The 57,671-nt window shown below is 72.3% G+C and carries 45 protein-coding genes and 1 pseudogene (1 of these 46 running past the window's edge); 15 read left to right on the top strand and 31 right to left on the bottom strand.

The window, feature by feature from the left end:
* Positions 1-576: the start of a heavy metal translocating P-type ATPase gene (locus tag ABEA26_RS05925; RefSeq protein WP_345589876.1), read on the bottom strand. Its footprint begins 1,335 nt before the window's first position; 576 of the gene's 1,911 nt are visible here — the first part of the coding sequence; the start codon lies at positions 574-576; the stop codon falls past the left edge of the window.
* Between the two features lie 56 nt (positions 577-632).
* On the opposite strand from ABEA26_RS05925, the gene ABEA26_RS05920 reads away from it, so the two are divergent.
* On the top strand, positions 633-995 hold the full coding sequence (locus ABEA26_RS05920) for an ArsR/SmtB family transcription factor (protein ID WP_345589874.1): 363 nt from the start codon (positions 633-635) through the stop codon (positions 993-995).
* A gap of 73 nt (positions 996-1,068) precedes the next feature.
* On the opposite strand, the gene ABEA26_RS05915 is transcribed toward ABEA26_RS05920, so the two are convergent.
* From ABEA26_RS05915 to ABEA26_RS05880, 8 genes are all read right to left on the bottom strand, one after another.
* Positions 1,069-5,001 (bottom strand): glycoside hydrolase family 2 TIM barrel-domain containing protein, encoded by a 3,933-nt coding sequence (locus tag ABEA26_RS05915; protein WP_345589872.1) that lies wholly within the window; start codon positions 4,999-5,001, stop codon positions 1,069-1,071.
* 222 nt (positions 5,002-5,223) lie between these two features.
* Positions 5,224-5,610 carry an alkaline phosphatase D family protein gene (locus ABEA26_RS05910; protein WP_345589870.1) on the bottom strand — a complete coding sequence of 129 codons (387 nt, stop codon included), beginning with the start codon at positions 5,608-5,610 and terminating at the stop codon, positions 5,224-5,226.
* On the bottom strand, positions 5,611-6,960 hold the full coding sequence (locus tag ABEA26_RS05905; RefSeq protein WP_345589869.1) for an RNA-guided endonuclease InsQ/TnpB family protein: 1,350 nt from the start codon (positions 6,958-6,960) through the stop codon (positions 5,611-5,613).
* 24 nt (positions 6,961-6,984) lie between these two features.
* Positions 6,985-7,671, bottom strand: a complete 687-nt coding sequence (locus ABEA26_RS05900; protein WP_345589867.1) for an ABC transporter ATP-binding protein — start codon at positions 7,669-7,671, stop codon at positions 6,985-6,987.
* Positions 7,664-8,665 carry an ABC transporter ATP-binding protein gene (locus tag ABEA26_RS05895; RefSeq protein ID WP_345589865.1) on the bottom strand — a complete coding sequence of 334 codons (1,002 nt, stop codon included), beginning with the start codon at positions 8,663-8,665 and terminating at the stop codon, positions 7,664-7,666. The genes ABEA26_RS05900 and ABEA26_RS05895 overlap by 8 nt, the downstream gene beginning before the upstream one ends.
* Positions 8,662-9,600, bottom strand: coding sequence for an ABC transporter permease (locus ABEA26_RS05890; protein WP_345589863.1), 939 nt, complete (start codon positions 9,598-9,600; stop codon positions 8,662-8,664). Before ABEA26_RS05890 ends, ABEA26_RS05895 begins: the two co-directional genes overlap by 4 nt.
* Before the next feature lie 5 nt (positions 9,601-9,605).
* Entirely contained in the window at positions 9,606-10,574 is a 969-nt protein-coding gene (locus tag ABEA26_RS05885; RefSeq protein ID WP_425587791.1) for an ABC transporter permease, read from the bottom strand.
* Positions 10,575-10,606: 32 nt separating this feature from the next.
* Complete coding sequence (locus ABEA26_RS05880; protein WP_345589859.1) at positions 10,607-12,199, bottom strand: ABC transporter substrate-binding protein; 1,593 nt, start codon at positions 12,197-12,199, stop codon at positions 10,607-10,609.
* Between the two features lie 199 nt (positions 12,200-12,398).
* On the opposite strand from ABEA26_RS05880, the gene betT reads away from it, so the two are divergent.
* Positions 12,399-14,522, top strand: a complete 2,124-nt coding sequence (gene betT / locus ABEA26_RS05875; RefSeq protein WP_345589857.1) for a choline BCCT transporter BetT — start codon at positions 12,399-12,401, stop codon at positions 14,520-14,522.
* Between the two features lie 33 nt (positions 14,523-14,555).
* Here the strand turns inward: betT and ABEA26_RS05870 are convergent, their stop codons facing one another.
* The 3 genes from ABEA26_RS05870 to ABEA26_RS05860 form a co-directional block, all read right to left on the bottom strand.
* Positions 14,556-15,965: a phytoene desaturase family protein gene (locus ABEA26_RS05870; protein ID WP_345589855.1), complete on the bottom strand. Its 1,410-nt coding sequence runs from the start codon at positions 15,963-15,965 to the stop codon at positions 14,556-14,558.
* Positions 15,966-16,328: 363 nt separating this feature from the next.
* Entirely contained in the window at positions 16,329-17,174 is an 846-nt protein-coding gene (locus tag ABEA26_RS05865; RefSeq protein ID WP_345589853.1) for an inositol monophosphatase family protein, read from the bottom strand.
* A gap of 149 nt (positions 17,175-17,323) precedes the next feature.
* Positions 17,324-19,162, bottom strand: coding sequence for a gamma-glutamyltransferase family protein (locus tag ABEA26_RS05860; protein WP_345589851.1), 1,839 nt, complete (start codon positions 19,160-19,162; stop codon positions 17,324-17,326).
* 570 nt (positions 19,163-19,732) lie between these two features.
* On the opposite strand from ABEA26_RS05860, the gene ABEA26_RS05855 reads away from it, so the two are divergent.
* Positions 19,733-21,859, top strand: a complete 2,127-nt coding sequence (locus ABEA26_RS05855; RefSeq protein ID WP_345589849.1) for a hypothetical protein — start codon at positions 19,733-19,735, stop codon at positions 21,857-21,859.
* Between the two features lie 165 nt (positions 21,860-22,024).
* Here ABEA26_RS05855 and ABEA26_RS05850 read toward each other — a convergent pair whose 3' ends face one another.
* The 6 genes and pseudogenes from ABEA26_RS05850 to ABEA26_RS05825 form a co-directional block, all read right to left on the bottom strand.
* A complete protein-coding gene (locus ABEA26_RS05850) occupies positions 22,025-23,380 on the bottom strand; it encodes an MFS transporter (protein ID WP_345589847.1) in 1,356 nt (451 codons plus the stop codon).
* A gap of 224 nt (positions 23,381-23,604) precedes the next feature.
* Positions 23,605-24,420, bottom strand: a pseudogene (locus tag ABEA26_RS05845) (ABC transporter ATP-binding protein); the annotation flags it as partial.
* On the bottom strand, positions 24,417-25,469 hold the full coding sequence (locus ABEA26_RS05840) for a FecCD family ABC transporter permease (RefSeq protein WP_345589845.1): 1,053 nt from the start codon (positions 25,467-25,469) through the stop codon (positions 24,417-24,419). The pseudogene ABEA26_RS05845 and the gene ABEA26_RS05840, both read right to left, overlap by 4 nt.
* On the bottom strand, positions 25,466-26,509 hold the full coding sequence (locus ABEA26_RS05835) for a FecCD family ABC transporter permease (RefSeq protein ID WP_345589843.1): 1,044 nt from the start codon (positions 26,507-26,509) through the stop codon (positions 25,466-25,468). The genes ABEA26_RS05840 and ABEA26_RS05835 overlap by 4 nt, the downstream gene beginning before the upstream one ends.
* Positions 26,506-27,558 carry an iron-siderophore ABC transporter substrate-binding protein gene (locus ABEA26_RS05830; protein ID WP_345589842.1) on the bottom strand — a complete coding sequence of 351 codons (1,053 nt, stop codon included), beginning with the start codon at positions 27,556-27,558 and terminating at the stop codon, positions 26,506-26,508. Before ABEA26_RS05830 ends, ABEA26_RS05835 begins: the two co-directional genes overlap by 4 nt.
* Positions 27,559-27,770: 212 nt before the next feature.
* Positions 27,771-28,541 (bottom strand): helix-turn-helix transcriptional regulator, encoded by a 771-nt coding sequence (locus ABEA26_RS05825; protein WP_345589840.1) that lies wholly within the window; start codon positions 28,539-28,541, stop codon positions 27,771-27,773.
* Between the two features lie 340 nt (positions 28,542-28,881).
* Between ABEA26_RS05825 and ABEA26_RS05820 the strand changes: the two genes are divergently transcribed.
* On the top strand, positions 28,882-29,562 hold the full coding sequence (locus tag ABEA26_RS05820; protein WP_345589838.1) for a response regulator transcription factor: 681 nt from the start codon (positions 28,882-28,884) through the stop codon (positions 29,560-29,562).
* The gene (locus ABEA26_RS05815; RefSeq protein WP_345589836.1) at positions 29,559-30,845 is read left to right on the top strand and encodes a sensor histidine kinase; all 1,287 of its coding nucleotides are present in this window, start codon (positions 29,559-29,561) and stop codon (positions 30,843-30,845) included. The genes ABEA26_RS05820 and ABEA26_RS05815 overlap by 4 nt, the downstream gene beginning before the upstream one ends.
* Here the strand turns inward: ABEA26_RS05815 and ABEA26_RS05810 are convergent.
* Entirely contained in the window at positions 30,742-32,367 is a 1,626-nt protein-coding gene (locus ABEA26_RS05810) for an aromatic amino acid ammonia-lyase (RefSeq protein WP_345589834.1), read from the bottom strand. The two genes, ABEA26_RS05815 and ABEA26_RS05810, sit on opposite strands and share 104 nt — an antisense overlap.
* Positions 32,368-32,429: 62 nt before the next feature.
* Between ABEA26_RS05810 and ABEA26_RS05805 the strand changes: the two genes are divergently transcribed.
* From ABEA26_RS05805 to ABEA26_RS05790, 4 genes are read left to right on the top strand one after another with little or no spacing between them, the layout of a single operon-like run.
* A complete protein-coding gene (locus ABEA26_RS05805) occupies positions 32,430-34,004 on the top strand; it encodes an NAD(P)-binding domain-containing protein (protein WP_345589832.1) in 1,575 nt (524 codons plus the stop codon).
* Positions 34,001-35,071, top strand: coding sequence for an alpha-hydroxy acid oxidase (locus ABEA26_RS05800; protein WP_345589831.1), 1,071 nt, complete (start codon positions 34,001-34,003; stop codon positions 35,069-35,071). Before ABEA26_RS05805 ends, ABEA26_RS05800 begins: the two co-directional genes overlap by 4 nt.
* Positions 35,068-36,435, top strand: coding sequence for a cytochrome P450 (locus ABEA26_RS05795; protein ID WP_345589829.1), 1,368 nt, complete (start codon positions 35,068-35,070; stop codon positions 36,433-36,435). The genes ABEA26_RS05800 and ABEA26_RS05795 overlap by 4 nt, the downstream gene beginning before the upstream one ends.
* The gene (locus tag ABEA26_RS05790) at positions 36,432-37,694 is read left to right on the top strand and encodes a cation:proton antiporter (RefSeq protein WP_345589827.1); all 1,263 of its coding nucleotides are present in this window, start codon (positions 36,432-36,434) and stop codon (positions 37,692-37,694) included. The genes ABEA26_RS05795 and ABEA26_RS05790 overlap by 4 nt, the downstream gene beginning before the upstream one ends.
* Before the next feature lie 44 nt (positions 37,695-37,738).
* Here the strand turns inward: ABEA26_RS05790 and ABEA26_RS05785 are convergent, their stop codons facing one another.
* Entirely contained in the window at positions 37,739-39,187 is a 1,449-nt protein-coding gene (locus ABEA26_RS05785; RefSeq protein ID WP_345589826.1) for a class I adenylate-forming enzyme family protein, read from the bottom strand.
* A gap of 297 nt (positions 39,188-39,484) precedes the next feature.
* Here ABEA26_RS05785 and lplAB point away from each other — a divergent pair, with 297 nt between their 5' ends.
* From lplAB to ABEA26_RS05765, 3 genes are all read left to right on the top strand, one after another.
* Positions 39,485-40,549: a lipoate-protein ligase LplAB gene (gene lplAB, locus ABEA26_RS05780; RefSeq protein WP_345589825.1), complete on the top strand. Its 1,065-nt coding sequence runs from the start codon at positions 39,485-39,487 to the stop codon at positions 40,547-40,549.
* Positions 40,550-40,753: 204 nt separating this feature from the next.
* Positions 40,754-41,419: a hypothetical protein gene (locus ABEA26_RS05775; protein ID WP_345589823.1), complete on the top strand. Its 666-nt coding sequence runs from the start codon at positions 40,754-40,756 to the stop codon at positions 41,417-41,419.
* A gap of 404 nt (positions 41,420-41,823) precedes the next feature.
* Positions 41,824-42,189, top strand: coding sequence for an HGxxPAAW family protein (locus ABEA26_RS05765; protein ID WP_345589821.1), 366 nt, complete (start codon positions 41,824-41,826; stop codon positions 42,187-42,189).
* Between the two features lie 74 nt (positions 42,190-42,263).
* Here ABEA26_RS05765 and ABEA26_RS05760 read toward each other — a convergent pair whose 3' ends face one another.
* The 6 genes from ABEA26_RS05760 to ABEA26_RS05735 form a co-directional block, all read right to left on the bottom strand.
* Positions 42,264-43,286 carry a TIGR03842 family LLM class F420-dependent oxidoreductase gene (locus ABEA26_RS05760; protein WP_345589818.1) on the bottom strand — a complete coding sequence of 341 codons (1,023 nt, stop codon included), beginning with the start codon at positions 43,284-43,286 and terminating at the stop codon, positions 42,264-42,266.
* Between the two features lie 14 nt (positions 43,287-43,300).
* Positions 43,301-44,704, bottom strand: a complete 1,404-nt coding sequence (hydA, locus tag ABEA26_RS05755; RefSeq protein ID WP_345589816.1) for a dihydropyrimidinase — start codon at positions 44,702-44,704, stop codon at positions 43,301-43,303.
* Between the two features lie 154 nt (positions 44,705-44,858).
* A complete protein-coding gene (locus ABEA26_RS05750) occupies positions 44,859-45,065 on the bottom strand; it encodes a hypothetical protein (protein WP_345589815.1) in 207 nt (68 codons plus the stop codon).
* A gap of 31 nt (positions 45,066-45,096) precedes the next feature.
* Positions 45,097-46,380: an aspartate aminotransferase family protein gene (locus tag ABEA26_RS05745; protein ID WP_345589813.1), complete on the bottom strand. Its 1,284-nt coding sequence runs from the start codon at positions 46,378-46,380 to the stop codon at positions 45,097-45,099.
* On the bottom strand, positions 46,377-47,219 hold the full coding sequence (locus ABEA26_RS05740; protein WP_345589812.1) for a nitrilase-related carbon-nitrogen hydrolase: 843 nt from the start codon (positions 47,217-47,219) through the stop codon (positions 46,377-46,379). The genes ABEA26_RS05745 and ABEA26_RS05740 overlap by 4 nt, the downstream gene beginning before the upstream one ends.
* Before the next feature lie 192 nt (positions 47,220-47,411).
* A complete protein-coding gene (locus tag ABEA26_RS05735; RefSeq protein WP_345589810.1) occupies positions 47,412-47,663 on the bottom strand; it encodes a helix-turn-helix domain-containing protein in 252 nt (83 codons plus the stop codon).
* Positions 47,664-47,782: 119 nt separating this feature from the next.
* On the opposite strand from ABEA26_RS05735, the gene map reads away from it, so the two are divergent.
* Together map and ABEA26_RS05725 are read left to right on the top strand one after the other, a co-directional pair.
* Positions 47,783-48,559 (top strand): type I methionyl aminopeptidase, encoded by a 777-nt coding sequence (map, locus tag ABEA26_RS05730; RefSeq protein ID WP_345589808.1) that lies wholly within the window; start codon positions 47,783-47,785, stop codon positions 48,557-48,559.
* Positions 48,560-48,689: 130 nt separating this feature from the next.
* Positions 48,690-51,218, top strand: a complete 2,529-nt coding sequence (locus ABEA26_RS05725; protein ID WP_345589806.1) for an ATP-dependent Clp protease ATP-binding subunit — start codon at positions 48,690-48,692, stop codon at positions 51,216-51,218.
* Between the two features lie 16 nt (positions 51,219-51,234).
* On the opposite strand, the gene ggt is transcribed toward ABEA26_RS05725, so the two are convergent.
* Positions 51,235-53,058, bottom strand: coding sequence for a gamma-glutamyltransferase (gene ggt / locus ABEA26_RS05720; RefSeq protein WP_345589804.1), 1,824 nt, complete (start codon positions 53,056-53,058; stop codon positions 51,235-51,237).
* Positions 53,059-53,177: 119 nt separating this feature from the next.
* On the opposite strand from ggt, the gene ABEA26_RS05715 reads away from it, so the two are divergent.
* Positions 53,178-53,930, top strand: a complete 753-nt coding sequence (locus tag ABEA26_RS05715) for a hypothetical protein (RefSeq protein ID WP_345589802.1) — start codon at positions 53,178-53,180, stop codon at positions 53,928-53,930.
* A gap of 217 nt (positions 53,931-54,147) precedes the next feature.
* Here ABEA26_RS05715 and ABEA26_RS05710 read toward each other — a convergent pair whose 3' ends face one another.
* The 4 genes from ABEA26_RS05710 to pcaDC all read right to left on the bottom strand — a co-directional run bounded on the left by ABEA26_RS05710 (position 54,148) and on the right by pcaDC (position 57,600).
* Positions 54,148-54,555, bottom strand: coding sequence for a DUF6278 family protein (locus tag ABEA26_RS05710; protein ID WP_345589800.1), 408 nt, complete (start codon positions 54,553-54,555; stop codon positions 54,148-54,150).
* 152 nt (positions 54,556-54,707) lie between these two features.
* The gene (locus ABEA26_RS05705; RefSeq protein WP_345589798.1) at positions 54,708-55,487 is read right to left on the bottom strand and encodes an exodeoxyribonuclease III; all 780 of its coding nucleotides are present in this window, start codon (positions 55,485-55,487) and stop codon (positions 54,708-54,710) included.
* An 86-nt stretch (positions 55,488-55,573) separates the two neighbouring features.
* Complete coding sequence (locus ABEA26_RS05700) at positions 55,574-56,209, bottom strand: MBL fold metallo-hydrolase (protein WP_345589796.1); 636 nt, start codon at positions 56,207-56,209, stop codon at positions 55,574-55,576.
* Positions 56,210-56,253: 44 nt separating this feature from the next.
* Positions 56,254-57,600 carry a bifunctional 3-oxoadipate enol-lactonase/4-carboxymuconolactone decarboxylase PcaDC gene (pcaDC, locus tag ABEA26_RS05695; protein ID WP_345589794.1) on the bottom strand — a complete coding sequence of 449 codons (1,347 nt, stop codon included), beginning with the start codon at positions 57,598-57,600 and terminating at the stop codon, positions 56,254-56,256.
* Positions 57,601-57,671: the final 71 nt, after the last annotated feature.

The raw sequence follows: 57,671 nt of genomic DNA, 5'->3' as shown, positions 1-57,671 counted from the left end.
CGCCTGGTCGACCTCACCGGCGCCGTCGAGGACCGAGCCGTCGGCGCCGATCCGCTCCCCCGGCCGGACCATGAGCACGTCGCCGACGGCGAGGTCGGCGGTCGGGACCCTCTCCTCGCGGTCGCCGGTGAGGCGGGTCGCGGTGGTGGGCGCGAGGTCGAGCAGGCCGCGTACGGAGTCGGCGGTGCGGGCGGTGGCCAGGGCCTCCAGGGCACCGGAGGTGGCGAAGATGACGATCAGCAGGGCGCCGTCGAGGACCTGGCCGATGGACGCCGCGCCCAGCGCCGCGACGATCATCAGCAGGTCGACGTCCAGGGTCTTCTCACGCAGCGCGCGCAGGCCCTCCAGCGCGGGTTCCCAGCCGCCCGCGGCGTAGGCGACGGCGTACAGCGGACCGTACGCCCAGGCGGGGGCGCCGCCGAGGTCGAGGGAGAGCGCCGACAGGAACGCGAGCAGCGCGGCCAGCGCCCAGCGGGCCTCGGACAGGGCGAGGACGCGGGTGCGGCGGCGGGGCGCCGTCCGGGCGGGTGCGGGGACGGGTGCGGGGGCGAGTGTGGTGGACACGCCGCACACCATACAGGAACGAATGAAGACTCATTCATGTGTTCATCTGTGGTGAGTAGGATGAGCGCATGGGTCACGGAGCCGCCACCACCGCGCAGGACGCCGCCGCACGCGTGCGTCTGGACGCGGACAACGTCGCCAAGGTCGCCACCACGCTGCAGGCCCTGTCCACGCCCTCCCGGCTCCTGATCCTGGCCCGGCTGCGCGAAGGGCCGCTGCCCGCCACCGAGTTGGCGGCGGAGGTCGGCATGGAGCAGTCGGCCTGCTCACACCAGCTGCGGCTGCTGCGCAACCTGGGCCTCGTGGTGGGTGAGCGCCGGGGCCGGTCTGTGGTGTACGCGCTGCACGACCACCATGTCGCCGAGCTGCTCGACCAGGCCGTCTACCACGTGGAACACCTGCGGCTGGGCATCAGCGACGCGACGGACTGACCCGCCGCCGCACGCGGGCGGCGACGGGCCGGCCGGACCGTCGGAGCGTACGGGGCCCGGGTCCCGGCCGGTGCTATTCGGTCGCCGTGGGCCGCCGCGAGGCCTTCATCGCGTCCTTCACGTCGGTCAACGGGCGCAGCCGGTACGTGTAGGAGTAGTCCCGGTCGGCGAAGAGCTTGAACTCGTCGTGCGTGTGCGCGCCCCAGCTGTTGTCGCCGCCGACGCCCATCTGCCGGTGGTTCAGGCGCAGGACGACCTCGTCCCTCGGGGTGAGCTGGTAGTCGTGGCGCACGCCGGCCGACAGGTCCTCCGGCGTGAAGAAGGAGGCGTTCGCCTCCAGCAGGGGTTCACCGGAGGCGAGCAGGCCCACGCCACGGCGGTCGGTGAGGGCGATCCAGCGGACGTCGGTCCTGTTGCCGTTCTCCTGCGGTCGGATGTACGGCGTCCACTGCTCGGCGACGGTCCCGGAGTACAGGCCGACGTCGGTGCCGGTGTTGCGGTCCCAGTGGTTCTCCTCGGGGCCGCGGCCGAAGTAGTGCAGGCGGTCCAGACGGCGCGGCAGGAAGAGCAGGGTGCCGACCTCCGGGATGTAGGGCAGGCTCGCGGCGCCCGGGTGCAGGGTGTTGTCGACCTTGATCTCACCGTTGCCGAACACCGTGTACGTGGTGGTGTACGTGGACTCCACCGTGGTGGGCAGCGTGCCGCCGACCTTGATCTCGACGGCCCGGTCGCCGAGGGCCCGCACGGTGACGTCCGTGACCTTCCGCCGGGCGCCGGCGTCGCGCCAGGTCTGGTTGCGGGTGTGCTGGCCGTTGCCCTTGTCGTTGTCGGTGGGCGCCCGCCAGAAGTTGGGCGCGGGCCCGGAGGTGAGCAGCCGGGTGCCCTTCGCCTCGTAGGAGGTGATGGTGCCGGTGCGCTTGTCGACGGTGACCGAGAAGCCCCTGCCGCTGACCCGCACGTCCTTCTCGCGGTCGTCGTGGCGCAGGGCCGGGACGCGGTCCAGGCGTACGGGGGTCACGCCGGGGACGTCGGCCTCGACCGGGAGCTGCTGCCGGGCCACCTCGAAGCCGGCCTCGGCCCACGGGGTGGACTCCTTGGTGGTGAAGGAGAGTTCCAGGAAGTACTCGGTGCCCGGGTCCGGGTCGCCCGGCAGCCGTACGGGGACGGTGATGTCCTTGCTCGACCGCGGCGCCACGTCCAGCTGGCCGCGGGTCAGCTTGCCGCGCCGTACGGCCCTGCCGTCGGCGACGAGTTCCCAGCGGCCCTCGAAGTCGCTCAGGCCGGTGAAGAGGTACTCGTTGGTGAGGGTGACGGCACCGGGACCGCCGCCGGGGGTGCGGGCGGCGTTGATGGCCTGGTAGACGCGTTTGACCTCGGTGGCCTTGCCGGTGTGCCCGCGGTCGGCGGTGACGACTCCGTCCGCGACGAAGGCGCCGTCGTTGGGGTTGTCGCCCCAGTCACCGCCGTAGGCCAGGAACGTCTTGTCCCTCGGCCGCTTCTCGGCGGCCTTGACGGTCGCGGCGTCGAACCAGAACCGCACGCCGTCGTCCCCCGGGCCGCGGCCGTCGTCGGCCAGTTCGGTGGCGGCGAGCGCGCGGGCGTAGACGCGGGCACGACGGATGGCGCCGCTGAACTCCCTGACCTGGGTGTCGGCGTCGGTGGCGAGCGCGAGGGGCGCGGTGTTGCTGCTGGGCCGCCGGTCGGTGGTGCGGGTGGCCCGTACCGCGCCGTCGACGTACAGGGTCAGGGTGCCGGCGTCGGCGTCGAAGACACCCGCGATGTGGTGCTCCCGGCCGGTCCAGTCGTCCGGCACGGTCCAGTTCGCGGTGATCCACTGGCCTTCGGAGTGGATGAAGAACTCCAATCGCCGGTCGTTCTGCTTCAGCGCGTACTGGGTGTCGCCCTTGGCGAGGATGGGCTGGTGGTAGCCGGTGAAGTGCGGGGTGACCCAGGCCTCCAGGGTCAGGGAGTCCGTGAGGTCGAGGCTGTCGTCGCGCTCGAAGACCGTGATGCCGGACAGGCCCTTGCCGCGGTCGAGCCTGCCGCGGGTGGCGAGGATCTCGCCGCGCAGCCCGGCCGGCCCGGTCTCGGTCAGCAGGGTGCGGGCGGGGACGGGCGTGTACAGGGACTGGTCGACGAAGTCCCAGATCCAGCCGCCCTGGAGCACGTCGTGGCTTCGCACGACGTCCCAGTACTTCTTGAAGTTGCCGTTGGAGTTCCCCATCGCGTGGGCGTACTCGATCATGACGTACGGCCGGGTGTCGGCGGTGTCCTTCGCGCGCTGCTCGACGCGCTGCGGGCTGTCGTACATCTCGGAGCGGATGTCGCTGATTCCCGGGCGGTCGTCGCCCTCGTACTGGATGACCCGGGTGGGGTCGTAGGAGCGGATCCAGTCGTGCATGGCGGTGAAGGTGCTGCCGCCGCCGGCCTCGTTGCCGAGCGACCAGATGACGACCGAGGCGTGGTTCTTGTCCCGGTGGACCATGTTCTGGGCGCGGGCCACGCAGGCCTCGGTCCAGTCGGGGTGGTCGCCGGGGTACTCGTCGCGGATGCCGTGGGTCTCGAGGTTGGTCTCGTCGACGAGGTAGAGGCCGTACTCGTCGGCGAGTTCGTACCACAGCGGGTTGTTCGGGTAGTGCGAGGTGCGGACGCTGTTCATGTTCATCCGCTTGATGATCTTGATGTCCTCGACCATGTCCTCGCGGGTCAGGGCCGTGCCGCGGGAAGGGTGCATCTCGTGGCGGTTGGTGCCGCGGAGGGAGACGGGCCTGCCGTTGATCCGCATCAGCCCGTCCTTGAGCGCGAACTCGCGGAAGCCGACCCGGTGCGACAGGGTCTCGACCACCTTGCCCGCCGGGTCCCGCAGCCGCAGGACGGCCGTGTAGAGGTCGGGGTGTTCGGCCGACCACAGCCTGGGCTTCGGCACCGCCTTGGCCGCCCGTACGGTGACGTCCTGGCCGGCATCGGCCGTGCCGAGGTCGGCGGACTGCTCCAGCGGCCGGGACCAGACGGCGTGGCCGCGCGCGTCGTACAGCTGGGTCTCCACGGTGTACCGGCCGGTGGCGCTGTCACCGCCGCCGTACGCCCGTACGCTCGCGGTGACCGCCAGTTCGGCGTCCGTGTACGTGTCGTCCAGCGAGGTGTCCAGCTTGAAGTCGCGCAGGTGCACGGCCGGCGTGGAGTAGAGGTGGACCGAGCGGAAGATACCGCTCAGCCGGATCATGTCCTGGTCCTCCAGCCAGTCGCCGTCGGCGTAGCGGTACACCTCCACCGCGATCTGGTTGGTGCCGGGCCTCAGGTGGTCGGTGATGTCGTACTCGGAGGGCGTGTAGGAGTCCTCGTCGTAGCCGACCAGTTCGCCGTTGATCCACACGTAGTGGGCGGACTTGACGCCCTCGAAGTGGAGGAAGGTGCGGCGGTCCTTCCAGTCGCGCGGAACGGTGAAGGTGCGCCGGTACTGGCCGACCGGGTTGTAACGGGTCGGCGCGGCGGGCGGCTGCGGGTCCTCGCCGTGGCCGTTGGGGCCCCAGTAGGGGTACGTGATGTTCAGGTAGATCGGGAAGTCGTGGCCGTGCAGCTGCCACACCGAGGGGACCGGGATGGTGTCCCAGTCGCCGTCGTCGGTGTCGGTGCGGTGGAAGTCGGCGTCCCGGTCCTCGGGGCGGTCGGCGTAGGCGAACTTCCAGGTGCCGTCGAGGCTCTGCCGGTACGGCGAGCGGGTGCGGTCGCCGGTGAGGGCCGCTCTCACGTCCGCGTAGGGCATGAGGGTGGCGTGGGGCGGCTCGGTGCCGAGCCGGAAGACACCGAAGTCGTTCCACCGAGGGGTCTTGTCGGCCGCCGCCCGCCGGCCGGCCGCCTGCGTCGCGAGCGGTGACGCGGACGACAGGGCGAGCGCGCCCAGGACGGCGGCGCCGCCCTCCAGGAGACGGCGACGGCTGACGACCGGACGGGAGGGGCGGGACGGGCGGGCCGTGGATTCGGCGGGTGACACGGGCGAGTGCGGCATGACCGTGGCCTTCCGTGGGCATCGGGGGCGGCTCAACGCACGGTGCTGTGACAGCAGTTGATGTAGAGCAGCAACACAACTGCCGGTGACGCGGCGACTACTGAGTCAGCCCACACCCTAGGACTCGAACACAACCGAATCAATTACCCCGTCGGACTTTGTTGGTTCCTGAGTGGCGGGCGTCGGCACCCGAACACGAGGCCGACACCCGGCACCCGACGTTCAGACGGCCTGGACTCCCGGCACGCCCGTCTCGATCACGAACGACTTGTCGGTCCGGACCGGGGCGCCGGGCCGGGTGACGTAGTCGACGACACGGTAGTCGGCGGTGTACCGCTCCTTGGACACGGTGCAGCGGACGTAGCCGCGGCGGCTGTAGTACTTGGTGTGCGGGTTCTCGTCCCAGTACACCTGGCCGGGATCGTGGGTGGCCGAGCCGTCGCCGCCCGAGGTGATCGACGTGGTGACGAACTCGCTGCCCACCAGTCGCGTCTCGGGGCGCTCGAAGTCGCGGCGCAGGTCATTGGTCCAGTTGTTGGGTCCGGACCGGCGCGGCGTCCCAGTTGGCGAATTGAAGTGCTCTCCCGGCCGGAGCCGGGAGATTCCCACCTACCTTGCGATGGCGGGCTTGACGCGACGGGCACGCCTGACGACTGCCCTCCCGGCAGCCGGGATCGACACGTGGCCGATCCGGTACAAGTGCAAGATGTTCCGAGCCGCGTTCCAGTCGGCGTTCGCCTCGAAGCCGCAGTCCGGATTCTTGCACACGAACGTGGCCTGATCCTGCCTGCTGCCCGGTGTGGTAAGGCCGCAGGCCGAGCAGCGCAGGGAGGTTCCGGGGGCCGGTACCCTCCGGAGGGTACCGCCGCGCTGGGCGAGCTTGTATGTCAGCATCGTGACCGTGCGGCCCCAGGCCTCCTGGACGATGGAGCGGTTCAGCCCGGCCTTCTGCGCGACGTTCCTCCCCGGCTCCTCAACCGTGCCCCGGGCGGAGCGCACCATGTTCCTGATGTCGAGTTGCTCGACCACGACCGCCCCATATCGGTCGGCGATCTCGGTCGTGGTCTTGTGCTGCCAGTCAACGACTCGGCGCGTGGCTGTTGCGCGGAGACGCTTGATCTGGTCGTAGGTGTTACGCAACCGGCGCGAGATACGCTCGCCCGACTTGCGGCAGGCCTTGCGATGTGCGGCGCGCCGTTCCAAGCACAGAAGCTTGGCCTTCTCCTCGCTGGTCAGCCACTTGTCACGGTCGGCCGTTCCGTCCACCTGGTGTGCGGTCCGACCATGGTCGAAGTGATGGCCGTCAGAGAGGGCCAGAGGCAGATTCACCCCGGCGTCGATGCCCACCTCGGGTCCCCGGTGGGGTCCAGCTACGGGTTCCACCGCCTGCACACGGAAGGCAATGTGCCAGCCGAGCACGTCCTTCACCAGACGTGCGCCGGAGATTCGATTCCCCTTGTTAGCACGCTTGCCCACCGGCAGGTCCTTGGTCCAACGGAAGCGAACCCGACCGACCTTGGGCAGGTTGACCATGCCCCAGCGGCGGTGCACACGGACGATATTCAGGTCCCGGCCCTGTGGGATGTCCACGCTCATCACTGAGCGGATGCGGGACTTGAAGGCCGGTGCGTCGGCGCGGCCGTCCCAGCAGTTGCGCCACGCCTGGAAATAGGTCTTCAGCACCGCCTGCGCGGCCTGCGCGGCCTGCGCGGCCTGCGCGGCCTGCGCGGGCAGTATGGCGAGCCAATCGAGATCCTGGCGGGCACGGCGGATCGCCGCGTCCGCTGCGGCCAGGGAACGCTTGTCCTTCGGCAGCATGGTCCACCAGTCGTGGAGCAGGTTCCACGTGACACGGGCTGCGTGCGCCTGGCCATCAACGACCCGGACCTGCGCGGGGGTCAGTGCCAGCCGGGCGCGATGCCCGAACTGCCGCTGCACCCAAGCACTTTCCGTAGCCATTCGATCACTCTGGCATTTCACCTCCTAGCGGATGGCCACATCGTCGGCAGAGACCGCAGCGGTCAACGTGGCCCATTCGACGGTGCGGTCGCACCAGCGGTCCAGGAGGACACGGTCGTGACCGACGGCCAGCAGCCCCGCGCCGGCGTCGGCACGGTAGTCCTCCACCACCCGGACCAGGGCGGCGGTGGTCGAGGCGTCCAGCATCGCCGTCATCTCGTCGCACACCAGCCAGCGCGGACGCAGCACGAGGGCGCGAGCGAGGCAGGCGCGCTGCAACTGGCCGTCGCTGACCTCGTGCGGGCGCCTGCCGAGCAGGTCGGCGGTGAGCCCCACTGTGGCGGCCAGCTCGGCGACCCGGTCGGCGACGCCCTCGCGCCGGCCGGTGGCGCGCAGTGGCTCGGCGATCAGGTCAGTGAGTGCCAGCCGGGGGTCGGCGGAGAGCCGGGCCTGCTGGAAGACGACTCCGAAGGCGGTGCGCTGTTCGCGCGGGGCGCGGTGGCGCCAGCGCCGTACGGGCGTGCCGTCGACGACCAGGGTCCCGGCCTCGGGGTGGTGCAGCAGGGCCGCGACCCTGGCGAGGGTGGACTTGCCGCAGCCGCTCGGGCCGAGCAGCCCGACGGCCTCGCCCGGCGCGACGGACAGGGAGATGCCCCGGATCACGGGCGCGTTCCCGTCGTATCCGGCGGTGATGGCGCGCAGTTCAAGCACGGTCGGCGACCTCCGTGAGGGCTGCGTGCGGGTGGTGGCAGGCGACCGTGGCGGTCAGCGTCGGCAGCGCGGCGCAGGCGTCGGTGGTCCGGTCGCAGCGGGCGGCGAAGGCGCAGCCGTCGGGGAGGGCGCCGAGTTCGGGCGGCAGGCCGGGGATGGGGGCGAAGGCGCGCTCGGGCAGGGCGTCGAGCAGGCCCCTGCTGTAGGGATGGCGCGGGCCGGGAGCACCGAAGAAGTCGCGGGCGTCCGCCAGTTCGACGATCCGGCCCGCGTACATCACTGCGATCCGGTCGGCGATGCGCTCGGCGGCGGTCAGGTCGTGGGTGATCATCAGCAGGGCACGGTCGCCGTCCGTCACGCCGCCCTTGTGGCCGACATTGTCGACATGTCGCCGTAGCTCGTCGACGGTGCGGTCCACCAGGTCCCGGTCGAGGCCGGTGGTCGGCTCGTCGGCGAGCAGCAGCGGGGCGTCGCCGACGAGGGCGAGCGCGGTGGCGGCACGCTGGGCGAGGCCTCCGGAGAGTTCGTGGGGGTGGTGGTCGAGGTGGTCCTGCGGGAACGCGGCGCGCTCGGCGGCGGCCTCGGCGGCCGTGCGCAGGGCGGCGCGGCCACGGACCGCGGTGAGTTCCGCGACCGTCTCCTCCAGCTGCGAACGGATGGTGCGGACCGGGGTGAGGTGGGCGGCCGGGCTCTGCGGGACCAGACCGATCAGCCGGCCCCGTACGGTACGGGCGAAGGCCCGCTCGTCGGCGGCGAGCAGGTCCAGGTCGCCGAGCAGCGCGCGGCCGGCGGTCCGCGCGTTGCCGGGCAGCAGCCCGAGCAGGGCGGAGGCGAGGACGGACTTGCCGCAGCCGCTCTCGCCGATCAGGGCGAGGCACTCGCCGGCCGCCACGTCGAAGTGGGCGTCGGTGACGGCGGCGATCCGGCGCCCGCCCGGCATCCCGAAGCGCACGGACAGACCGCGTACCGACAGCACGGGGGCTCGCTCGGTCACAGCATCAGCTCCGATCGGCGGCGCGGGTTGAGCCGCTCCCGCCAGGCACCGGCGAGGCCGGCGACGGCGAGGGTGGGGACGATGATGAACAGGCCGGGGAAGAGGGTCGGCCACCACTGCCCGGCGAGCAGGGAACCCCGCGCTTCCTGGATCAGGTTGCCGAGGCTCGCGGTGTGGGTGGGCAGCCCGAGCCCGAGGAAGGACAGCGCCGACTCGTGCCACATGGCGTGCGGCACCATCAGCACGGCGGCCAGCGCGGCCTGGGGCAGCACGCCCGGCAGCAGATGCCGTACGGCCACCCGCCACCGGGAGGCACCGCCGGAGACGGCCGCGTCGACGTAGGGGCGCGAGCGCAGGGACAGCACCTCGGCGCGGACGATGCGCGCGGTGGACAGCCAGTGGGTGAGCGCGACGGAGATCACCACCGGCCAGACGCCCGGCCGGAACATCGCGACGATGAAGATGCCCATCAGCAGGTGGGGTACGGAGGAGAGAGTGTCGACGACCCGCATGACGGCGCGGTCGACCCAGCCGCCCAGCGCTCCGGCGGTGGCGCCCACGGCGGTGCCGACCACGGTGGCCGTCAGCGCCGCCGCCACCCCGACGAGCAGGGAGACGCGCAGGCCGTACACGCAGCGCAGCAGCAGGTCCCGGCCCACGTCGTCGGTGCCGAACGGGTGCTCCCGGCTGGGCGGTCGCAGCTTCGCGGCCAGGTCGACCGCCTGCTGGTCGAGCTGCGCCAGTGGCGGTACGAGCAGCACGGCGAGGACCGTCGCGGCCAGCAGCGCGGCGGAGGTGCGCAGGCGCAGGGTGCGGGTGGAGCGGCGGTTGGCGCCGTGTGAGCGCCACGCCGGGCCGGGGCGCGCCGGGCCGGTACGCGCCGCCTTCCCGGCCTTCCCCGACTCCTCGGCCTTCGCTGCTGCGGTCTCAGCCATGGACATCACATCTCACTGTGCTTCACCCTCGGGTCGAACAGTCCGTAGAGCAGGTCGGCGAGCAGGTTGCCGGCGAGTACGGCGGCGGTGGCGAGGACCGTCAGGGCGGCCAGCAGCGGGAAGTCGACGGCGGTGGCCGCCTCGACGGTGGCCGCGGCGATGCCGGGCCAGCTGAACACCGTCTCCACCAGCAGGGCGCCGGTGATGAGTTCGGGCACGCGGGAGCCGATCAGGGTGAGCACCGGCAGCAGCCCCGAGCGCAGGGCGTGCCCGAGCAGGACCCTGCCCTCGCCGATGCCGCGGGCCCGCGCACCGCGTACCGGGTCCTCCGCGAGGGCGTCGCCGACGCCCTGGCGTACGTACAGCGTGAACCAGGGCAGCTGGGAGAGGGCGAGCACGCCCGCGGGCAGCACGAGGTGGCTCGTGACCTGCCCCGGCGTGACGTGCTCGCTGGCGGTGTCCGTCAGGCCGCCGGCCGGCAGCACGTCCCACTGGAGGGCGAACAGCCACACGGCGAGCAGCGCGATCCAGAAGACCGGCGCCGCCTCCAGGGTGTACGCGAGCGAGGTGACCGCCCGGTCGAGCATCGATCCGGGACGGCGGGCGGCCAGCACGCCGAGCAGCGTGCCCAGCAGGACGGCGAAGGCGAAGGCGACGGCGCACAGCAACGCGGACCAGACGAGGCGTTCGCCGATGACCTGTGCCACCGGCTGGCGCATCACCCCGGAGTGGCCGAGGTCGCCGGTGAGCGCGGAGGTCAGCCAGTTCCACCAGCGGACGACGAACGACTGGTCCACGCCGAGGTTGTCCCGCAGCCGGTCCAGGGTCTCCTGATCGGCGCCGAGCGCGGCGGTGCCGGCGTACGCCTTGACGGGGTCGAAGGGGGAGGCGGCGGCGATGGCGAAGACGCCGAAGGTGACGACGAGGACGATGGGCGCGGCGAACAGGACCCGCCGCCCGGCCAGCCGTCCCATCGCTCCCCACGGCAGCCGCCGGTGGGACCGGGTCATTTCTTGGGCTGCCAGTCCTCGATGTTCCACCAGGGCCCGCTGGCGAAGCCGTGCTCGTGCGGCTCCAGCTGCGTGGTCAGTCCGTGCCAGCGGTCGGCGAGGACGTAGAGGTGGTCGATGTGGGTGAGAAAGGTGTAGCCGGGGTTCTCCACGAGCGCCTTCTGGATCTTCTCGTAGGCGGCGCCGCGCACCTCGGGGTCCTGGCTGCGGCGGCCGGCGTCGAGTGCCTCGTCCACGGCCGGGTTGTCGTAATGGGCCATGTTGTTGAATCCGTCGCCGGCGAGCGAGGAGTGCAGCAGGGTGTACAAGCCGAAGTCCGGGTCGCCGACGCTGCCGAAGCCCGCCATGACCGCGTCGCTCTTCATCCGCGGCTCGATGACCTCCCAGGTGGCGCCCTCCACCTTCACCTCGATGCCGGCCTTCTTGGCGTCGGAGGCGTAGGCGAGCGCGTGGTCCTGGCGGACCTTGTCGCCCGAGGGGTAGTACAGGGTGAAGGAGGCGCGCTGCCCGTCCTTGGCACGGACGCCGCCGGATCCGGGCTTCCAGCCGGCCTCGTCCAGGATGCGCTCGGCCTCGGCCAGGTCGTGCGGGCGTTCGATGCCGCGCGCGTACCAGGGGTCGTCGACGGGCAGCGGCCCGTACGCCGGCCGGCCCGCGCCGTCGAGGATCTTGTCGACCATGGCCTGGCGGTCCACGGCCGCGTCCAGGGCCCGCCGGATCGCACGGTCGCCGGTGACCTTGCCCGCGGTGGGCAGGGTGACGGCCCGGAAGTCGTAGGACCTGGCCTCGTACGTGCGCCGGCCGTCGTCCTTCTCGAAGGTGGCGGCGAGGTTGGGCGGCAGGACGGCGCCGTCGAGGTCGCCGGAGCGCAGGCGGGTGGCGCGTACGTTGTCGTCGGCGATGACCGCCATGGTGAACGACTTCACCGCGGGCTTGCCGCCCCAGTAGTGCGGGTTGGCCTTGAAGGCGAGTTTCTCGCCCTTGCTCCAGTTCGTGAGGACGTACGGACCGGTGCCGACGGGCTTGGTGTTGAAGTCGCCGGTATTGGGGTCCTGCTTGCCCGCCACGTGCTCGGGGACGATGGGCAGCACCGTGCGGGCGGCGAAGGGCGCGTAGGGGTACTTGAGGGTGAAGACGACGGTGTCGTCGCCGTTCGCGCGCACGCCCTCGATCGCGTCTAGTTCGCTCCGGGCGGTGCTGTTGGTCTTCGCGTCCAGGATGGTGCGGTACGTGTAGACCACGTCCTGGGCGGTCAGCGGTTCGCCGTCGCTGAACTTCACGCCGTCGCGCAGGGTGTACGTGTACGTCCGGCCGCCGTCGGCGATCTTCGGCAGCGCGGTCGCCAGGGCGGGCTTCAGCTTCAGGTCGGTGTCGCGGGCGAGCAGCCCGTCGAAGATCTTGGAGTTTCCGTCCTTGCCGTAGCCGAGCAGCGGGCTGAGGGTGTCCGGCTCGGAACCCACCCCGATCACCACGGAGTCGGCCGGCGCCGCGTCACCGTCGCCCGTTCCGCCCCCGGGTGCGGAGCAGGCGGTGACGCCGACGGCAAACGCCGCCGCGGCGGCGGCACTTCGTATCCGACGGGTCGTCATGTGTCCCCCACGCTTGTTGTTGATGCGAGGTTATTGCACATCAGTGGCAATTACTGCGTCAAGCCAGGTGAGTGAGATGTACCGCCCGACGGCGAGAGACCGACACGGCCGACCGGTGCTGGACGGGCCGTGCGATCGGCAGCACACTGCCTTAACGCCTGAGTCAGCCCATATGGGCGCCAAATCGGAGGAAACGGCCGTGTCGACCGTAGGAGACAGAAGCGCCGGAGCAGATCCGGAAGGGCCGTCGAGCGACACCGAAGCGGCGGGCACGGGAACGCTCAAACCCGTGGTCTTCTTCGGGTCGGCCGCACTGATCCTGGCGATCTCGATCTGGGCGATCGTCACGCCCTCCGGCGCCGAATCGGCCATCGGGGTGGCGGTCGACAGGATCTCCTCCTGGTTCGGCTGGTACTACTTCCTCGCCGCGACCGTCTACCTGGTCTTCGTCGTCTTCATCGGCGTGTCCAAGTACGGCACGATCAAGCTGGGTCCCAAGCACTACAAGCCCGACTACGGGCTCTTCGCGTGGGCGGCGATGCTGTTCGCGGCGGGCATCGGCATCGACCTGATGTTCTTCTCCGTCGCCGGCCCGGTCAGCCACTACCTCGCGCCGCCGGAGGGTGACCCGGAGACGGTGGAGGCGGCCCGGCAGGCGGTGGTGTGGACGCTGTTCCACTACGGCATCACCGGCTGGGCCATGTACGCGCTGATGGGCATGGTGCTCGGCTACTTCGCCTTCCGGTACCGGCTTCCACTCGCGATCCGTTCCGCGCTCTATCCGATCATCGGGCGCCGGATCCACGGGCGGATCGGTGACGCCGTCGACCTGGCGGCCATCATCGGCACCGTGTTCGGCATCTCCGTGTCGCTCGGCATCGGTGTGGTGCAGCTGAACTACGGGCTGAAGGTGCTCTTCGACGTACCGGAGGGGCTCCCCGCGCAGATCGGCCTGATCGTCGTGGCGGTGGTGATGGCCACGGTGTCCGCGGCGGCCGGTGTGGACAAGGGCATCCGCCGGCTGTCGCAGCTCAACGTCCTGCTCGCCGTGCTGCTCATGCTCTTCATCCTGGTCGTGGGCGAACCGTTCCGGCTGCTCAACTCGCTCGTCCAGAACGTCGGGGACTACGTCAGCCGCTTCCCCTCGATGACCCTGAACACCTTCGCCTACGACCAGCCGACGGAGTGGCTGGACGCGTGGACGCTGTTCTTCTGGGCCTGGTGGATCGCCTGGGCGCCGTTCGTCGGGCTGTTCCTGGCCCGGATCTCCCGCGGCCGCACCCTGCGCCAGTTCGTCGCCGCGACGCTGATCATCCCGTTCATCTTCACCGGCCTCTTCCTGTCCGTCTTCGGCAACAGCGCGCTGTTCGTGGTCCGCGACGGCGACACCGCTTTCGGCCGGAGTGCGATGAACGCCCCCGAGCAGGGCTTCTACGGCCTGCTGGAGCACTACCCGGGTGCGCTCTTCAGCGCCGGACTCGCCACGTTCGTCGGGCTCCTGCTGTACGTCACCTCCGCCGACTCCGGGGCCCTCGTCATGGGCAACCTCAGCTCCCGTCTGCCGACCCCGGTGACGGACGCGGCCCCGTGGCTGCGCATCTTCTGGGCGGTGACGACAGGGCTGCTCACGCTCGCCATGCTCATCGTGGGCGGCGTGCAGGCACTCACCGACGCCACCATCATCATGGGTCTGCCCTTCTCCTTCGTGATGTTCCTGATCATGGTGGGGCTCTATCTGGCGCTGCGTACCGAGTCCATGCGGGAGGAGGCGCTGGCCACCACGCTGCCGGGGTCGCTGTCCGGGCGTACCACGCAGCAGGGCCCTCCGGGGGCACGGAACTGGCGGCACCGGCTGGCGCGGGCGATGGCATTCCCGGGCAGGCGGGCCGCCGCCGGATTCGTCGAGGACGTGTGCCGCCCCGCCCTCCAGGAGGTCGGCCAGGCGCTGCGGGAGCAGGGGACGGAGGCGGAGTTCCTGGAAGGCGTCAACCAGGAGAACGGCCTCGCGCACGTCGGCCTTCGGGTGCCGATCGGTCCGAACGCCGCGTTCGTCTACGAGGTCTGGCCCGTCGAGAAGCCGACGCCGGGCTTCGCCACCCGGTCGGTGACCATCCACGACACCTACGTGCGCTACGAGGTCCGGCTCGCCGAGGGCAACCAGGGCTACGACGTGATGGGGTACACCAAGGAACAGCTCATCGGCGACAGCCTCGACCAGTACGAGCGGCATCTGGAGTTCCTGCGCATGCACCGCGAGGCGGCCGACCGGTCCGCCCTGCCCGACCACCGCCCGGACGCTCCGGAGGCACACCTGCCGGAATAGCCGCCCGACGGCCGGCCGAGCCCGCCCTCCTGGTCACGTCTGCCGCAGCCGGCGCCAGACGGCCTTCGCCGCGTTGTGCCCCGACATGCCGTGCACGCCGGGGCCCGGCGGCGTGGCCGACGAGCAGATGAAGACGGCCGGGTGCGGGGTGGCGTACGGGAACAGGGACAGCTTGGGGCGCAACAGGACCTGGAGTCCCGAGACCGCGCCGGCGGCGATGTCCCCGCCGACGTAGTTGGCATTGCGGACGGCGAGTTCGGGCGGGCCGGCGGTGGCGCGGGCGAGGACACGGTCGCGGAAGCCGGGGGCGAAGCGCTCCAGTTGGCGTTCGACGGCGTCGGTGAGGTCGCCGGTCCAGCCGTTGGGGACGTGCCCGTACGCCCAGAAGACGTGCTTGCCCTCCGGGGCGCGGGTCGGATCGGCGACGCTGGGCTGCGTGGTGATGAGGAACGGCGCGTCGGGTGCGCGGCCCTCGCGGGAGGCCGCGTTCAGCGCGGCGCCGATCTCCGCGCTGCTGGCACCGATCTGCACGGTGCCGGCGGTGCGGGGCTCCCGAGCGGTCCATGGGACCGGGCCGTCCAGCGCGTAGTCGATCTTGAATACGCCGGGGCCGTAGCGGTAGTTCGCGTAGTGGTTGCCGAGGCCGGCGATGCGGGCCAGGGCCGTGGGCGAGGTGTCGAAGACGTACGCGCGCGCGGGCGGCAGGTCGTCGAGGCGCTTGACCTCGTAGTCGGTGTGGACGGTGCCGCCGAGGTCCTTCAGATAGGCGGTCAGGGCGTCGGAGATGGCCTGGGAGCCGCCGCGGGCCACGGGCCAGCCGCGGGCGTGCGCGGCGAGGGCGAAGACCAGGCCTATGGCGCCGGTGGCGAAGCCGCCGAGCGGGGCCATGACGTGCGCGACGAGGCCGGCGAAGAGGGTCCTGGCCCTGTCGTCGCGGAAGCGGCGCATCAGCCACGTCGACGGGGGCAGGCCGACCAGGCCGAATCTGGCGAGGGTGACCGGGTCGCGGGGCAGCGCCGTGAGCGGCAGGGACATGAAGTCGCGGGCCAGGGTGTCCCACCGGGGCAGGAAGCGCTCGACCAGCCTGCGGTACGCGCCCGCGTCGCGCGACCCGAAGGAGGCGGCCGTCTCGCCGACCGACCGGGACAGCACGGCGGCCGAGCCGTCCGGGAACGGGTGCGCCATGGGCAGCCCCGCGTGCAGCCACTCCAACCCGTACCGCTCCAGGGGCAGGGCGCGGAACGCGGGCGAGTTGATGCCCAGCGGGTGCGCCGCGGAGCACGGATCGTGCCGGAAGCCCGGCAGGGTCAGCTCCTCCGTGCGCGCCCCGCCGCCCACGGTGCCCCGGGCCTCGAACACGGCGACCGAGAAACCGCGGCGGGCCAGCTCAACGGCGGCGGTCAGTCCGTTCGGTCCCGCACCCACTACGACAGCATCGAGCATCGACGGCACCTTCGGACCCCTTCGTCAGCCGATGGCCACTGGGATCAGGATATGCCCGGGCGCCGACAGCCCACGGGCGCGGGTGGGACGGGCGGGGCCGACAGGGTCCGGGGATGACACGCCGGACATGCTTTCCCGGCCCCCGGGAGGGGCTGTGGCTCTGGTACGAACTCGGCGCGCACGGCCACGCCCTGCGACAGGCGGCGTTCGACCGGTCGCTGCCGGCCCCGCGCGCCGCGGCCCCCTCTATCACGCGGGCGAGATGGTCACCGCCGGCGGCGCGTCGGTGGCGGCCGCGCGTCGGTGGCGGCCGCGCGCGACGACCTCCGCTCGACGCCCGGCCGGAGCGTCCCGACCTGTCGATCAGGCTCCGCCCGACAGCAGTGCCACGACCTGGCGGGCCGTGGCCGCGTCGCGGGCCGCGGTGAACGGCAGCTCGTTGCCGCCCGTGATCCGGAAGGGCTCGCCCGTGCGGGTCAGGTGGGTGCCGCCCGCCTCTTCGACCAGGAGGATCCCCGCGGCGTGATCCCAGGCGGCCTCCCAGGAGAAGGCCGTGGCGTCGGACTCCCCCTGGGCGACGGCGAGGTACTCCAGGCCGGCCGAGCCGCAGGAGCGGGGGGCCAGCCCCGGGGTGCGCAGGCCGAGCAGGACCTGCTTCTGCTCGTCGGTCGTGTAGTCCGGGTGGGACGTGGCGACCCGCAGGTCGCGGCCGGGCTCGGGCGGGCCCGCGTACAGCCGCTCACCGTCCAGGAAGGCGCCCCGGCCGCGTACGGCCGTGGCGAGTCGGTCGTCGGCGGGGGCGTAGGTCCAGGAGGCCTGCACGACTCCGTGGTGGGCGAGCGCCACCAGCGTGCAGAAGCCCGGGTCGCCGTGCACGAACTGCCGTGTCCCGTCGACGGGGTCGATGATCCACACCGGTGCCTCGCCGCGTATCGCCTCGTACGAGGCCGGGTTGTCGTGCACCGCCTCCTCGCCGACCACGACCGAGCCGGGCAGCAGGGCGGCCAGTACCTCGGTGAGGTACAGCTCGGCCTTGCGGTCGGCGTCCGTCACCAGGTCGTGCGGGCCGGCCTTCTCGTCGACCTCGTGTGCCGCGAGCCGCCGCCAGCGCGGCATGATCTCCAGGGCGGCTGCCTTGCGGACGGCCTCCTCCACCTCGTCGGCGTGCCGGGCGAGAAACTCGTCGATGGTTTCGTTGTTCTCGATCATGACTCCATGAGAGCACGCCCCACTGACAATCCCCACCCGGGTGGTGTACTCCGGGTGGAATCGGCACGAACACGGGGTGCGGAGAGCCCGGGCGTGGGTGCGGAGAGCCCGGGCGTGGGGGTCGGGGTCCGCGCACACGAGGTTCGGGGTCAGCGGCCGACCGCGTAGCCCTGCGCTCCGCGCGGGTTCGCCGCCGCCGACAGCACGCCCGTCTCCGGGTTCCGCGCGACCGCGCACAGCCGCCCCTCCGACCAGGCGTCGCCGACCGTCACGTCGTGCCCGCGGCGGCGCAGCTCCTCGACGACCTCCGCCGGCATCCGGGACTCCACGGTGACGCTGCCCGCCCGCATGCCACGCGGGAAGAAGGAACCGGGGAAGCTGTCGTTGTGCCAGTTCGGGGCGTCGATCGCACCCTGGAGGTCGAGACCGCCGCGGACCGGGGCGCGCAGCGCGACCGCCAGCAGGAAGTGCAGCTGCCACTGGTCCTGCTGGTCGCCGCCGGGCGTGCCGAAGGCCATGACGGGCACCCCGTCGCGCAGGGCCACCGAGGGCGTGAGCGTGGTGCGGGGCCGGCGGCCGGGGGTGAGCGAGTTGGGCAGGCCCTCCTCCAGCCAGGTCATCTGGAGCCGGGTGCCGAGCGGAAAGCCCAGTTCGGGGACGACGGGGTTGGACTGGAGCCAGCCGCCGCTGGGCGTGGCCGAGACCATGTTGCCCCAGCGGTCCACGATGTCGAGGTGGCAGGTGTCGCCGCGGGTGCCCCCGTCGGCGGCGACGTCCGGTTCGCCCGGCACGGGGGACGTGGGGCTCTTGGCCACCGTCGGCTCGCCGACCCCCGGGGCGTCGAGGCCCTCGCCCTCGACGGCCGCCACGCGCGCGTGGGCGCTGAGCCGCGGGGTGCGCCCGCCCGGACTGCCGGGTCGCAGCTCGAAGGACGCCTTGTCGCCGACGAGCGCCCGCCGCGCCGCGTTGTACCGCGGCGACAGCAGGTCGTCGAGCGGCACCCCGGCCGCACCGTCCGCGTCCCCGTACCAGGCCTCCCGGTCGGCCATGGCGAGCTTGCAGCCCTCGACCAGCAGGTGGACGTAGTCGGCGGTGCCGTGGGCGGGCAGCTCGGGCGGGAGCAGCGCCAGCTGCTGGAGCAGGACCGGGCCCTGGCTCCAGGGGCCGGCCTTGCAGACGGTCCAGCCGTTCCAGTCGTACGTCGCGGGCGCCTCGTAGGACGCGGACCAGCCGGCGAGGTCGGCGGCGGTGAGGGTGCCGGTGTGGCGGTCGCCGCTGGTGTCCATGGTGCGCCGCCCGGCCTGCCGTACGAGGGCCTCGGCTATGAACCCGGTGCGCCAGACCGCCCGCGCCGCGTCGATCTCCGTCTCCCGGTCCCCCGCCCCCGCGGCCTCACCGAGCAGCCGTTTCCAGGTGGCGGCGAGGGCGGGGTTGCGGAAGAGCTCGCCGGGGCGGGGCGGACGGCCGCCCGGCAGGTATACCTCGGCCGAGGACGGCCACTCCGTCTCGAACAGCTCCCGCACGGTCTCGACGGTCTCCGTGACGCGCTCCACGGGCGCGTGCCCGTGCTCGGCGTAGCCGATGGCGTACTTCAGTACGTCGGCCAGCGGCTTGGTGCCGTGGTCACGCAGCAGGAGCAGCCACGCGTCGAAGGCGCCCGGCACGGCGGCGGCGAGCGGTCCCGTGCCGGGGACGAGGTCCAGGCCGAGCCCCTGGTAGTGCGCGACCGTCGCCCCGGCCGGCGCCACGCCCTGCCCGCACAGCACCCGCACCTCGCCGCCCGCCGGCGCGAGCAGGATCGGCACCTCCCCGGCGGGCCCGTTGAGGTGCGGCTCGACGACGTGCAGCACGAAGGCACCGGCCACCGCGGCGTCGTAGGCGTTGCCTCCGTCCTCCAACACCGCCATGGCCGACTGGGAGGCCAGCCAGTGGGTGGAGGAGACCATGCCGAAGGTGCCCTGGAGGGTGGGGCGGGTCGTGAATCGCATGTCCGGCCTCGCTGTTCTGGTACGTCGGTCGGCTGGGGGGTGTCGTTTGGATCAGGCCGAGCCCAGGCAGCGGCGCCTTCCCATCGACTCGACCCGAGCGGGGTCTGGTGCGTGCGGCCGCAAGGCGGAGGAGGGCGACAGGGCGGAGCCCCGGCAACCGGCGACAACGCCACAGGGGTGCGCGCCAGACCCCTCGACCCCGGCAAGATCCGAACGACACCCCCCAACCCAACAGCAAGAAGGCCCGCCGGGACAATCCCGGGAGAACGAGCGTGGGCCTGTCCTCCTCCACGTGGCACCGTCGCCGCCTCGTCCCCCGCGTATCCCGAGGCGGGCCCGCCCTTAGGCTCGCCTCATGCGGATCGCCAGAGTCTTCACGGGTATCGCCTGCGACAGTTCTTTCACCGTCGGCTGCGCAGCCGACGGTGAGGGCGAGGAGGGACGACGGACGGGTGCCGCCGCGACGGGCCGGGGCCAACCGGCGCGCCGGGCCTGTCCGTTCGATCCCCTGCCGGGCTGACGGCCGTGGCCGGGTCGACCGGAGACGCGAGGGATCGGCACAGCGCGCGCGTGGCGGCGGAAGAGGCTCCCGCGGTGGCGCTCTTCCTGTCCATCGTGCCGCTGTCCGCGCTCGCGGCGATGGGTGTGTGGGCCTTCGCCGAGGATCGCGACGCGCGTTTCCTGTTGCTGATGCTCTGTCTCGCGCCCGCTGTTCTGGGCCTGCTCGTGCTCACCGGGTACGGGCTCCTGCGTCAGCGGCTGCGGCCGTCCGACGTGGTACGGGCGGTGTCGGCCGGTCCCCGCCCCGTCGGGCCGCCGCCCGCGCTTCCCCGCACCGTCCCCGGGACGGTGGGGTGGCGGTGGTTGTCCGGGCTCTACTGCACGTCGCTGACGGCTTGGGCCGTCGGGTTCTGGTTCGTGTCCGCGGCCTATCCCGACAGGTCGGGGCGGCTGCTGTCCGACGGACGCCTGTGGATGTGGGGCGGCGCGATCACGGTGATCGTCCTTTGCTGCGTACTCAACGTGGACGGCACGGTCGGCCGTGTCCTGCCGGACCGCACCCGGGCGCTGCGGGGCACGGTCCGCGACGGGGGTGTGGTGGCCGCCGACGGCGGCCTCCGGGTCACCGTCCGCGTTCTGCGAATACCCTCCCGACAACTCGCCCAGGGCCTGCGGGACCGGGACCTCTGGCTCTGCTGGGACCCGAGGCGAGGGAGACGCGTCTTCCCGGCGGACGGGGCCGAGCGTCACGACTGCGCCGCCGTGCTGGTACTGGACAACGACCGCGCCGTCCGGGTCCGCGCCGTCTTCCCGCCGGGCACCTCGGCCTGGGAAGCGGGCACCGTGACGGGCGGCCCCGAGGCACCCGTGGACCCGGCCCGCAAGGTCGGCACCTGGGACCCGCGGACCATGTGGCCCCTGACGGTCACCTGGCCGGCGATCGGCTGGTACGCCCTGGCACTGTTGATGAGCGGGGCCATGATGACCGAGGGCGCGCCCCGTGGCCTGCTGGGTGTGGTCGGCACCGTCGCCATGCTGGTCGCGTTCGCCCTCCACTCGACCGAGGTGTTCCTGCGGGCGCCCGCGGCAGCCTGGTACCGGGACGCCGGATACGCGGACGCGGCCCTGCACGCCCTGGGACGGGCAGGAGAGCGGGCGTCCCCGGAAACCGACCGGCTGCGGCGCGTCGTTCGGCGCATCCCCGTCCTGCTGGGTGTCGTCACCGTGGCACCCGCCGCGGCCCTGGCCGGACTCCTGGCCTGGGTCGTTTGGCCGGGTCCGCAGGCCCGCTCCGCGGTGGTGGCCGGCTGCCTGGCCGTCGCGGGTCTGGTATGGGTGGTCCTTCTCGTTCATCGCGTGTTCACCGGCCCGGTCGAGACCGCCGAGGCGGAGCGAGCCCTGCGCGACGCCGGGCTCGTTCTCCCGCGGGATTCCGCGAGACGCCACAGGCTGCGCCGCGCAGGAGCGCTCCTCGGCACGGTCGGTACGGTCGGCTGGCTGGCCGGGCTGGTGCTGCTGCTGCCGGCCGGCGACGTGACCGCCGACCCGCGGCTCGAGGTACTGCGCGATGCGGGCGCGGTCGTCGCGGAGGTCCCCATCCTGAGTGCCCGGCGGGTCAAGAGCCACTACTCCGTGCACGACGGTCGACCCACCGGCCACCGGTACGCGGTGACCCAGAGCCTGACGGTCGGGCTCCGTGACGACACTGGGCTGACGCACCCGGCCCGGGTCACCACCAAGAGCGACGACCCCCGCGCCGAGGGCGACCGCATCAGCGTCATCTACGCGCCCTCCGCGCCCGCGATCGGCGCCTACATCGGAGAGGACTCCAGCGACTCCCTGACCTCGTGGCTCAGCAACTGGCAGGGCTACCAGGCCGACCTGCCCCGTCTCCTCGACGGCCGCGCCCTCTCCGGCCGCCAGCTCGTGCTGTGCGGCACACTCTGGTTCCTGGCGGTCCTGCCGTTCGCGTTCTCCGCCCCTCAGGACAGGGGCAAACCGAAGCGACGGCCGGTGTGGCCCGTGACGCTCACGTTCCCCACCGCCGTCGGCTACGCGCTCGTGCTGGCCGGCAGCGCGGTCATGCTCACCGACTGGGTCACCGGCTTCGGGCGCGTCGTGTTGGGAGTCGCCACCGGCGTCTGCCTCATCGCGGCGCTCACCCCCGGCCCGCTGCGCGGGATGGACACCCGATGACCGGTCCGAACGGGCCGGTCGGCAGCCGCGCGAGCTGCCGGGTGTCACCGCCGGCCCACTCCGACGTCGGACCACGCTCCAGCACCGGCCGGAGCTGTGACCACGACGAGTTTCCCGGCGGTCCGTGGAAGCCGGCGGGAGACCGCTCCTACGCGGCCCTACCCCTTACCCGCTCTCCCCACCCGGCCCGGGAGTGAGGGCGGTCGGGTCCGTGTCCTCACGCCCGGAGCCGGTCGTGTCCCGCGCCCGGGGTCCGGCCTCCTCGTCGGCTCGGCGGCGAGCCGCGTCCTCGTCGGTGCGGGCGTCGTAGCTGACGAGCCTGGGCAGTGCGACGGTGAGCATGCCCACCGCGGCGACGCAGGCCAGGCCGCCGGTCCAGATCGCCGGGCGGGCGCCGGTCCAGCCGGCCATGGCGCCGGCGCGGACCTGGCCGAGTTGCGGACCGACGCTGTAGGAGAGGACCTCGATGCCTGCGAGGCGGCCGCGCAGCCGGTCGGGGATGGTCTGGTTCCAGATGGTGGAGCGGCCCAGCCCGCTCAGCATGTCCCCCGCTCCGGCCAGGCCGAGGCACACCAGTACCAGCCAGACCTGCGACGTCCAGCCGGCCGCCGCCATGGCCAGGCCCCAGCCGGCGGCGCCGAAGACCACCAGCAGGCCGTGCCGCTGCGTTCTGGACACCCAGCCGCTGGTCAGGCTGACCAGCAGCGACCCGACGGCGCCCGCCGAGTACATCAGCCCCAGCGACCAGTCGGCGTCGAGTTCGTCTGCGAGGAAGGGGAAGATGGTGTTCGGGAAGGCGAAGAACATCGCCGACAGGTCGATCGCGTAGGTGCCCAGCAGCACCGGTCTCGACCAGGCGTACCGGGCCCCTTCGGCGATGCCGCGCAACGACGGTTTGGCGGCGTGCTCGACGGGCGGCACGGACGAGAGCCGACGGCACATCAGGACCGACAGGCAGAAGCAGACCACTGTGGTGGCGTACGCGGGGACGTTGCCCGCGTAGGCGACGACGAGGCCGGCCAGGGCGGGGCCGGCGATGGCGCCGGCCTGCCAGCGCAGGGCGTTCAGCGCGGCCGCGGCGGCGAGCTGGTCGTGCGGGACGATCCGGGCCAGCAGCGAGTCCAGCGCGGGCCGTTGGAGGCCGGCGAGGGCCGCCACCCCGCCCGCCACCACGTACAGCGGCCAGAGCAACGGGCTCGGCAGCAGCGCGTTCACGAGCAGGACGGCCGCCAGCAGCCCCAGTCCCGCCTCGGTCAGCACGATGACCTTGCGCCGGTCCACCGCGTCCGCGAGTGCTCCGCCGTACAGTCCGAAGACCACCAGCGGGACGAGTTCGACGGCGCCCATCGCACCGACCGCGAGCGGGGAGCCGGTCAGGTCCTTGATCTGGAGGGGCAGCGCGATCAGCGCCATCACGCTGCCGAGGTAGGTGACCAGGCCCTGGGTCCACAGCAGACGGAAGTCGCGGGAGGAACGCCAGGGCGCGAGGTCGGGCAGCAGCGCCGCGAGCTTCGGGGTCAAGGCCTCGCTCCGGACTTCGGGGTGCCGTTGCGCGAGGCGTCCGACGCGGTGGTCCGGACCTCGGCGCCGGAGCGGGAAGTGTCCGACGCGGTGGTCCGGACCTCGGCGCCGGAGCGGGAGGTGCCCGACGCGGTGGTCCGGACCTCGGCGCCGGAGCGGGAGGTGCCCGACGCGGTGGTCCGGACCTCGGCGCCGGTGCCGGAGGTGTCCGACGCGGTGGTCCGGGCGGCCTCCGTGGTGTCCGTCGTGTGGTGGCGGCCGATCGGCAGGACGAGGGGCTTGCCGGAGACCGGGTCCTCGATGACGCGGCTCTCCATCCCGTACAGGGCGCGGACCGTGTCCTCGGTCATCACGTCCTCGGTCGTCCCGGCGGCGTGCAGTCGTCCGGACGCCAGGGCGATCAGCCGGTCCGCGTAGCGCGCGGCCAGGTTGAGGTCGTGCAGGACCATGACGATCGTGGTGCCGCGGGTCCGGTTCAGGTCGGTCAGCAGGTCGAGGACCTCGACCTGATGGCTGATGTCGAGGAACGTGGTGGGCTCGTCGAGCAGCAGCAGGTCGGTCTGCTGGGCCAGCGCCATCGCGATCCACACCCGCTGGCGCTGGCCGCCGGAGAGTTCGTCGACGGCCCGGTCCATCAGGTCGGTCGTCTGGGTGGCCTCCAGGGCGGCGGCGACCGCCGCGTCGTCCTTCGCCGTCCAGCGGGAGAAGGCGCGCTGGTGGGGGTGGCGGCCCCGGCCGACCAGGTCCAGCACCGTGATGCCCTCGGGGGTGACCGGTGACTGGGGCAACAGGCCCAGTGTGCGGGCGAGTTCCTTGGCGGGGGTGCGGTGGACCTCCTTGCCGTCGAGGACGACCCGGCCGGTGCGCGGGACGAGCAGCCGGGACATGGCGCGCAGCAGCGTCGACTTGCCGCAGGCGTTGGCTCCGACGATCACCGTGATGCGCCCGGCCGCGAGAGTCAGGTCCAGACCCTCGATGACGGCACGGTCGCCGTAGCCGAGCGTGAGGTCCTCGGTGGCGAGGGTGTGGGACGCGGTCACAGTGAGCCTCCGGCCCGGTTGGTGCGGACGATCAGGTAGACGAGGTACGGCGCGCCGAGGACGCCGGTGACGATACCCACGGGGTAGCGGGTGTCGAAGGCGTACTGGCCGGTGAAGTCGGCGACCAGGACGAGCAGGGAGCCGACCAGTCCCGCGGGCACGAGCAGGGATCCGCCGGGCCCCATCAGGCGGGCGGCGATCGGCCCGGAGAGGAACGCGACGAAGGCGATCGGTCCGGCGGCCGCCGTCGCGAACGCGATCAGCCCGACGGCCGCGACGATCACCGTGACGCGGGTGCGTTCGACGCGGACGCCGAGCGCGGAGGCCGTGTCGTCGCCCAGGCTCAGCGCGCTCAGGTCGCGGGCCCGGGCCAGCAGCACCGGGCCGCACACGAGTACGGCGAGCACGGCGGGCACGGTCTCCTCCCAGGTGGTGCCGTTGAGGCTGCCCGTGAGCCAGCGCATCGCCTCCTGGAGGTCCCATTCGCCGGCCTGCGACAGGACGTAGGAGGTGACGCTGTCGAGCATGGCGGCGATACCGATGCCGATCAGGATGAGCCGGGTTCCGGCGACCCCGTCGCGGAAGGCGAGGGTGTACATGAGCAGCGCCACTCCGAGCGCGGCGGCGATCGCGATGATCGACACCCCGGTCCCACTCATCGAGAAGGTCACGATGGCCAGGGCCGCCGCCGCGCTCGCTCCCGCGCTGATGCCGATGACGTCGGGACTGGCGAGCGGGTTGCGGAGCATCGTCTGGAAGGTGACGCCGGCCATGCCGAAGCTGAATCCGGCGGTCAGCGCCAATACCGCCCGGGGCAGCCGCAGGGTGCCGACGGTGAAGGAGGCGCCCGGCACCTGCTCGCCCATGACGACGCGCAGCACGTCACCGGCCGGGTAGAAGGTGTGGCCGGCCATGAGCGTCGTGACGAACGCGGCGACGACGAGCAGCAGCAGCGTCGAGGCGAGCAGCCGTCGCCGGTACGCGCCGCGCACCCGGGCGCGGGTGACGGCCGCCGACGTGGACGGGGCGCGGACGGCTGGGGCGCTCACAGGGACCTGACCTTTTGGCGTCGGACGATGTGGATGAAGAAGGGGGCACCGATGATCCCGGTCAGGATGCCCACGTCGATCTCGGCCGGCCGGGCCACGACCCGGCCCAGCACGTCCGCGGCCGTCAGGAGGATCGCGCCGCTCAGCGCGGAGAACGGCAGCAGCCAGCGGTGGTCGACGCCGGCCAGGAGCCGGCAGGCGTGCGGTACGACGAGACCGACGAAGAGGATCGGCCCGGCGACGGCGGTGGACGCGCCGCACAGCACGACCGCGCCGAGCGCCGCGCCGGCCCGTACGAGGGCCACCCGTTCACCGAGTCCGGCGGCCAGGTCGTCGCCCAGTGCCAGCGAGTTGAGGGCCCGGGCGGAGACCAGACAGATGACGAACCCGGCGCCGAGGAACGGCAGGACGCTGCCGAGCTGGTCGTAGGAGGCGCCTCCGACGCCGCCGATCTGCCACAGCCGGAAGGTGTCGGAGATGTCGTTGCGCGGCAGTACGACGGCGCTGACCAGGGAGGTGAGCGCGGCCGTGATGGCGGCACCGGCGAGGGCCAGCTTCAGCGGGGTGGCGCCGCCGCGGCCCAGCGAGCCGATGGCGTACACGAAGGCGGCGGTCAGCGCCGCTCCGAGCATCGCCACCCAGATGTATCCGTCCGCCGACGCGAGGCCGAAGTAGGCGATGGCGGTGACCACGGCCAGGGAGGCGCCCATGTTGACGCCGAGGATGCCGGGGTCGGCCAGCGGGTTGCGGGTGACGCCCTGCATGACCGCGCCGGAGAGTCCGAGGGCGGCGCCCACGACGACGGCGAGGAGGGTGCGAGGTATGCGTTTGGCGACCGCCGCCTCCTCCAGGGTGGACTCCGCGCCGCCGAGCGCCGCCCACACGTCGGACCAGGCGACGCCGCGGGAGCCGAAGGCGAGGGAGGCCGTCATGACGGCGATGAGGACCGCGGCGACCACGAGGAGCCACAGGACGCGGACGCGCGCCGGACGCCGTAGCAGCACGGCGTCCGGCGCGGTCGGGGTGTCGGTGACGGTCACTTGACCTTGTCCGCGGCCTCGGCGAGTGCCTTCACGTAGTCGTCCAGGACGTACGGGATGGACAGCGGGGTGGGGTTGGCGGCGGTGGCCAGCGGGGTGCTGCCGGGCAGCAGGTAGATGGAGCCCCGCTTCACGGCGGCCAGCTTGGAGGTGAGCGGGTCGTCCTTGAGGGCCCCCAGCAGTTCGCCCGTGTCGTCGCCGTAGCCGGTGATGATGTCGACGTCGTTGAAGTCGTCGATGCGCTCGGCGCTCTTGGTGAGGACGAACTTCTTCGTCGACTCGGACGGCCCGGAGACGCTGGCGGGGATCTTCATGCCGAGGTCGGTGAAGAACTGGGTGCGGGTGTCGTGGGTCGTGTAGAAGCCGACCTGGCTGACGTCCTTGGAGGACACGTGCGTCATGAACATCGCCGTCTTCCCCTTGAGCTGGGGGTACTTGGCGGCGGTCTCGCTGATCCGCCCCTCGAGGTCGCCGATGAGCTTGTCGCCCTCGTCGGCGAGTCCGATGGCCTTGCTGTTCTGGCGGATGATGTCGCGCCACGGGGTCGCCCAGGCGGCCTCGGGGTAGGCCACGACGGGGGCGATCTGGCTGAGGGTCTCGTAGTCCTGCTCGGTCAGCCCGGAGTACGCGGCGAGGATGACGTCGGGCTTGGTGTCGGCGACGGCCTCGAAGTCGATGCCGTCGGTCTCGTCGAACAGGACGGGTGTCTTGGCGTCGAGCTCCTTGAGGCGCTTCTCGGTCCAGGGCAGCACGCCGTCCCCGTCGTCGTCGCCGAAGTTGGCCTTGGCCATGCCGACGGGGACGACGCCGAGGGCGAGCGGCACCTCCTCGTTGGCCCAGTTCACGGTGGCGACGCGCTTGGGCTCGGACGGGACGACGGTGGTCCCGAGCGCGTGCTTCACCGTGACGGGGAACTGGCCGGAGCCGTCGGCGCCGGCGGCGCTGCTGTCGTCCTGCTTCCCCTGGTCACCGTCCTGGCCGCCGCAGGCGGTGAGGCCGGACAGGAGGGCCGCCGCGAGGGCGAGCGCAGGAAGGCGTGGAGTTCTCATCGACCCGTGTTTTCACTTTCGGTCGGCGGTGCCGGGGCCCACGCTCCGGACCGCGGACTCGGGGGTCACGGACTCAGGGGGTCACGGAGCATGGCACGGCACACGCAGCAGGGTTAGGTAAGGCTTACCTGCACAGGGTATGGAGTTGCCGCGCGCGCATCAATCGAGTCTTTTCGACAGCCTCTGTAGCGATCGGGACACCGATGGGTCCGTCAGCGGACCCGGAACCTGCCCGGAGTCGCCCCCGTCGTCCGCCGGAAGGCCGCCCCGAAGGCACTCGCCGAGCGGTAGCCGACCGCGTCGGCCACCACGTCGACCTCGAAACCCCGGGCAAGGAGCTGTACCGCGTGCTGAGCCCGTACCGCGGCGACCCAGCGGGCGAAACTGGTGCCCGTCTCGGTCTGGAACGCGCGGGTCAGGGTGCGGGCGCTGCACCCGAGGACGGCCGCCCAGCCGGTCAGCGTCCGCTGGTGGGCGGGGTCGGCCCGGACCGCGTCCACGATCGGCCGCAGCAGCGCGGAGGTGGGCAACTGCACCAGCAGCGCCCTGGACGACGGCCGCAGGACGTCGAGGACCATCGCCTCGGTCACGGCCCGGGAGCGCGGCGACAGGTCCTCCTCCTCGAGTCGCTCCAGGAGGAGCCGGAGCAGCGGGGTGATGTCCACGGCGACCGGCACGTCGGGCAGCGCCGACACCGTGCCGTGCCGGAAGAAGTGCGCCCGGTAGGAGGTGCCCGCGACCGCGGAGGCGGAGTGCAGTTGCCCCGCCGGCATCCACAGCCCCAGTGTCGGCGTGACGCACCTCACCTGGGTTCCCACCACGACCGTGGACGCGCCGTGCTCGTTCCAGAGCAGTTCGTGCCACGGGTGCGAGTGTTCGTTCCAGGCCGTGTCGTCGGCGACGACCTCCTCGTACCCCTTGATTACGAAGGGCACGTCCACCTCGCCGGCGGCGAGCGCCGGCAGCTCCCTCGTGACACGCATGCGGTCAGGCTAACCGGCGGCCGGCCGGCGGTGGGCGTGCAGTGTCGTCCAGCGGTGCGAGTGAGTCCGCCGGCCGCTTCGGGCCAGGTGGGTGCCGTACGGCCCGTACCCGTCACGAGAGGCACGCACCCCGCACCCGCCTCGCCAGTCGCGTGCCCGCACCCGTCTCGCCAGTCGCGTGCCCGCGGCCGTCTCGCCAGTCGCGTGCCCGCGGCCGCGGGCACTCGCCGAGGCGGTGTTGCCCGTCACCCGGCTCCTCACTTGCTCTCGCGTTCCTGTTGGGGAACTTCCTTACCCAGAAGCGGCGTTGACAGCGGTGCGGGGCTGAATAGGAGCGGACATGACACAGGAGCACGCGCGTATTCCGTGGCGGCTGCTGCTGATAGAGGACGACCGGGAACTGGTCGTCATGCTTTCCGAGGTCCTGCGGGAGGAGGGCTACGCGGTCGATGTCGCCAACGACGGTCAACGGGGTCTGCATCTCGGCCTCACCCGGCGTTACGACGTGTTCGTCGTCGACCGGCGGCTTCCGGTGCTGGACGGCCTCGACCTGCTGGGCCGGCTGCGGACGCGCGCGGTGCGCACTCCGACGCTGATGCTGACCGCCATGGGCACCGTGCACGACCGGGTCGACGGCCTCGACGCCGGCGCCGACGACTATCTGGTGAAGCCGTTCGAGCTGGACGAACTCGGGGCCAGGCTGCGCGCCCTGTGCCGGCGTTCACTGGAGGGCGGTGACGTCCTGCGGATCGGCTCGGGGCAGCTGCACGTCGGCCCGCGTGAGGTGGAGTTGGCCGACGGCGAGCGGATCGCGCTCGCCGCGCGGGAGTTCTCCCTCCTGTGGGCGCTCGCCTCGCGCCCCGACGCCGTCCACACCCGGGCGGAGCTGCGCCGGCTGGTGTTCAAGGAGGCACCGGCGTCCTCCATCGTCGACACCTACGTCTACTACCTGCGCCGCAAACTGGGCCGGCAGGTGGTGCGCACGGTGCACGGACTGGGCTACCGGCTGGGGGCGTTGTGACCTCCTCCGCGTTCACCGACCGGGCGGCGGTCCGTCGGGCGCGCCTACGCATCGGCGTACTGACCGGTGTGATCATCACCTTGCTGGTCACGGTCGTCGGCGGTGTCGCCGACACCGTCATGACGCGTGCGCAGAGCGACCAGGTGTGGCGGGAGCTGCGCTACGGCGCGGCCCGCGGCGACCTGTCCAGCCCGCCGGTGTGCACCTGGCTGTTCGCGCGTGGCTCGACCCCGCTGGCCAACGCGCCGGCGGGCTTCCCCGTGAACACCGACATGGATCGCGTGCGCCGGACCCACGAGGCCGTGGAGCGCACCGTGCGGCGCGACGGTACCCAGTATCTGGTGCGGACACAGGTCAGGGGGGACGGGAGGGTGGTCCAGGCGGTGTTCGACATGCGCTTCCAGTTGGCCGACCGCAGGCACCTGTGGTTCGCGCTGGGCGTCGCCGAGGTGGTGGGCCTGCTGGCCGCCGCCGCCACCGGAGTGGTCCTCGGGCGTCTGGCCGTGTCCCCACTGGCCGAGGCACTCACCCGGCAGCGCCGGTTCGTCACGGACGCCAGCCACGAGCTGCGCACCCCGGTCACCCAGGTGTACACGCGGGCGCAGCTGCTGTCGCGGCAGGCGGTGGCGCAGGGCATGCCCGCCCCGCACCGCGAGGGGCTGACCCGGCTGGTCGGCTCGGTCGGCCGGCTCGGTGAGGTCCTGGACGACCTGCTGTTGTCCGCGAGCCTCGCGGCGGGACCGGCGCGGCCGTCGGAGCACCGGGCGGTCGATCTGATGGCACTGACCCGTTCGGTGGTCGCGCAGGAGGCGGACCGGGCGCGGGACGGCCGACTCACCGTCGCCGTGGACGGCCCTCCGCACCCCTTGTTCGTCGACGGTGTCGAGTCGGCGCTGCGCCGGGCCGTCGGGGAGCTGCTGGCCAACGCCATCGGGCACACCCCGGCGGGCGGACGGATCGAGGTGACCCTGACCCGGGCCGGCGGCACGGTCACGCTGGCCGTCGCGGACACCGGGAACGGCTTCGATCCCGCGGAGTCGGAACGGCTCTTCGAGCGGTTCCACCGGGGCGGGGGCGGCGGCCGGTACGGGCTGGGGCTCGCCCTGCTTCGGGAGGTCGTCACCCACCACGGCGGGACCGTCGCCGCGACCGGTCGCCCGGGACACGGAGCCCGGTTCGTCATCCGGCTCCCCCTGGGCGGGCCCCGGGCCGCCGCCGTACCGCCGCCCCGGAGTCGGGTACCCCGCATCGGAACGCGGCGGGCCAAGGCTGGTCGTACGTGACCAGCAGGCGTGCGGCGGCACGGACGTCCGCGTCCAGCGGGCGGTCCGGGTCGACCGGGTCGATCGCGTCGACGAGGGCGTCCAGGAGTCCGCCGCACCGGGGGGCGGTGGGGCGCCGGGCTCCGACGTGGGCGGCCTGGCGCAGGCCGAGTGCGAGCGACCCGCACAGCAGGCCGAGCAGCCCGGCCATGTCGTAGGCGCGCAGGGCCGCCTGGGTGCCGAACGGGACGACGTCCTGGTTGTGCAGGTTCGTCGGCAGGCTCTGCATGCCGGCCGGTGTCGCGGCGCGGCGGATCTCCGCCACCAACGCGGTGGTGGCCAGCTGCACGCCCTGCAGGCCGTGCTGCGCGCCCGGTGCCGTGGCGAGCATCGGCGGCAGCCCGCCGTTGCGGGCGGGATCCACCAGGAGGTCGAGCTGTCGTTCGGCCAGGTTGCCCAGTTGGGCGGTGACGGAGGCGAGCAGGTCGGCGGCGAACGCGGCGGGCTGTCCGAAGAAGTTCCCGCCGTGCACCACCTTCCCTGCCCCCACGCCGTCGGTGCCGGATCCTCCAGGGCCGCCGGGGCCGGGGAAGAACAGCGGGTTGTCGCTGATCCCGCGGAGGTCGGCCGCGACGACACCGTCGACGTGACACAGCGCGTCCTCGGCCGCGCCGAGCAGTTGCGGGGCGCAGCGGATGCTGTACGGCTCCTGCAGCGGCCGGCTGCCCGAGGGCGCGCCGCCCTCCAGGGTCCGCCGCATCCGGCCGCCCACCTCGACGGCGCCCGGGTGGCCGTAGGCGCGCAGCAGGTCGGCGTCGACGAAGCCGGTGTCACAGCCCAGCAGGTCGGTCAGCAGGCAGGTGAGCAGGGTGAGCGAGCGGTGGGCGGCGCGGACGGCGTCGCGGGCCAGCGCGGTGGCCGCGGTGGTGACGGAGGTGCCGTTGACCAGGGCGAGCGCGTCGCGTCCGTCGAGCGCGAGGGGACGCAGTTCGGCGGCGGTCAGCGCGTCGCCGGCCGGCATGCGGCGGCCGTCCACGTAGGCGTGCCCCCGGCCGCGCAGCGCCTGCGTGGCGTAGGCGAGCGGGATCAGGTCGCCGCTCGCGCCGACGGAACCGTAGCGTGGGACGGCGGGGACGAAGGTGGTGGCGAACATCGCCGCCAGCCGTTCGACCACCTCGGCCGACACACCCGACAGCCCCTGGGCGAGGGACCGGGTGCGCAGCAGCAGGGCGGCGCGGACGATCTCGGGCGGCAGGTCCGGGCCCTGCCCGGCGCCGAGGTGGGCCAGGGTGTTGTCGCACTGGTCGGCGTCGTCGGCGCGGCCGGCGTAGCCGACGAGTGCGCCGAAGCCGGTGTCGGCTCCGTAGACGCGGCGGCCCTCGCCGTCGGGGCCGTGCCGCAGCGAGTGGAACAGCAGGCGGCCGCGTTCGAGGCGGGCGCGTGCCTCGTCGTCCACGGTGACGGTGAGGGGGGCCGCCGCGCGGCGCAGCGCGACGGAGTCCAGAGGGCCGGTGAGCGAGACGGTGTCCGTTTGGGTGAGCACACCGGGAAACGTAGGAGGGGGATCTCAGAACGCTCTGAAATCCCGTGGCTACCTTCCGTGCCATGAGCCATGACTATCTCATCATCGGAGCGGGCCCCGCCGGCCTGCAACTCGCCTCCCTCATGGAGCGGGACGGCGCGGACTACGTCGTCCTGGAGCGCGGAAGTGTTCCGGGCGCGTTCTTCACGCGGTTCCCCCGGCACCGCAGCCTGATCTCGAACAACAAGGTGCACACCGGGTACGACGACCCGGAGCTGCGGCTGCGGATGGACTGGAACTCGCTGCTGAGCGACGACCCGGAGCTGCTGTTCACCCGGTACAGCCCCCGCTACTTCCCGCCGGCCGACGACCTGGTGCGCTACCTGGCGGACTTCGCCTCCCGGACCGGGGTGCGGGTCCGGTACGACACCGCCGTCCGCGGTGTCTCCCGCGACGCCGAAGGGTTCAGCGTCACCGACCACTCAGGAACGGTGTGGCGGGCGCGGCACCTCGTGGTCGCCACCGGCATGCCGGTGCCGAACCTGCCGTCGATCCCGGGCGTCGAACTGGCCGAGCGCTACGACACGATCGACACCGATCCGGCGTCCTACACCGACCAGCGGGTGCTGATCATCGGTCGGGGCAACTCCGCCTTCGAGACGGCGGAGAACCTGATGGAGAACGCGGCGGTCATCCACGTCGCCGGTTCGGGCTCGCTGCGCATGGCCTGGCGGACGCACTACGTGGGGCACCTGCGCGCGGTCTACAACAACTTCCTGGACAGCTACCAGCTGAAGTCGCAGAACGCCCTCCTCGACGGCCGGGTGCTCGGCATCCACCGGGACGGGGACGGCTACCGGGTCCAGGTCGCCTTCGAACGGGCCGACGAGGTGGTCAAGGACCTGCGGTACGACCGGGTGATCGTCGCGACCGGTTTCCGGTTCGACGCCTCGCTGTTCGACGACACCTGTACGCCGGACCTGATCGTCGACGGCCGGTTCCCGGAGCTGACACCGCTGGGCGAGTCGGTCAACGTGCCCGGGCTGTACTTCGCCGGGACGCTGATGCAGGGCCGTGACTTCAAGAAGGCCACGACCGGCTTCATCCACGGCTTCCGCTACACGGTGCGGGCGCTGCACCGGGGGCTGCGGCAGCGTCATCACCAGGAGCCCTGGCCGGCGACGGACCTGGGGGACGCCACGGAGCGGGCCGTCGACGCCGTGATCACCCGGATCAACCGGTCCTCCGCCCTGTGGCAGCAGTTCGCCGTCCTCGGCGATCTGCTGCTGCTCGCTCCGGACGGCACGATGCGCTACGCCGAGGAGGTACCCGTCGCCCACGTACCGGACGCGGTGCGCGACGGGGAGTTCGGTCAGGCCGAGGCCCATGCCGTGATCACCCTGGAGTACGGGGCGGACCACGACCGCGTCGACCCCTTCGACGTGTCCGCCGGCCGTACGTCCCAGTACGACGTCTCGGGTCTGGACGGCCGCTACCTGCACCCGGTGGTGCGCTGGTACCGGCACGGCGAGTTCGTCGCCGAGCACCATCTCGCGTCGAACCTGGAGAACGAGTGGGACAGCGAGGAGTACCACCGGGCCCCGCTGCGGGCGTTCCTGACCACGCACCGCGGCGCAGAGCTCCCGGTGGCACCGTGACCCTGCGCGAACTGCGCGACGCGGCGCGCACGACGCTGGACCCGGTGCACTACGACTACGTGGCGGGCGGCGCGGGCGAGGAGCGCGCGCTGGCCGCCAACGAGCGGGCGTTCGGCCGGTACGCGCTGCTGCCGAGGGTGCTGCGCGGCGGCACGGAGCGGGACACCGCCGTCGACCTGCCGGGCGCGCGGCGGGCGTCGCCGGTGCTGGTCGCGCCGACCGCGTTCCACCGGTTGCTGCACCCGGACGGCGAGCGGGCCACGGCGCGTGCGGCCGCGGCCGAGGGCGCCGTCCTGGTGACGGGTGTCGCCGCGACGACGGCGGTGGCCGCCGTCGTCGCGGCGGCCCGCGAGCGGGGCCCGGATCCGGCCGTGTGGTTCCTGCTGTACCCGCATCCCCGCCGGGAGGTCACCGAGGCGCTGGTGCGGCGTGCCGAGGAGGCCGGCTGTACGGCGCTGGTCGTCACCGTCGACTCGCCGCTCCTCGGCCGGCGGACCAGGGACCTGCGCAACGGTTTCACCGACCTTCCGCCCGGTTACGCCGCGGAGAACATGCGCGGCCTGCCCGGCTCCCCACCGGGCGACCTCACCGACATTCCGATGCATCCGGCGGCCTCCTGGCGGGACTTCGCCGAGACCGTGGGTATGACCTCGCTTCCCGTGTGGGTCAAGGGGGTGCTTCATCCGGCCGACGCGCGGCTGGCCGTCGGTCACGGCGCGGCCGGGGTGATCGTCTCCAATCACGGGGGCCGCCAGTGCGACACCGCCGCAGCGGCCGTCGACTGTCTGCCCGCGGTGGTCGATGCCGTCGCCGGTGCGGTGCCGGTCCTCCTGGACGGCGGGATACGCCGGGGCGGCGACGTCGCCGTCGCCCTCGCGCTGGGCGCGGCGGCCGTCGGCGTGGGGCGCCCCGTGCTGTGGGGACTGGCCGCCACCGGAGAGGCCGGTGTCCGCGAGGTCCTGGGAACGCTGCGCGAGGAGTACGACCACACGCTGGCCCTGTGCGGCGGGCGCCGAAACGCCGATCTGAGCGCCGACATGGTCGCCCGCGGGGACGCGCCGTGGTGAGCGGCGGGTCGGGCCCCACCTCCTGGTGGCTGCCGCGCGCGGTGGTGGCGTTGCGGGTGCGCGTCTTCGAGAAGGTCAACGGCGACCGGGTGGTGACCCTGCCCAACGCCGACTACGGCCCGGAGGTGTTCGAGCAGGTGTACGCCCACCCGGCCGTGAACGGGCGGAGCGAGGGCGCGGGCCTGTCCGACCTGTTCTGGTACTGGCTCGCGCCGGGACCGGAGGTGCACCAGGAGCACCTGGAGCCCGGCGAGTGCTACGACGAGGTCGCCGCGACGACCCGGCGCATCCTCGCGGGCGGCTCTGACGGGCTGGCCGAGGCGGCCGGGCGGGCCGTCGCGGGGGCCCTGGACGAGGTCGCGGACTCCCGGGTCAGCCTGGTGCGGCTGCGGGACCTGATGATGCCCGCCTGGGCCGCCTTCGCCTACGAGCTGGTCTTCCGCCGGCCGTGCCCGCCGGACGCCCGGGACCTGATCACCGCGCACGCCGACGACGTGATCAACGCCCTCAAGTGCACCGGTCTGCGGCACCCGCGGCGCCGGGACCGGCTGACGGCGTACCTGAGCGAACGCATCGCGGCCGGAGACGTGCCCCACCGGCTGCCGGCCTCCCTGTCGCCGTCCGAGCAGGCGCACTACCTGCAGGGCACCTTCTTCAACACGGCGGTCGTCCAGCTGTCCGAGGCGAGTGCGCACGTCCTGCTCGCACTGGCCCGCCATCCGGGGGTACAACGGCGCCTGTCGGCGGACCCGGAGGACGACCGGTACCTCGCGCACGTGATCGACGAGACGCTGCGCATGTACCCGCTGTTCGGCATCGCTCACCGGATCACCACGGGCGAGGTCCCGCTCGACGACTCGACGGTACTGCCGGCCGGGTCCGTCGTGTGCTTCAGCTATCCGGACTACCAGGCCACGGGCCACGAGCGGCCCGGTGAGTTCGACCCGGACCGCTGGGACCGCCCCGGCGCCAGGAGGGACCGGTACATCCCGTTCGGTGTGGCGGCGAACCGCCCCTGCCCCGCGTGGCGGGTGTCCCCGATCGTCCTGCGCGCAGCGGTGCGCGAGGTGCTCCGCCGGTTCCGGCTGGACTCGTCGGCCTCGCACACCCGCTCCAACCCGCACCGCGCGCCCTGCCTGCTGATCCCCCGCGGCCTGTCCCCGGCCCCCCGGCTGCTGCGGGCCGCGCGCCGGTTCGTCCGGTTCCGCGACCGGGTGGAGGACGTCACCCGGGGGGTGCGGCAGCTGGTGCTCGGCACGCTCATGGTGCTGCACGCCCGCCGGCTACGGCCGGCGGCCCGGTACTTCGGACAACCGCGAGCCGGGCGCTGCCCGGTCGCCCACCACAAGGAGAGCGACGGATGAGCACCACGGAGCTGGGGCCCGCGTTCTTCCTCGCGGTCGTCGTGATCCTCGCCGTCTGCCGGGTCGTCGGCCGACTGGTGCAGACCGTCGGACAGCCGCCGGTCGTCGGGGAGATGCTCGCGGGCGTGGTGCTGGGCCCGTCGGTCCTGGGTGCCCTGCTGCCCGGCGTCGAGTCGGCCCTCTTCCCCACGGAACTACGGCCGGTGCTCTACGTGGTGGGACAGATCGGCCTCGTGGCGTTCATGTTCCACGTCGGCTGGGACTTCCGGGCGGACCGGCTCCGCGGGGTCGCCCGGTCGGCCGGGCTGGTGTCGATGGCGGGGCTGGTGGTGCCCCTGCTGCTGGGGGTCCTGCTGATCTTCGCCGCAGGTGAACGCACCGGCGCGCTCGCCCCGGACGTGTCCCTGACGGTGTCCGGTCTGTTCGTCGGGGTCGCCCTGGCCGTGACCGCGTTCCCGATGCTGGCCAGGATCATCGCCGAACGGAATCTGGCGAAGACCCGGTTCGGCGCGCTCTCCCTCGGCGCCGGAGCCGTCGACGACGCCGCTGCCTGGGTGCTGCTCGCCGGGGTCTTCGGCATCGCGGGCGGCAGCGCCGGGAAGGTCTCCGTGGCCCTCGCCGGCGGCTGCGGCCTGATCGCGGTACTGGCCGTGACCATGCGCCTGCGCGGCCGCACGGTGCTGCTCGCCGAACGCACGGGTCCGGACCAGCTCCTGCTCGCCCTCGTCGGTGTGCTGTTCCTGGTCGCCTGGTACACCGACGTGATCGGGCTGTACGCGGTCTTCGGCGCGTTCAGCCTCGGCGTCGTCTTCCCCCGCTCGCCGCGACTGGACCACACGGTCGAGACGCTGAAGCCGGTGGGCCTGATCTTCGTGCCGCTGTTCTTCACCTACTCGGGGCTGAACACCGACTTCACCCTGCTGGGTTCGGGGCCGGTCCTGCTCTTCACCGCCGGGTGCGTGGTGGTCGCGGTCGTCGGCAAGTTCGGCGCCTGCTGGCTCGCGGCACGGGCCGCGGGTGAGCCCAACCCGGTGGCCCTGCGCATCGGGGCGCTGATGAACGCACGCGGACTGATGCAGTTGGTCGCCCTCAACCTGGGTCTCGCGGCGGGCATCGTGACGCAGGCGATGTTCAGCGCCCTCGTGGTGGTCGCCATCACGACGACCGTCATGGCGTCGCCACTGCTGGCCTTCTTCGACCGGCGTGAGCGCGTGCGGGCCGGGCGTCCGCGCGAGACCGTCGGGGCCGGCAGCCGCTGAACGTCGGGCCGGCCCCGCGGGCGCGGGGCCGGCCCGACCTCCTTTCACGCCTCCCGCGTCAGCCGGTGCCGGTCGGGCTTGCCGGCCGTGGTGAGCGGTACCTCGGCGACCAGGGTCAGGCGCGTCGGCGCACACGCCTCACCCAGGTGCGCCGCCACCATGGAGCGCAGTTCGTCCAGGGCCGGTACGCGGCCGTCCGCCGGGACGACGAACGCGTGTACGGTCTCCCCCGTGCCGTCGTCGGGGACCGCGACGGCGTACGCCTCGGCCACCGCCGGGTGGCGGGCGAGCAGCCGCTCGACGGGACCGGTGTAGTAGACGTTGGCATCGACGATGACCACGTCCCGGGTCCGCCCCGAAAGCCACAGCCGGCCCTGGGCGTCGAGACGGCCGAGGTCGCGGGTGCGGACCCAGCCGTCCACGAACACCTCGGCGCTCAGCGCGGATTGCTCCCAGTAACCGGCGCCCTGCGACGGCGTGCGGACGAAGATCTCCCCCTCGCTCCCCGGCGGGACGGGGCGGCCGGACGGGCCCCGGACCTCCAGGTCGACGGGCGGCACGCCGAGCGAGCCGGGCGGGTCCGCGGGCGTGGCCATGGAGATCATGCCGGTCTCGGTCTGTCCGTACCCGTGGAAGACGACCGGACCGAGCACCGTGGCTGCCTCGTGCGCCCGGCCCGGTTCCAGTGGCGAGCCGGAGACCATCAGCGCGCGCAGCGTGCCGAGGTCGGCGGACGAAGTACGCAGGCTCGTCACGAGCCGGTTCAGACGGGGCACCGTGATGACACTCGCGGTCGCCCGGTGGCGCACGAGGGCGCCGGGAAGGTCCGGCGGGTCGGCGCGGACCAGGACGCCGCCGGCGGCGAGTGCGAGCAGGCCGTACTCGAGCATCACCTGGCTCGTCAGGGTGCCGAAGACCAGGAACCTGTCCAGGCGGCCGGCGAGCTCCCGGACCGCGGGCGGCCAGTCGTCCGGCCGCAGTGTCCAGGCCGCGGTCATCGCCGCGTACGTCTGGGCGCACGCCTTGGGGACGCCGGTGCTGCCGCTGGTGTGGATGAGCCGGGCGACGTCCTGAGGCCGCGCCGAGACCCGGGGCCGCAGGCCGTCGTCCGCCGTCGCCAGGAGTTCACCGAGCGGCAGGACGGTGCCCCTCGGCCGCTCGTCCGGTGGTCCCGGCCGGTCGGTGATCCTGGCCTCGACGTCCCGCAGGAGGAGCCCACGCTGGTGATCCGTCATGCCGGGCCGTACTCCGACGACGCGGGCTCCGACCGTGTACGCGGCGATGACGGCGGCGAACGCCTCGGGACCGACGCCGAGCAACAGGGCGACGGCGCGGCCGGGACCGAGGCCGCGCCGACGCAATGCGGTCGCCACCCGCCGTGTCATACCGAGCAGTTCTCGCCCGGACACCTCCCGGTCACCGTGTTCGAAGACCGTGCGGTCGCCTGCCGCGTCGAGGAGATCGAGGACTGCACCGGGAAACTGTTCGGTCATGGCGCTCCTTCACGGATCCGGTTGCGGTGCGAGGACGAGGGCGAGGTCGAAAACCACGTGATCGCGCACCGTGGGCCGGAGGCTAACGGTGCCGGATCAGAAGGCTCTGAGATGTGGGCGGCGGAACGGGCGGCGGCACAGGGGGGCACAGGAGGGGGCACAGGGGGTGCGCCGCACCCCACGCCCCTCTCCTTCCGAATCGGTCGGTAAGGTGCGATACGAAGCATGTGCGTGTCTGTCCGGATGGCGGAGCAACGGGCTCAGGAGCCACACCGCGCACTGGAAGGGAACGAAGCCGTGCATGGCGAATACAAGGTGCCGGGCGGCAAGCTGGTCGTCGTGGATCTGGACGTCGAGGAGGGCGCCCTCCGCAATGTGACGGTCGCCGGGGACTTCTTCCTGGAGCCCGACGAGGCGATCCTCACGATCAACGGGGCTCTGGAAGGTGCCCCCGCCGCGACGGACGCCGCAGGCCTGGCGGCCCGCGTCACGGCGGCGCTGCCGGAGTCGGCCGTGATGCTCGGGCTGACCGCGGAGGGCGTCGGCATCGCCGTCCGGCGAGCGCTGGGCCACGCGGCCGAGTGGAGCGACTACGACTGGCAGCTGGTGCACATGGAGCCACAGGCACCCGCTCTGCACATGGCTCTGGACGAGGTCCTCACCGCCGAAGTGGCCGCCGGGCGACGGGCGCCCACGTTGCGGGTCTGGGAGTGGGCCTCGCCCGCTGTGATCATCGGCAGTTTCCAGTCGCTGCGCAACGAGGTGGACCCCGAGGGGATCGCGAAGCACGGACTGTCCGTGGTACGCCGCATCTCCGGTGGCGGGGCCATGTTCGTGGAGCCCATGAGTACGATCACGTACTCCCTGTCCGTGCCGGAGGCGCTGGTCTCGGGACTCTCCTTCGCCGACAGTTACGCCTATCTCGACGACTGGGTCCTGGGCGCGCTCGGCGACATGGGCATCAAGGCCTGGTACCAGCCTCTCAACGACATCGCCACCGATGCCGGCAAGATCGCCGGCGCCGCCCAGAAGCGGATGGTCGGGCCGGACGGTGGTCCCGGAGCCGTGCTGCACCACGTGACCATGTCGTACGACATCGACGCCGACAAGATGCTCGAGGTCCTGCGCATCGGCAAGGAGAAGATGTCCGACAAGGGCACCAGGAGCGCCAAGAAGCGCGTCGATCCGCTCCGCCGCCAGACGGGCCTCGCCCGGGAGCAGGTGATCCAGAACATGATCGCCTCCTTCCGCAACCGCTACGGCCTCGCCCAGGGGCACATCACCCCGGAGGAGATGAGGCGCGCCGAGGAGCTCGCCGCCACCAAGTTCAGCAGTGAGGAGTGGACCGCCCGCGTGCCGTAGGGACGCCGTCGGGTTCCTGCTGTCGCGCGTCGCGGGCGGCGCGCTCCCCGCGTCCCGGCCCGTTGGGACCGCGCGTTCCGGTCCGTCTGCGTCACCGCCCGGCCACGCACCGAGTTCGCCCTTTCGCCCCACCGGGACTCGTGTGACACTGGCGTCCCGTCCGCCGTGCGGGCCCTCCGCACCATCCCCCACGAGAAGTGCGCCGTGCGTTCTCTTCCCCTGCCGCTCGCCCTGACCGTGCGTCTGGCGCCGGTCGCCGTGCTCGCCACGGCGGGCTGGGCGCTGTCGTCCGGGCCGGACTCCTCACCGGCCGCGAAGGACAAGACGCCGCCCGACCCGACGAACCGGTCGGCCTCCGCGCCCGCGACCGAGGCGGTGACGAAGACGTACGCCGCCGCGCCGGCGCCCTGCGAGAGCCTGGCCGGCAAGACGGTCGGTTCGCTGGTGCCGGGCGCGAAGACGGACGGCACGGAGATTCCTTCGACGGACACCGACGCGCGCCGCACCTGCTCCTGGAACGCCCTCAAGGGGTACGACTACCGCTGGCTCGATGTCTCCTTCGAGGTGATGGAGTCGGACGAGGCGGCACTGAAGTCGTACAAGGAGCGGGTCGCCGACCGGAGCGGCGGTGGTGAGGTCCCGGGGCTCGGCGACGCGGCCTACTCCGTCGTGAACCTCACCACCGAGGAGAAGCAGCAGACACGCGAGGGCACGGTGCTGGTCCGCGCGTCCAACGCCCTGGTGATGATCACCTACAACGGCAGCGACTTCGAGTCGAAGAAGGCCCCCGATACGGGCGAGATCAACAAGGGTGCCATCAAGGCGGCCAAGGAGGCGGTGGCCGCCTTGACGGACGGTCACACCGGCTGACCGCCCGCCCCTCCAGCGGGAATCGTCCAGGTGGGAACGCGTCAGCGCACCGGCACGCGTGAACCAGTCGGCGAGTACCGCGGCCTCGTCCGAGCCGTAGTTGGCGAGGAGCTCCGTGAGCCGCGCGGAGTACGGGCCGTGGACGGCCCGCACACGCATCGCCGCGGCAGGGACCGCGGTGACGCGTACCCGGCGCCCGTCGGCCGGGGCCGGCCGACGGGTCACGAATCCGCCGCGCTCCAGGCGGTTGACGATGCCGGTCACCGCTCCTGTCGCATTCCCTTTGGCCCTGGGGTAACTTCCTTGCTTGCTAGGGCATTTGAAGCCCAGCCTCGGGTCGTGCCACCGCACGCGGTGTCGCCGCATGCCGTGTCGCGGCCCTACGGGCACGAGGAGGCAGGCACATGAGCGGAAATCAGCACGACGAGGGACACACCGTCGCGGGATGGACCGGTTGCCTCGTCGCCGTAGCCGGGTCCGTGGTCACCGGCCTGGGCGTCGTCGGCTGGCGCCCGGGGATCTGGTTGGGACTGGCCGTCGTGGCGTCGGCGGCACTGCTCACCTGGGTCCTGCACCTCGCGGGCTGGGGCAAGCCGCCCGGCCCGCGGCCCGCCGGCCAACTGGGCCTCGCAGTACGGGACTCCACCGCTCGAGGCGGGCACGGAGACTGCCTGGGGTGCCGACTGGCCGGACGGCGCGGTGTTCCGGCAAGCACGGTTTTGGCGCCCACGCCCACCGCCACCGCCTCGCCGGCCGACCTGTCGTCCTGACGCGGGTACCGGCGGGCGGTTCCGCCGCGCCGCCCGGCGAAGAAGCTGTCACTCCATCGCTGCGGCGCCGTCCATCATCCGCTGAGCGCGGGGATGACCAGGGCGCCGTACGCGTCGATCGTCGTCTCCTGCGCGTCATGCATGCCGTAGAGAGCGAACTGGTCGACGCCGAGGGCGCGCAGGGCCTCGAGCTTCTCGATGTGCTTCTCGGCCGGTCCGATCAGGCAGAACCGGTCGACGATCTCGTCCGGCACGAACCGGGTGTCCGGATTGCCGCTGCGTCCGTGGTGGGCGTAGTCGTACCCCTCGCGGTCCTTGACGTAGTCGGTGAGTCCGTCGGGGACGGCGGCGGAGTGCGTGCCGTACTTCTCGACCAGGTCGGCGACGTGGTTGCCGACCATGCCGCCGAACCAGCGGCACTGCTCGCGCGCGTGGGCCAGCGCCTGGAGCGAGTCGTCGGCGGTGACGTAGGCGGGGGCGGCGACGCAGATCGTCACCTCGGACGGGTCGCGTCCGGCGGCGACGGCGGCTTCCTTGACGGCCTTGACCATGTGCTCGGTCAGGTAGAGGTCGGCGAGCTGGAGGATGAAGCCGTCGGCCTCCTCGCCGGTCATCTTGAGCGCCTTGGGGCCGTACGCCGCCATCCACACGGGTACTTCGGCACCCGGCCTGATCCAGGGGAACCTGACGGCGGTGCCGCCGCCGAGGTCGGCCTCCTCTCCCCTGCCCAGCGCCCGGATGACCCGCATGGATTCGCTGATGCGGGCGAGGGTGACGGGTCTGCGGCCGGCGACGCGCATCGCGGAGTCGCCGCGGCCGATGCCGCAGACGGTGCGGTTGCCGAACATGTCGTTGAGGGTGGCGAAGGTCGAGGCGGTCACCTCCCAGGTGCGGGTGCCCGGGTTGGTGACCATCGGGCCGACCTTCAATTTCGTGGTGCTGGCCAGGATCTGACCGTAGATCACGAAAGGCTCCTGCCACAGCACGCAGGAGTCGAAGGTCCAGCCGTGGGTGAAGCCGTTGCGCTCGGCCCGTCGCATCAGGCTGACGACGCGGGAGGCCGGCGGGTCGGTCTGCAGGACGAGTCCGAAGTCCATGGGCACGACACCTCCTAGTTCAGGTACTGGCAGGTGGCACGCGGGGTGTAGACGCCGTGGCCCTTGCGTCCGGTGTACTCCCGCTCGGTGACGACCGGCACACCGCGCGAGAGCACGGTCTCCACCCGTCCGGTGATCCGCCTGCCCTCGTACGCCGAGTAGTCGACGTTCATGTGATGGGTCTCGGCGGAGATGACCTGCTCGGCGTGCGGGTCGTAGACGACCACGTCGGCGTCGGCGCCGGGCGCGACGGTGCCCTTCTTCGGGTAGAGGCCGAACATGCGGGCCGGAGTGGCGCAGGCGATCTCGATCCAGCGGCGGCGGGTGATGTGCCCGTCGACGACGGCCTGGTGGAGCAGGTCCATGCGGTTCTCGACGCCCGGCATGCCGTTGGGGATCTTGGAGAAGTCGCCGCGGCCCAGCTCCTTCTGCCCGCTGAAGCAGAAGGGGCAGTGGTCGGTCGACACCACCTGGAGGTCGTTGGTCCGCAGGCCCCGCCACAGTGCAGCCTGGTGCTCGCGCGGGCGCAACGGCGTGCTGCACACGTACTTGGCACCCTCGAAGTCGGGCTCGGCGAGGTTGTCGGTGGACAGGAAGAGGTACTGCGGGCAGGTCTCGCCGAAGACGTTCAGGCCCTCGTCGCGGGCCCGGGTCAGCTCCGCGACCGCCTCCGTCGCGGAGACGTGCACGACGTACAGCGGCGCGCCGGCGACCTGGGCGAGCTTGATGGCGCGGTGGGTCGCCTCGGCCTCCAGGAGTGCCTTGCGGACCTCTCCGTGGTACCGCGGGTCGGTCTCGCCGCGGGCGAGGGCCTGCTCGACCAGGACGTCGATCGCGATGCCGTTCTCGGCGTGCATCATGATCAGGCCGCCGTTGTCGGCGGCGCGCTGCATGGCGCGCAGGATCTGGCCGTCGTCGGAGTAGAACACACCGGGGTACGCCATGAACTGCTTGAAGGAGGTGACGCCCTCCTCCACCAGCAGGTCCATCTCCTTGAGCGTCTTCTGGTTCACGTCGGAGACGATCATGTGGAAGGCGTAGTCGATCGCGCAGTTACCCTCGGCCTTGGCGTGCCAGGCGTCCAGGCCCGCGCGCAGGGAGTGGCCGACGCCCTGGATGGCGAAGTCGACGATCGTGGTCGTACCGCCCCAGGCGGCGGCCCTGGTGCCGGTCTCGAAGGTGTCGGCGGCGTAGGTGCCGCCGAAGGGCATCTCCATGTGGGTGTGGCCGTCGACCCCGCCCGGGACGACGTACTTTCCACTCGCGTCGATGACCCTCTCGGCCGTGAAGGCCTCGGCTGCCGGGGTGCCGGACGCGGCGAGGGCGGCGATGCGGCCGTCCTCGATCAGGACGTCGGCGTGGATCTCGTCGGACGCGGTGACGACCAGGCCACCGCGGATGACGGTACGACTGCTCATGCTGCTGTTCCCTCCTGTCAGGTGCCCCGGTCGGTGGGGGCACGGTCGGCGGGGAGTGCGCGCCCGGCGCCCGGTCGCGGTGGAACCGCCGGCGGTCCGGTCGCGGCAGCACCGCCGGCGGTCGGGGACCTCTCGCGGCCCGCCCGTGTCGAGGTCACGGACGACGAGTCCGCTCTCCTGGCCCCTCGCGGCCTGGCCGACGAACCACGTCCGGGGAACGACGCGGTACGAGGTGGCCGAGCCGGTGCGCGCCGGCCATCACCTCGGGCTGCCCGGCGGCCACCCGCTCGGGGCCGAGGACCGGGCGCACCAGCAGGGCGAGTCCCCCGGGCTGCCGGTCATGGTCCCAGATGGTGGTCACGGTGGCGCCTCCCCGGCTCGGGACGCTGCTGTCAGACGCTCCGCAGAGCGCGTTCGAGGATCGCGGCGCCCTCCTCGGCCTCCGCGACGGTGAGGGACATCGGCGGGGCGACGCGCAGGACGCTGGTGTTGTGGCCGCCGCCCCTGCCGATGAGCAGCCCGCCCGCGCGGGCCTCCTCCAGTACGGTGGACGCCGCCTCGGGGACGGCCTCGTCGGTGCCGGGCCGGGCCAGCTCGACGCCGATCATCAGCCCGCGTCCGCGCACCTCGCGTACATGCGGCACCTGGGCGGCGACGGCCCGCAGTCGTTCGACGAGCAGTCCGCCGACACGCCGGGCGTTGCCCTGGAGGTCGTGCTCCAGCAGGTAGGTGAGGTTGGCGAGGCCGGCCGCCATGGTGACCTGGGTGCCGCCGAAGGTGGAGATGCTGTTGGCGTCCAGGCAGTTCATGATCTCGGCGCGGGCGATGACGCCACCGACGGACATGCCGTTGCCGATGCCCTTGGCGAAGGTCACGATGTCCGGCGGGCCGCTCCTCCCGTGGGCCTGCCAGCCCCAGAAGTGCTCGCCGGTGCGGCCCCATCCCGTCTGCACCTCGTCGGCGATCCACAGGATGCCCCGCTCGTGCAGCACCTCGCGGAACGCGGCGTACAGGCCGTTCGGCGGGGAGGTGAAGCCGCCGACGCCCTGGACGGGTTCGGCGATCAGAGCGGCCGGCGGGCGGGTGTGGCCGAGGAGGTCCTCGAGGTCCTCCACGCAGGCGTCGATGAAGTCGCGGTCGTCCAGGTGCGCGTAGGGGCCGCGGGTGCGTACGCCGCCGTGGACGTAGAGCGTCTGGAGCGGGGAGAGCGACGTCGGCGACCAGCCGCGGTTGCCGGTGATGCCGACGGAGCTGAAGGAGCGGCCGTGGTAGCTGTTGCGCATCGCCAGGATCGTGTTGCTGCGCCGGTGGGCGGTGGCGAGCAGCAGGGCGGTGTCGTTGGCCTCGGTGCCGGAGGTGGTGAAGAAGACCCGGGCGTCCGGGATGGCGGACACCTGGGCGACGCGCTCGGCGAGTTCGACCATCGGCCGGTTGAGGTAGAGGGTCGAGGAGTGGATGATCCGCCCGGCCTGCTCGCTCACCGCCTTGGTCACCTCGGGCAGCGCGTGCGCGGTCATCGTGGTGAGGATGCCGCCGAAGAAGTCGAGGTACGAGTTGCCGGCGGCGTCCCACACCCGGCGGCCCTCTCCGTGAGTGATCTCCAGCGGGTCCTCGTAGTACAGGGCGAGCCAGTCGGGCAGGACGGCGCGGTGCCGGCCGAACAGGTCCTTGGTCATGGCCGCACCAGCCCTTCGTAGGCGTCGGGGCGGCGGTCGCGGTAGAAGGCCCACTGCTGCCGCACCTCGTCGATCAGGGCGAAGTCGAGGTCGCGGACGACGAGTTCCTCCTTGGTGTCGCCGGCCGTGTCGCCGACGAACTGCCCGCGCGGGTCGACGAAGTACGACGTCCCGTAGAAGTCGTTGTCCCCGTACTCCTCCTGCCCGACCCGGTTGATCGCGGCGACGAAGTACTCGTTGGCGACGGCCGCCGCGGGCTGTTCGAGCCGCCACAGGTGGGCGGAGAGGCCGCGGTGGGTGGCGGAGGGGTTGTAGACCAGCTGGGCGCCGCCGAGGCCGAGTTGCCGCCAGCCCTCCGGGAAGTGCCGGTCGTAGCAGATGTAGACGCCGACCTTGCCGACTGCGGTGTCGAAGACGGGCCAGCCGAGGTTGCCGGGGCGGAAGTAGAACTTCTCCCAGAAGCCCTTGACCTGCGGGATGTGATGCTTGCGATACGTCCCGAGGACGGTGCCGTCGGCGTCGATCACGGCCGCGGTGTTGTAGTAGAAGCCGGACTGCTCGACCTCGAAGACGGGGGCGACGATCACCATGCCGGTCTCGCGGGCGAGGGCCTGCATACGGCGGGTGGTCGGGCCGTCGGGGACGGGTTCGGCCCAGCGGTAGTGCTCGGGGTCCTGCACCTGGCAGAAGTAGGGCGCGTTGAAGACTTCCTGGAAGCCGATGATCCCGGCTCCCCGCCGGGCCGCCTCGCGGGCGTGCTCCTCGTGTTTCGCCACCATGGACTCGGTGTCGCCGGTCCAGGTGGCCTGGACCAGAGCGGCACGTACGACGTTGGCCATGAGCTGCTCCTTCGACACGACGTCAGAGCCTCTACGCCCGTAGAGCAGGCCGTAGAGGGTCGAAGGTAAGCCTGGCCACAGGGGCTTGCCAAGACCATCGTCGTCACGGCGCGATGTCGATCGGTTTTCGCACTCCTGCGGGTGAGCGGAGGGGCCGGTGGGGCGGCTGGGGCGGACGTCGCCGTCCGGCGATCACACGCCCGCGAGCGCGCACCACCCCGCCAGCTCGTCCATGGAGAGCCCCAGCGCGCGGGCCAGCGCGGCCACCGTGAAGAACGCCGGGGTGGGCGCCCGGCCGGTCTCGATCTTGCGCAGCGTCTCGGCGGAGATCCCGGCCTCGGCCGCGACCTCCGTCATGCTCCGGTCGCCGCGGGCCGCGCGGAGCAGGCGCCCGAGGCGCTCACCGCGCTCACGCTCTTCGGGGGTCAGTGGAGTGCGTACCATGACGCCATTCTAATACCGGCTTCCCGTACCGGGCCGGGACGCGGCCCGAGAGGCCCCGAGACGCCCGGAGGCGAGAACCCCGGAGGGATTCCAATTAAAATACCGGTATAGTAATTGGCATGGTGGAACTGAAGACAGACACATCGATCGACGCCATGCACGCGGCCGGCCAGGTCGTCGCGCGCGCCCTGACCGCCGTACGGCGGGCCGCGGACGTGGGCGTGTCCCTGCTGGACCTGGACGCGGTGGCGCACGAGGTACTGCGGGAGGCGGGCGCCGGTTCGCCGTTCCTCGGCTACCGGCCCTCCTTCGCGCCGACGCCGTTCCCGGGGGTCATCTGCACGTCGGTGAACGACGCGATCGTGCACGGCATCCCCGACGGCTACCGGCTGCGCGACGGCGACCTCGTCTCCATCGACTGCGGCGCGACCCTGGACGGCTGGGCCGGCGACTCGGCGGTCAGCTTCGTCGTCGGCACCCCGCGCACGGCGGACGTGACGCTGATCGAGACCGCCGAGCGGGCCCTCGCGGCGGGCATCGACGCCGCCGTCGTCGGCAACCGCGTCGGCGACATCGCGCACGCCATCGGCACGGTGTGCCGGGGAGCCGGCTACGGCATCATGGAGGACTTCGGCGGCCACGGCATCGGCCGGCAGATGCACGAGGACCCCGGGGTCCCCAACGAGGGCCGGCCGGGACGCGGGCTCCCCCTGCGGCACGGCATGGTCATCGCCATCGAGCCCATGCTGATCAGCAGCGGCCGGGACGACTACCACCCCGCTCCGGACGGCTGGACCCTGCGCACGAACGACGGCTCCCGGGCGGCGCACGTGGAGCACACGGTGGCGATCACCGAAGCCGGTCCGCGCGTCCTGACCTCGCGGGACGGTCTCTGACCCGGGCCGGGGCCCGGGTTCCCGCACATGCCCGCCGGAACAGAACGTGTCATGTTGGGCATGAGCTCACCCCGCCCGGGTTACCCGGCCCCGGCACGTCGATCAGCGAAGCAGCGGAGGACCGGAAACGATGAGCAGCGGCTTCATGGGCCCGGAGGGTGACCCGTTCGCGGAATTCCTGGCACGCTTCTTCGGCGGGCCCAGGCCGAGGCAGATCGACATCGGGCGGCTGCTCAGCCAGCCCGCCCGGGAGCTGGTGCGCGGCGCCGCCCAGTACGCCGCCGAGCACGGCAGCCGGGACCTGGACACCGAGCACCTGCTGCGGGCCGCGCTCTCCACCGAGCCGACCCGGGGCCTGCTCAGCCGGGCCGGTGCCGACCCCGACTCGATGGCGTCCCAGATCGACGAGCGCAGCGGCCCGGTGCAGCACCCGCCCGGTGAGGTGCCGCCTCCGACCTCGCTCTCCCTGACCCCGGCCGTCAAGCGCGCCCTGCTGGACGCGCACGAGCTGGCCCGGTCGACCGGCACCGGGTACATCGGCCCGGAACACGTGCTCAGCGCCCTGGCCGCCAACCCGGACTCGGCCGCCGGGCACATCCTGAACGCGGCCCGGTTCGCCCCCTCGGGTCTGCCGACGGAGGCACCGGACGCCGCGAAGGCCCGCGCGGAGGGGCCGCGGACCACCAACACGCCGACCCTGGACAAGTACGGCCGCGACCTCACCGACCTGGCCCAGCAGGGCCGGATCGACCCGGTGATCGGGCGCGAGGAGGAGATCGAGCAGACCGTCGAGGTACTCTCCCGCCGCGGCAAGAACAACCCGGTGCTCATCGGTGACGCGGGGGTCGGCAAGACCGCCGTCGTGGAGGGGCTGGCGCAGCGCATCACCGACGGCGACGTGCCCGACGTACTGGTCGGGCGCCGGGTGGTCGCGCTGGACCTGACCGGCGTGGTCGCCGGTACCCGCTACCGGGGCGACTTCGAGGAGCGGATGAACAACATCGTGGGCGAGATCCGCGCCCACTCCGACCAGCTGATCATCTTCATCGACGAGCTGCACACCGTCGTCGGCGCGGGCGGGGGCGGCGAGAGCGGCTCGATGGACGCCGGGAACATCCTCAAGCCGGCCCTGGCCCGCGGCGAGCTGCACATCGTGGGCGCCACCACGCTGGAGGAGTACCGCCGGATCGAGAAGGACGCGGCCCTCGCCCGCCGCTTCCAGCCGATCCTGGTCCCGGAGCCCACCACCGCGGACGCGATCGAGATCCTGCGCGGCCTGCGCGACCGCTACGAGGCCCACCACCAGGTTCGCTACACCGACGAGGCACTGGTGGCGGCCGTGGAGATGTCCGACCGCTACCTCACCGACCGGCGCCTGCCGGACAAGGCCATCGACCTGATCGACCAGGCGGGCGCCCGGGTGCGGCTGCGGGCCCGCACCAAGGGCACGGACGTACGGACCATGGAGCGCGAGGTGGACCAGCTGGTCCGGGACAAGGACCAGGCGGTCGCGGACGAACAGTACGAACAGGCCACCCAGCTGCGCGACCGGATCGTCGAGCTGAAGCAGCGGATCACCGAGGCGGACGGTGGTGGCGAGGCCGACGAGGGCCTGAACCTGGTCGTCGGCACCGAGTCCATCGCCGAGGTGGTGTCCCGGCTGACCGGCATCCCGGTCAGCAGCCTCACCCAGGAGGAGAAGGACCGTCTGCTGGGCCTGGAGGCCCACCTGCACGAGCGGGTGGTCGGCCAGGAGGAGGCCGTACGGGTGGTCTCCGACGCCGTACTGCGCTCCCGCGCCGGGCTCGCCAGCCCCGACCGGCCCATCGGCAGTTTCCTCTTCCTCGGTCCGACCGGCGTCGGCAAGACCGAGCTGGCACGGGCACTGGCGGAGGCGCTGTTCGGCAGCGAGGACCGCATGGTCCGGCTCGACATGAGCGAGTACCAGGAGCGGCACACCGTCAGCCGCCTGGTCGGCGCCCCGCCCGGCTACGTCGGGCACGAGGAGGCCGGCCAGCTCACCGAGGTGGTGCGTCGGCACCCGTACTCCCTGCTCCTGCTGGACGAGGTGGAGAAGGCGCACCCGGACGTCTTCAACATCCTGCTCCAGGTGCTCGACGACGGGCGCCTGACCGACTCGCAGGGCCGCACGGTGGACTTCAGTAACACGGTCGTCGTGATGACGAGCAACCTGGGCTCCGACGTGATCACCCGGCGCGGTGCTGGCATCGGCTTCGGCGCCGGCGGTTCGGAGGCGGACGAGGAGGCCCGGCGCGAGCAGGTGCTGCGCCCGCTGCGCGAGCACTTCCGGCCCGAGTTCCTCAACCGGATCGACGAGATCGTCGTCTTCCGCCAGCTCAGCGGCGAGCAACTGCGGCAGATCACCAGCCTGCTGCTTGAGCAGACCCGCCGTATGGTGCACGCGCAGGGCATCACGGTCGACTTCACCGACGCGGCCGTGGACTGGCTCGCCGAGCGCGGCTACCAGCCCGAGTACGGCGCCCGTCCACTGCGCCGCACCATCCAGCGCGAGGTCGACAACGAACTGTCCCGGCTCCTGCTGGACGGCCGTATCGCGGAGGGCGGCCGGGTGACGGTCGACGTCGAGGACGGGCGGCTGGCGTTCCGGACGCCCGAGCGGCCCGCCCCCGAACTGTGAGTTTTGGCGCGCCGGCCTAGCGCACCGGCCGTACCACCATCGCCGAGCCGCCGCCGCGTCGTTCCTTCTCGGCGGCGGCCAGCCACTTGCCGTTGGGCAGCCGCTGTACGCCGGTCGCCGCGCCGATCTCGGGGTTCTCCTCGAAGGAGTGCCCGAGGGCCTCCAGCTCTTCCCGCACGCCGCTGTCGTGGAGACCGGGTTCGAGTTCGGTCCGGGCGGTGTTGCGCTGGCTGGCGCGCGGGGCCGCGATCGCGTCGACGAGCGGGAGCCCCCGGTCGATGACGCCGGTGAGCGTCTGGAGCACGGTCGTGATGATGGTGGAGCCGCCGGGCGAGCCGACCGCCACGACGGGCCGGTGGTGCTGGTCCAGGACGATGGTCGGCGCGATCGAGGACCGCGGACGCTTGCCGGGACCGGGCAGGTTCGGGTCGTGGACGGCCGGGTTGGCCGGGGCGAAGGAGAAGTCCGTCAGCTCGTTGTTGAGCAGGAAGCCGCGGTCGGGCACCGTGATGCCGCTGCCGCCGGTCTGCTCGATGGTGAGCGTGTAGGCGACGACGTTCCCCCACTTGTCGGCCACCGTCAGGTGGGTGGTGCTCTCGCCCTCGTACGTCGTCGGCGCCGCCGTGCCGCCGCCCGCGCAGGGGGCGGGGTGCCGGGGGTCGCCGGGTGCGAGAGGGCTGGTGAGCACCGAGTCGTCCTTGATCAGGCACTCGCGCGAGTCGGCGTACCGCTGGGACAGCAGTTCCCTCGTCGGTACGTCCTCGAAGGCCGGGTCGCCGAGCCAGCGCCCCCGGTCGGCGAACGCGATGCGGCTCGCCTCGATGAGGCGGTGCAGATAGCGGGCCTTGCCCGCCTCGGAGAGGTCGGTGCTCTCCAGGATGTTGAGGGCCTCGCCGACCGTGGTGCCGCCGGAGGAGGAGGGCGCGATGGAATAGACGTGCCGTCCGCGGTACGAGGTCCTGGTGGGCGCCTGGAACTTGGCCTCGTAGGCCGCGAGGTCCTTGGCGGACAGGTCGCCGGGGCGGGCGTGCCAACCGGAGGCCGGGTCGACGGGCGGCTCGTTGACGGTGGCGACGATGTCCTCGCCGAGTTCGCCGCGGTAGATCGCGCCGACGCCCTCGCGGGCCAGTTCCTTGTACGTACGCGCCAGGTCCGGGTTCTTGAACGTGGAGCCGACGACCGGGAGTTCGCCGCCCGGCAGGAACAGCTCGGCGGTGTCCGGGAAGTAGCGGAACCGCTGCTCGTTGGCGGCGGTCTGGGAGCGGAAGGTGTCGTCGACGGTGAAGCCGTGCCGGGCCAGGCGCTCGGCGGGCCTGAGCACGGAGCCGAGTTTCCGGGTGCCCCACTCGTCGAGGGCGGCCTGCCAGGTGGCGGGCGTGCCCGGGGTGCCGACGGCGAGGCCGCTGCTGACTGCGTCGGCGAAGGCGAGCGGCTCGCCGTTCTCGGTGAAAAGGCTCTCGTCGGCGGTCAGCGGCGCGGTCTCACGGCCGTCGATGGTGCGCACCGTGCGGGACTCGGCGTCGTAAAGGACGAAGTAGCCGCCTCCGCCGATGCCGGCCGAGTAGGGCTCCGTGACACCGAGCGCGGCGGCGGTGGCGACGGCGGCGTCGACGGCGTTGCCGCCCTTGCGCAGGACCTCGATGCCGGCGGCGGAGGCGTCGGCGTCGACGCTGGCGACCGCGCCGCCGTACCCGACGGCGACCGGTGTCTTCGGGGCGGCGGGTCTGCTCCGGGCGGCGGGAGGCGCCGTCTCGGCGGGTGGCGCCACCGCCCCCACCGACACCACCACGGCGGCCGAGACCGCCAGGACCGTCAGATTCCGTGCGACAGGGCGACGCATCCACACCTCCAGGGAAGAGCCGTTCGGGCAGCTTAGTTGATCGTCATGGCCGCGTCAGGAACACGTTCACAGCGACCCGTCGAACGCCGGTACGCCGACGCCCGCTAGCATGCGCGCCCATGACTGACGACGTACGCAACATCGTCCTCGGCGTGGTCGCGGCCGGCCTCAGCGCCGCGCTGGGCTGGTTCACCCGCACCTACCTGTGGAAGCGGAGACTCCGCCGCAAGCAGGCGTTCTTCGGGCTGCCGGACAGTTCCGAGTCACTGCTGGTCGTCAACCGGGACCCCGCCGCGTCCGAACCGGCGGTCCACCGCTTCGACGTCTTCGCGCTGCTGGAGCTGTGCGCGCTGATCAAGGACTGTGGCGCGCACGTCCAGGTGGCCACGCAGGAAACGGTCCATCAGGGCTTCGGCGAGCGCACGGAGTTCTGCGTGGGCGGTCCCGGGTCGAATCGGCGCATGGTGGCCCACATGGCGGCCATGCTGCCCGGAGTGCGGATCAACATCGACCCGGAACCGGGCCCGGACCGCGGCGCCTTCCAGATAGGCGGGGAGCGTTACCGCATGGACGCGGGCGTCACGGAGTACGTCCTGCTGGCCCGCCTCACCGCCGGGGACCGGCGCGAGGCCCGGCCCGCGTTCCTGTTCTGCGGCCAGCGCGCGATCACCAACCAGGCCGCCACCCGCTACCTCGCGCGCCATCACGAGAAGCTGGCCCGCAAGCACGGCAACAACTCCTTCGTGCTGCTGCTGAAGGTGGTCAACTCGCAGGCGTACGGCCCGGATGTCGTCGAGCTCGTCGGGGACGTGACCCGGGCGGCGACGAGCCCCCTGCCGGCACCGGCGCCCCGCAACTCCCACCGGGCGTGAACCCGGTGCGCAGCTGACCTTCTCCTCGCCCACGGACGGCCCGTCGTGGTGTCCGACTCGCCGCGCGAGCAGTGATCTCCGGCCGCACCCTGCTTATGCCCCTGAACTGTCGCGTGTGCCCTGACCACTGCAACGTATCGACACAAGCGGCAGGCGTGCCGATGACACGCGCCTTTCGGGCATCGGCCCCGTGTACGGCGTTCGCGAGGTTGGAGGTTCACGCCTCCGCGACTTCACCGTACAGCTGCGAGAGCTCGGGGACGCCGTCCTCCGCCCACGCGTGGCCGGACGCCACCACGTCGAACTCCCGGCCGGAGGCGAGGCGGACGACGGGCTGCCCGTCCGACCGGATGGACCAGGCGGCACCGGGTACGGTGCGCACGATCACGGTGCCGAGGTACAGACCGGCGTCGTTGCCGAGCCAGGCGAGGATCTCGTCGTCGCTCCGCCAGCGCGGCAGCATCTGGTCGAGCCGCTCCAGCGAGACCTTGGAGTCGTCGAGCCGGACACCCTCCCGCAATGCCTGCGAGCGCAGCAGGTCGCAGTCGGCGAGCAGGTCACCGATACCGTCGGCGTCGTGAGCCCGGGTATCCCCGCGCCGCTTGCCCAGGAAGGGGAAGTTCATACCTACAGACTGTCATTCATACCGCCATGTGCACCACGGGCACGCGGGAGCGACCGGCGAGGAGCCCGGATCGGCGCGGGATCGCCGACGGGGGCGGGGGCGGGACGCCGACTGCGGGAGGGGAGCCGGAAGGTGGGGGCCGGGGGCCGCCGCTACACGTCCAGGTCCACAACGACCGGCGCGTGGTCCGAGGCGCCCTTGCCCTTGCGCTCCTCGCGGTCGACGTAGGAGTCGGTGACCGCCTTGGCGAAGGGCTCGTTGCCGTACACCAGGTCGATGCGCATGCCGCGGTTCTTGGGGAAGCAGAGCCGGCGGTAGTCCCAGTAGGTGAACGGGTGGTCGTACTTCAGCGGGCGCGGGACCACGTCGGACAGTCCGGCGCCGCGCAGGGAGGCGAGGGCGGCACGCTCGGCGGGGGTGACATGGGTGGAGTCCTCGAAGGCGGCACGGTCGTGGACGTCGTCGTCCGTCGGAGCGACGTTGTAGTCGCCCAGCACCGCGAAGGGGCGGCTGCCGGTCGCGTCGCCCTCGACGGCCGCGCGCAGCGCCTCGAACCACTGGAGCTTGTAGGCGTAGTGGGGGTGCTCCACCTCACGGCCGTTGGGCACGTACACCGACCAGACGCGGACCGGGCCGCAGGTGGCGGAGATCGCGCGGGGCTCCTGGACGCCTTCGTACCCGGGGTCTCCGGGCAGGCCCTTGACCACGTCCTCGAGGCCCACGCGAGAGAGCACCGCCACGCCGTTCCACCGGCCGGTGGCGTGCACCGCCGCCTCGTAGCCCTTCTCGCGCAGCTCGTCGAAGGGGAACTGCTCCTCGGCGACCTTGGCCTCCTGGAGGCATAGCACGTCGGTGCCGCTGCTCTCCAGCCAGGCGAGCAGCCTCGGCAGGCGGGCGGTGATCGAGTTCACGTTCCAGGTCGCGATACGCATGGCCCAAACCTACCCGCCGGCACTGACAACCCGGTCCGGATCCCCGCCCGCCAGGATGCAGGGGTTCCGGGGTGCCGAGTCGCCTCTCACACCCGCGCGGAGTCTCCGGGGGTCAGGCGCAGGTGCTCCGAGCCGCCCAGCTGACCGATCTGACGGTCGTAGATCGGGCGGGCGAGGTCGGTGAGGAGGGCGTCGTGGATGTCGTAGGCACGCTGCGGCTTCACTTCGCGGACGTAGTCGATGACCTCGGAGATCTTGTTCCACGGCGCCATGACGGGGAGCATCAGCGTCTCCACGGGGCGGTCGGGGACGGTGAGGGCGTCCCCGGGGTGGAAGACCTTGCCGCCGTCGAGGAGGAAGCCGACGTTGGTGACGCGCGGGATGTCCGGGTGGATCACGGCGTGCAGCTCGCCGTGGACCTGCACGTCGAAGCCGGCGGCGGTGAAGGTGTCACCATGGCCGACCGTGTGCACGCGGCCCGGGAACGCCGCCGAGATCTTCTCCGCGACCGATTTCAGCGTCCAGATCCCGGCGGCCGGATTGTTCTCCATCGCGGCACGCAACCGCAGCTCGTCGAAGTGGTCGGGGTGCTCGTGGGTGACGAGGATCGCGTCCGCGCCGAGGGCGGCGTCCTCCTCGCTGAACCCTCCGGGGTCCAGGACGAGCGTCCGCCCCTCCTTTTCGAGGCGGACGCAGGCGTGCGACTTCTTGGTGAGCTTCATGACTCCATCCTGCCGCCGTACACCGGCCCCCTGCTCGGCGGGACTCACTGCGGCGGCGTGGTCTCCTCCCGGATGACCTGCTGCGCCACCCGGAAGGCGCCGTTCGCGGCCGGTACGCCGCAGTAGACGGCCGCCTGCAGCAGTACTTCCTTGATCTCTCCGGGGGTGAGGCCGTTGCGCAGGGCGGCCCGGAGGTGGGGCGCGAGTTCGTCCAGGTGGCCGCCGGCGACGAGGGCGGTGAGGGTGACGCAGCTGCGGGTGCGCCGGTCCAGGCCCGGCCGGTTCCAGACCTCGCCCCACGCGTACCGGGTGAGGAGCTCCTGGAAGTCCCCCGAGAACTCGCCCGCCTGGGCCAGCGCCTGGTCGACGTGCGCGTCGCCGAGTACTTCGCGGCGCACCTTGAGCCCGGTGTCGTACGGGTCGGGCCGCCCCAGCGCCGGTGTCTGCGGTGGTACGGCGGCCGGGGCGATCTCGGCGATCGGCGACGCGGCCTGGGGCGGCGGAGCCGGCGCCGGCTGAGCGGGGGCGGCGGGGGCCATGGGGGCGATGGCGGGGGCGGGTGCGGGGGCGGCCGGGACGGCGATCTGACCCGTGGAGGCGTCGTGGGCGGTCTGCCAGGCGGTGCTGAAGTGCCGCACCAGCAGGTCGGTGACGGCCGCGGGCTGCTCGACCGGGACCAGGTGCGAGGCGCCCGGGACGACGGCGAGGCGGGCGTCGGTGATGCCGGCGACCAGGGTACGGGCCTCGGCGGGGCCGGTGACCTGGTCGTCGGCGCCGACGAGGACCAGGGTCGGGGCGTCCACCCGGCCGAGCTCGCCGCGCACGTCGAAGGCGGCGAGCGCCTCGCAGGCGGCGATGTAGCAGCCGGGGTCGGTGGTCCTCACCATCTGCACGGCCCACTCGGTGATCGCGGGCTGGGCGGCGGCGAACCCTCCGGTGAACCACCTCTCCGGCGAGCTGCGGGCGATGGGGTCCAGCCCGTTGGTACGGACGATCACACCGCGCTGGCGGAACTCGTCGGCCGTACCGAAGCGCGGTGAGGTGGCGATCAGCGCGAGGGAGGCGAGGCGTTCGGGGTGGCGCAGCGCCAGTTCGACGCCGACGGCGCCGCCGAACGCGCAGCCCGCGTAGCCGAAGCGCTGCACGCCGAGTCCGTCGAGTGTGGCCAGCAACCGTGTGGTGATCTCGGCGACGGAGCCCGCCGGGTGGGCGGGGGCGCCCCCGTGACCCGGCAGGTCGAAACGGAAGATCCGCCAGTGCTGCGCCAGCTCGGGCACTTGCCGGTCCCACATGTGCCATGTGGTACCCAGTGAGGGACCCAAGATCAGGACCGGGGCATCTTCTGGCCCGTCAAAGCGGTATTGCAGGGTGTTCGGTGGTGTCTCACTCACGCCCCAGACCCTCTCACGTATCACTGACGCCCCTATAACGCGGGGGTGCGGGAAACCGGTCTGACCAGGTT

Origin of the sequence: Streptomyces marokkonensis, from assembly GCF_039539045.1 — a bacterium.
Lineage (GTDB): Bacteria > Actinomycetota > Actinomycetes > Streptomycetales > Streptomycetaceae > Streptomyces > Streptomyces marokkonensis.
Note: the sequence above shows the minus strand (reverse complement) of the source record. Positions and strands in the feature narration are given on the sequence as shown.

Excerpts from the sequence above, each read along its gene's own strand:
- ABEA26_RS05825 (WP_345589840.1), bottom strand. The coding sequence starts at position 28,541 with ATGCGTGTCACGAGGGAGCTGCCGGCGCTCGCCGCCGGCGAGGTGGAC.
- hydA (WP_345589816.1), bottom strand. The coding sequence starts at position 44,704 with ATGAGCAGTCGTACCGTCATCCGCGGTGGCCTGGTCGTCACCGCGTCC.
- ABEA26_RS05920 (WP_345589874.1), top strand. The coding sequence starts at position 633 with ATGGGTCACGGAGCCGCCACCACCGCGCAGGACGCCGCCGCACGCGTG.
- ABEA26_RS05700 (WP_345589796.1), bottom strand. The coding sequence starts at position 56,209 with ATGAAGCTCACCAAGAAGTCGCACGCCTGCGTCCGCCTCGAAAAGGAG.
- ABEA26_RS05710 (WP_345589800.1), bottom strand. The coding sequence starts at position 54,555 with ATGAACTTCCCCTTCCTGGGCAAGCGGCGCGGGGATACCCGGGCTCAC.
- ABEA26_RS05735 (WP_345589810.1), bottom strand. The coding sequence starts at position 47,663 with ATGGTACGCACTCCACTGACCCCCGAAGAGCGTGAGCGCGGTGAGCGC.
- ABEA26_RS05880 (WP_345589859.1), bottom strand. The coding sequence starts at position 12,199 with ATGACGACCCGTCGGATACGAAGTGCCGCCGCCGCGGCGGCGTTTGCC.
- ABEA26_RS05860 (WP_345589851.1), bottom strand. The coding sequence starts at position 19,162 with ATGCGATTCACGACCCGCCCCACCCTCCAGGGCACCTTCGGCATGGTC.
- ABEA26_RS05725 (WP_345589806.1), top strand. The coding sequence starts at position 48,690 with ATGAGCAGCGGCTTCATGGGCCCGGAGGGTGACCCGTTCGCGGAATTC.
- ABEA26_RS05765 (WP_345589821.1), top strand. The coding sequence starts at position 41,824 with ATGAGCGGAAATCAGCACGACGAGGGACACACCGTCGCGGGATGGACC.
- ABEA26_RS05715 (WP_345589802.1), top strand. The coding sequence starts at position 53,178 with ATGACTGACGACGTACGCAACATCGTCCTCGGCGTGGTCGCGGCCGGC.
- map (WP_345589808.1), top strand. The coding sequence starts at position 47,783 with ATGGTGGAACTGAAGACAGACACATCGATCGACGCCATGCACGCGGCC.
- ABEA26_RS05820 (WP_345589838.1), top strand. The coding sequence starts at position 28,882 with ATGACACAGGAGCACGCGCGTATTCCGTGGCGGCTGCTGCTGATAGAG.
- ABEA26_RS05785 (WP_345589826.1), bottom strand. The coding sequence starts at position 39,187 with ATGACCGAACAGTTTCCCGGTGCAGTCCTCGATCTCCTCGACGCGGCA.
- ABEA26_RS05740 (WP_345589812.1), bottom strand. The coding sequence starts at position 47,219 with ATGGCCAACGTCGTACGTGCCGCTCTGGTCCAGGCCACCTGGACCGGC.
- ABEA26_RS05905 (WP_345589869.1), bottom strand. The coding sequence starts at position 6,960 with ATGGCTACGGAAAGTGCTTGGGTGCAGCGGCAGTTCGGGCATCGCGCC.
- ABEA26_RS05865 (WP_345589853.1), bottom strand. The coding sequence starts at position 17,174 with ATGATCGAGAACAACGAAACCATCGACGAGTTTCTCGCCCGGCACGCC.
- ABEA26_RS05705 (WP_345589798.1), bottom strand. The coding sequence starts at position 55,487 with ATGCGTATCGCGACCTGGAACGTGAACTCGATCACCGCCCGCCTGCCG.
- ABEA26_RS05885 (WP_425587791.1), bottom strand. The coding sequence starts at position 10,574 with ATGGGACGGCTGGCCGGGCGGCGGGTCCTGTTCGCCGCGCCCATCGTC.
- ABEA26_RS05915 (WP_345589872.1), bottom strand. The coding sequence starts at position 5,001 with ATGCCGCACTCGCCCGTGTCACCCGCCGAATCCACGGCCCGCCCGTCC.
- ABEA26_RS05805 (WP_345589832.1), top strand. The coding sequence starts at position 32,430 with ATGAGCCATGACTATCTCATCATCGGAGCGGGCCCCGCCGGCCTGCAA.
- ABEA26_RS05760 (WP_345589818.1), bottom strand. The coding sequence starts at position 43,286 with ATGGACTTCGGACTCGTCCTGCAGACCGACCCGCCGGCCTCCCGCGTC.
- ABEA26_RS05745 (WP_345589813.1), bottom strand. The coding sequence starts at position 46,380 with ATGACCAAGGACCTGTTCGGCCGGCACCGCGCCGTCCTGCCCGACTGG.
- ABEA26_RS05890 (WP_345589863.1), bottom strand. The coding sequence starts at position 9,600 with ATGGCTGAGACCGCAGCAGCGAAGGCCGAGGAGTCGGGGAAGGCCGGG.
- ABEA26_RS05830 (WP_345589842.1), bottom strand. The coding sequence starts at position 27,558 with ATGAGAACTCCACGCCTTCCTGCGCTCGCCCTCGCGGCGGCCCTCCTG.
- ABEA26_RS05790 (WP_345589827.1), top strand. The coding sequence starts at position 36,432 with ATGAGCACCACGGAGCTGGGGCCCGCGTTCTTCCTCGCGGTCGTCGTG.
- ggt (WP_345589804.1), bottom strand. The coding sequence starts at position 53,058 with ATGCGTCGCCCTGTCGCACGGAATCTGACGGTCCTGGCGGTCTCGGCC.
- ABEA26_RS05870 (WP_345589855.1), bottom strand. The coding sequence starts at position 15,965 with ATGCTCGATGCTGTCGTAGTGGGTGCGGGACCGAACGGACTGACCGCC.